Origin of the sequence: Mesorhizobium sp. WSM2561 (genome assembly GCF_000513915.1) — a bacterium.
Lineage (GTDB): Bacteria > Pseudomonadota > Alphaproteobacteria > Rhizobiales > Rhizobiaceae > Mesorhizobium > Mesorhizobium muleiense.
This window is the reverse complement of sequence record NZ_AZUX01000005.1, coordinates 113354-167500: the sequence shown is the minus strand read 5'-3', so window position 1 is coordinate 167500 and position 54147 is coordinate 113354. Positions and strand designations below refer to the sequence as shown.

The window sequence follows — 54147 nt, the reverse complement described above, 5'->3', positions numbered from 1 at the left end:
GTCATTTCCAGATCTCCTCCTGTGAACAGTGACCACAGGAGTTGAATGCAGCGGCGGGCGAAAGAGAACGACATTTTTTCTATCGATCGATAGCCGACAGTTATCGATGAAAGGATTACAATGCCGTTTCGTGGAACCGCCTCGGGAGGGCTCGCCATGGAGATGTTTCAGGTCCGCTACGTGCTTGCCGCCGCGAAGATGCTGAACTTCACCAAGGCCGCCACCGATTGCAACGTGTCTCAGCCGGCGCTCACCAAAGCGGTCAAGACGCTCGAGGATGAGCTTGGCGCGCCCTTGTTCCACCGCGAAGGAAAGCGCGTCCTCCTGAGTGAGTTCGGACGCTCCATTCTGCCGCATCTTCAGCAGATCATGCAGGAGGCCCACGCAACCAGAACGCTTGCCGACAATTTCAGGCTGCTCAACCAGGTGCCGATCCGCCTCGGCGTCATGTCGACCATCGGCCATGTGAAACTCGCCCGGTTCCTCGCAAAGTTCCAGCGCGACTATCATGGCGTCGAGCTTGAAGTTAGCGAGGCGAGCGTCCAGGAACTGAAGAACAGGCTTGAGCAAGGCGATCTCGATCTTGCCGTTCTCAATCCGCTGGAGGGATTGGGAGCGGCGTTCCGCGTCCATGATCTCTACAGTGAGCGTTACGTCGTCGTGTTCGCGCCGGATCACCGGCTTGCGAGCCTCAATGCAATCAAGTTGGTCGATCTCTCTCAAGAACCCTATGTCGATCGTCTGTCCTGCGAAATGCGGGATCTGGTGATGGGTGCGTGCCGGGAAAGAAACGTCAGCCTTTATGCCCGCTTTCGTTCCGAGCGCGAGGATTGGATCCAATCAATGGTGCTGGCGCGGATCGGCTTCGCCTTCATGCCTGAATATTCGGTGACGTCGCCTGAACTTTTGCAGCGTCCGCTGATCGAACCCGCGGTGGCACGCACGGTGTCCCTGGCTAGCGTTCCGGGCCGGCCCTATAGCCCGGCGACGGCGGCAATGGTCCGAGCTGCCCAGACGTTCGATTGGCCAGGCTAGGCGTTTAGCGCTGAGGCTTGAGCTATGCTGATTTGAGATGCGTCAGATTCAACCTTTCGGCCGCTCGGCCCACGTGGCACTCGTCGTGCACGATCTCAAACAGAACGAGGAGGTTGAGATCAATCCTGTTCAGCATGTCGATGAAATCATATCACTGGATTCAGCATCATCGAAGTGCGATCTCCTGAGCAAGCGGAGCAGCGCAAGGCGCGCTTCGCATCGGAAACAGATGCAGGAGCACCCGCATGCCAGTATCACGACGTTTCCTTCTCGCCGCAGCAAGCGCTGGCGTGGCATTGTCAGAAACTGCAAGATTAACAAACGCCTCGGCACAGGCTCTTGCGGAGCCTGCCATGGACCAGACGGTTGCCGATCTCGTCGAGCGTTCTGCGGAAGCAAATTCGGCGCTGATGCGCGGGGAGATAACGAAGTACTACGAGGTGATCCCACATACCGGGGACTTCCTGCTGATGTCTCCATTCGGCGGAAAGCCCACGCGGGCTTCTGAACTGACTGCGGAGCGGATCGAGGCGATGGGCCGCTTTTTCAAGAACGGGACCTTCGAGCACGAACTTCTTCAAGCCTATGGTTCCGCCGACATGGTGGTCCTCGCGATCATTGAACGCCCGCACGTCGAGGTCGGCGGTCTGCCAGCCCAGGATTGGCCGCTGCGGGTTACCTTGGTCTATCGCCGCGAAGAGGCGGAATGGCGCTTGGTGCATCGGCACGCTGACCCCCTGGTCAAGGGCGTGAGCCTGGAGCAGGCGGCGGCCCTTGCACGCGGCGAAGCCGCGTGATGCGAAGAGTGTTGCCATCCCGACGGAGCGCTCTGGCTGCTGGTCCAAAGCCCGCTGAAGGTTTTCGCTTCTCGTCGATGCAAAACGTCATTCTATGGCGCCAAATGTGGCCCGACGCGCCTTGCGGGCACCTGCTGGTGCCGGTGAAGTAGATCTGCCATAGTCATGCGCCCTGCTCGCTACAGACGGTTGAAAACGGCTGAAAGCAACGCCTGAAGTCAGGGCCACGTTGCCGAGCCTGATCGCGCCTTGCGGATCCTCGAAACGCCAGGCGCGGACTCTCATTCTCCGGCCGCTTCACCTATGCGAGCCTGACTGCCCGAAAGCCGCATAGATTGTTCACGTGCGATGGGTAGTTGTCCCGTTGGATCTAGCGCGGGTGAAGGGTCACAATGGTCGGATGGAAATTTGAGGGAGGACGATCATGACCTTGCCCAGCTACGCAATGAACCAGGTAAGTTTCCCGGAGATGTACGAGCGGTGGCTCGTCGGCCCTCTCTTCCGTCCATGGGCCGAGATGGCTCTTGACGAGTTGGAATTGTCTTCGGGCGATCGCGTACTCGATATCGCTTGTGGAACGGGAATAGTGGCGCGCGTTGCAAGAGAGCGGCTCGGTGGAGCCGGATTTGTCGTCGGTATCGACGTCAGCGCGGACATGCTTGCCGTGGCGCGGGCTGTAGAACTAGCCATCGACTGGCGCCAGGGCAATGCCGGCGAGTTGCCTCTGCGTAGTGGTGAGACGTTCGACGTGGTCGTCTGCCAGCAAGGACTACAGTTCTTTCCTGACAAACCCGCGGCGGCGGCGCAGATGCGTCGCGCGCTGACGAAGGGCGGCAGGCTGGCGATCGCCACGTGGCGCCCGGACGACGAAATCCCGTTCTTTCGCGAACTGCGCCGCGTCGCGGAGCGCCATCTGGGCGCCATCGCCGATCAACGGTACAGCTTCGGGGAAGCGGCTCCACTTGAGGCGCTGCTGCGAGACGCCGGCTTCCACGAGGTCCGATCGAGGATTGTTTCGCTCACCATCCATTTCGGGGAAGGCGTGCCTTTCCTGCATTTGAATACGATGGCGCTGGTCGGGATGAGTTCCTTAGCCAAGGAATTGGGTGATCAGGAACGCAAGCGCGTCGTGGAGGCGATCGTGAGCGAGAGTGCGCCCGTGCTGCAACCATACACCATCGGGTCGGGACTGGCCTTCGAGCTCAGCACCAATCTGGCGACAGCCAAAGGCTAAATGATCTCTCACCAACGGAGATCTGGTTCGATCGAGTATTGTGACGAGAATGGCTGCTCATTCACAATCTGCCGTTCGAGAACCGAAAGGATTGCCCCGCTGCGGTCGAGGGCAGACCACCTCAGGGAAATTTCTGCTCGCGATCGAGAGGCTTCACAAGCAACGCATCGGCCACGCAGCCCTCGATTAAAACCAGCTTGTTTTACATTTCGAATTATTTTGCCGCACTGTGGCCATTGTGCCGCCATTATCCATGACTAGTTAAATGAAGCACTGACCGTTCTTCTTGTCTTTTTCGACGTTGACGGCTCAACGTTGGAAATAGACCTGCCCCAAAGTATCTGGGCGGCTAGACAAGGAACGGAGGGGGACCTGGCGTCACTCCAAAGAACATTTGAATTCTTTGCTTGCGGAGCCGTAATCCTTTCGGTTGGCCGGCCTTTGTCGAAAAGGATCGCGGGGCTTGGCCTGGCGGCGACAGTGGCAGCCATGCCATGGCCGGTCTATTCGGGAGTCCTGGTCAACGGCGTGACCGAAGCCGCGGTTGCCACTGCTGTTCCGTTCTCGGCTCTGAGTTTCCCCTCGGCCGCGCCCGAGTTCGACATCATCGATCCAGACACCATATCGACCTCTGGACGCGAGGGAGAACGCACGCTGGCCCAGGCATTGAAGGGCACCGTCTCCATCCTTTCCCAAGGCGCGGAACAGATCGTCCTCGGCATGTCGATGCACGAGTTCGGCGAGTACAAGGTGTCGCAGCACATTGCCAGCGAAATCCTTCGTGCAGCCAAGGACACCCAATTTCCTGCCGACACGCTTTTTGCGATCGCCGAGAAGGAATCATCCTTCGACATCAACAATCGCCCGTCTAAAGGGTCGGCGCTTGGTCTTATGCAATTCCTCGACCAGACATGGCTCGAGGCGGTGAAGAAGCACGGTGCAGAATTCGGCCTGGGCGACGAAGCGGAACTGATACGGACCCGCCCCGAGGGCAAACGCGAATACCATTTCGTCGAGGACAAGGCCGAAGAACAGCGCATCCTTGAATTCAGGCGCGATCCCTATCTGTCGGCGGCACTTGCGGCCAAGAACCTTCTCGCGGCCAAGCAACGCATCGAAGCTCGTCTTGAGAAGGCCATGGATGAAAGGGATCTCTACCTCCCCCATTTCCTTGGCACCAACGGGGCAGCAGCGCTCCTGTCGAATGCCGATGAGAAGCCCAATGCCACGGCCAGCACAATCTTCCCCAAGGCGGCACGCTTCAATATTGCGATCTTCAAGGCCGAGGGAAAACAGCTCACCGTCGGCCAGTTTCACCGGCGCCTGCGCTCCTTCCTGGAAGCCCGCATCGGCAAATACAGCGATGTCGAAACGCGCGTGAAACAGGCTGACCTGTCCTGGACGGCGGGTTTCGAGAATCTCGTCTACGATCTGGGCAAACGGCTGGCGATGGCAATGCGGCGGTAACCAGCCAGGTATCGGGTTTTCACCTCTAGGCGTGACCGGCGGCCAGGCTGAGATGCGCGAGGTCGATACCGATCGAAGCGAGTATCCGGTCGTATTTGCGCTCGATGTCGGTATCGAACAGAAGCTCCGCATTTGCCGGGCAGGTCAGCCAACCGTTCTCGGCGATTTCGCTTTCCAGCTGACCGGCGCCCCAGCCCGAATAGCCGAGTGCCATCAGCGCGTGCCGAGGCCCGCGGCCCGACGAAATGGCGCGCAATATGTCGACGGTCGCGGTCAGGCAAATGTCGTCAGAGACGGCCAGCGACGATTCCACGCGGTAGTCGCCCGAATGCAGGACGAAGCCGCGGCTGCGGTCCACCGGTCCGCCGTTGCGGACGACGAAGTCGCGGGCCTGCGCGGGCAAGCGGATCGCCTCCTGTTCGTTCATGATGCCGAGCTGCACGAGCAGATCCGGAAACAGCATCTGCTGTGTCTGGTTGATGACCAGGCCCATCGCGCCTTCGTCGCTGTGCGCGCAAATATAGATGACGGAGCGCGTGAAGCGATCGTCCTTCATGCCAGGCATGGCAATCAGGAACTGGTCGTCGAGAAAGCCGCGTCCCGCAGCCATCTTCTTGTGGCGCAACAAGTCCATTAGGGGAGCGTAACGCGTTTCTGGAGCGCCGAAAAGATGCGCCGCGCGCGATTTGGTCGCAGATGTGCATCCAAGGCACGCAAGCCTGTGCCCGAGGTCACACAAAGCTGTGCCCGAGGTCACGCAAATATGATAGCAGCGACGCCATGAAGTCATTGCGCAGCCATGAACGGACGCTCAAATCACCGCCATGCAAAGCTTGAAAGTCCTGCTGCTCAGCGCCGCTGTCGGATGTGGAACCGGTCTTCCCGCCGCAGCATCCTCGTCAATCTGGTACGAAAGCGAAGGCGGCAAAGTACGCCTTGTGACCAGCGGCAAGCCCGACACAGCCGGACGCATCCATGGCGTCCTCGATATTTCGCTCAACCCTGGCTGGAAAACCTATTGGCGCGATCCGGGCGACGCGGGCGTGCCGCCGCAAATCGATATCTCGGCCAGCACCAACATTGCCAACGCGACGTTTTCGTTTCCACCACCCCAGCGCCACGACGACGGCTCCGGCAAATGGGCCGGCTACGACCATCCGGTTTCGCTGCCGGTAACGTTCACGCTGTCGGCGCCGAACGAGCCGGCCGTCATCGTTGCCGATATCTTTCTCGGAATTTGTGAGACGATCTGCATCCCGGTGCAAACAAAGCTGACCATCGTTCCGGGCTCCGATCCGGACAATGTCGAAGACGCCGCTTTGGTGAAGGCGGCGCTTGCAACGCTGCCTGCTCCCGCAAGACCCGATTTCGGCGTCAAGATCCTGCCGGGCGACCGCGAGACACTGATTGTCGAGGCGAGCTTTCCGGGCAATCCCAACGCAGCGGATTTCTTCGTCGCCGGCGAGCGGGACTACATGTTCGGCGTGCCGGCCCGCAGCGAAAAGGACGGCAAGCTGGTGTTTACCGTGCCGATCCTCGACAGACCGACGACGACGCCGACGGATGGCGGGCTTTACTACACGCTGACAACTGCGGCCGGCGCCGTCGAAGGCCTGCTGCCGTTCCCTTGATCCCCAGCAAAGGATGTTCAGATCGAACATCCCTTGCTCCGGCCACCCCGACAGTTGCGGGAAACGGCTGAATTCGCTATCGCAAGGACACTCCCTTCCATTTGTCAAAACGAGGACCACGATGATGATTGCCGTTGGCGACAAGCTGCCCCAAGCGACCTTCAAGACGATGACTGCCGACAGCGCAAAAGCGATCACGACGGCCGAGATTTTCTCGGGAAAGAAGGTGGTGCTGTTCGCTGTTCCCGGCGCTTTCACGCCGACCTGCTCCAACAACCATCTGCCCGGCTTTCTGGACAATTACGACGCCATCCTGGCGCGCGGCGTCGACACCATCGCCGTCGTCGCCGTCAACGATGTTCACGTAATGGGCGCCTGGGCCCGCTTCAGCGGCGGTGAAGGCAAGATCCTCTATCTTGCCGACGGCAATGGCGATTTCGTCAAGTCGATTGGTCTCGACGCCGACCTTTCCGGCGGTGGCATGGGGCTGCGCTCGAAGCGGTTTTCGATGATCGTCGACGACGGCAAGGTCGCCGCGCTCAATGTCGAGACAAAGCCTGGCGTTGATGAATCCGGTGCTGCTCACATTCTCGGACAGCTTTCCGTTTTGGCGACAGCATAGGCCGAGGTTGCCGCGGTCCTTTGGCCTGACGATCGCGCTCGTTTCGGCAGCCGCGCGTCCAATTGAGCGTGCAAAGAACGCTGTTCGGGAATTGCCTGCTTTTAGGGGACCTCAATGATGTTTGACCACTTCTGGCGCGCTGTGGCGATCGGCATCGGCGCCACGGCGCTCATGGACCTCTGGGCGATTTTCCTGAACACGGTGTTTGCTCAGCCACGGCCGAACTGGGGACTGGTTGGTCGCTGGGTCTGGCACCTGAGGGACGGCAAGGTCTTCCATGACGATATCGGCGAGGCAGCACCCTATGCGCATGAATCGGCGCTGGGCTGGGCCTTCCACTACTTTGTCGGCATCGCCTACGGCATCGTTCTGGCCGTTTTGGCGGGAGCGGCGTGGCTGGCCGCGCCGACCTTCCTGCCGGCCTTCATCCTCGGCATCGTGACCGTAGGCGCCGGCTGGTTCCTGCTGGCGCCCGGCATGGGCGCCGGCTGGGCCGCGTCAAAGCGCCCCAACCCGATGCAGATCCGCGCCCTCAACCTCGTGTCGCATACTGTGTTCGCGCTCGGACTTTTCGGCACGGCGCTGCTGATCCGTTGAATATGGCGGACCAGACTGGTCAGTAGCTTTGGGTCGAGCGGCGCAGTTTCCTGGCTGCCGGCTGCTTGGCTTGGGTGTTTTCCCCAGCCGAAACGGGCGCGGGCCTGGCCGTCTTGTTCTTGAACGGCGCCATGCCGAGCCGCGCCAGTTCGTCGGCACGCTCGTTCTCCGGATGGCCGGCATGGCCCTTGACCCAGTGCCAGATCACCTGATGACGGTTGCGCGCCTCGTCGAGCGCCTGCCACAGTTCGGCATTCTTCACCGGTTGCCTGGCAGCGGTCTTCCAGCCGTTGCGCTTCCAGCCGTCGATCCAGCTGAAAATGCCGTCCTTGACATAGTTGCTGTCGGTATAAAGATCGACCGCACAGGGTTCTTTCAGCGCATTGAGCGCCGAGATGGCGGCCAAAAGTTCCATGCGGTTGTTGGTGGTAGCAGCCTCGCCGCCCGACAGTTCCTTCGTGACGCCGTTGAAGCGCAGGACAGCCCCCCAGCCGCCAGGCCCCGGATTGCCCGAACAGGCACCATCGGTGAAGATTTCAACGCGCTTGGTCATGTCAGTCCGTATTCGGAAGGAGATTTGATCGCTCGGTGGAAACGCATGCGCCTGATATATTCGGTCGGGTCGCGTTTCACGACCAGCCCGCCGTTGGCAATGGTCAGCCAGTCGTAGAGCCGGGTCAGCATGAAGCGCAATGCCGAGCCGCGCGCCAGCATCGGCAGCGCAGCTTTCTCTTCGCCGCTCAAGGGCCGCACGCTTTGGTAGCCGGCAAGCAGCGCCGTGCCCTTGGTCAGGTTGAAGGAAAAATCCTTCTCGAAGCACCAGGCATTGAGGCAGGTAGCGGCATCATAGGCGTAGAGATCGTTGCAGGCGAAATAGAAGTCGATCAGCCCCGACAGTTTCTCGCCGAGGAAGAAGACGTTGTCGGGGAAAAGATCGGCATGGATGATGCCTTCCGGCAAGCCGTTCGGCCAGTTCCTCTCGAAATCGGCGAAGTCGGCATCGACCTCGGCCGCCAGTCCCGGCTCGACCTCGTCGGCGCGAGGGCGAGAGGCGCTCCACAGCTTGCGCCAGCCATCGATGGCAAGGGCATTCGGACGGGTAATCGGAAAGTCGGCGCCGGCCAGATGCAGCGCCGCGAGCGCCTTGCCGACCTCGCCGCAATGCGCTGATGTCGGCCGCCGCAGCGAAACGCCTTCGAGGAAGGTGATGATGACCGCCGGCCGGCCGGCAAGCGTTCCGATGACGTCGCCATCATGCGCGGTCACCGGAAGGGGGCAGGAAATGCCCTTCCTGGCAAGATGGCTCATGAGGCCGAGGAAGAACGGCAGGTCGGCCTTGTCGACGCGCTTTTCGTAGAGCGTCAGTATGTAGGAGCCGCTGGTCGTGTGCAGCAGGAAGTTCGAGTTCTCGGTGCCTTCGGCTATGCCCTTGTAGGACAGGAGATCGCCGACTGGATAGGCCTTCAGGAACGCGCCGAGCTCGCCTTCGTTGACGTCGGTGTAGACCGCCATGAACCTTACGCGGCCCCGTTGACGAAAGCCATGTCGGCCGCCGTCAGCTCGACGTCGCGCAGCACCCGCATCACCGGAAAATCCTCGGTTTCCGTCGCCGTCACCGCCAGCTCGATGGTCACGTCGAAGCGCTGCCGGAACGCATCGATGATCTCGTCGACGATGATTTCCGGCGCCGATGCACCTGCCGACAGACCGAGCGTCGAGATGCCGGCGATCTCGGTCCATGGAATCTCGGAGGCGCGCTGCACCAGAAGCGACATCGAGGCGCCGGCGCGTTCGGCCACTTCGACGAGACGCCGCGAATTTGAGGAGTTGGGAGCGCCGACGATCAGGAAGAGATCGGCACCCGCGGCGGTCTCCTTGACCGCTTCCTGGCGATTGGTGGTGGCGTAGCAGATCGATTCCGCTGCCGCCGCATGCAAATCGGGAAAACGATCCTTAAGCACCCGAATGATGCCGGCGGTGTCCTCGACCGACAGCGTCGTCTGGGTGACGAACCCGAGCGCCTGCGGGTCGGCGGGCACCAAATTCGCGGCGTCGGCTTCGGTCTCGATCAAGGTGACGGCGCCGTCCGGCAACTGCCCCATCGTGCCGATCACTTCCGGGTGGCCGGCATGGCCGATCAGAAGCACATGACGGCCGAGCCGCTGATGGCGCATTGCCTGCTTGTGGACCTTCGACACCAGCGGGCAGGTGGCGTCGAGATAGAAGAGGTTGCGCGCCTGGGCGTCCGCCGGCACCGACTTCGGCACGCCATGCGCCGAAAAGACGACCGGGCTCTGACGATGCTCAGCCGGTATCTCGGAGAGCTCCTCGATGAACACCGCACCGAGGCTTTGCAGCCCCTCGACGACGTAGCGATTATGGACGATCTCGTGGCGAACATAGACCGGCGCGCCATATTTCTTCAGCGCCAGCACGACGATCTGGATGGCGCGGTCGACGCCGGCGCAGAAGCCGCGCGGCTGGCAGAGCCTTATCGTCAGCGGTGGCTTTGTGGTCGTGTGAAGCATGATTCCCGGCCGGTTGGTCGTAGCGTGAACTCAAGTCTTGAACTCAAGGCGCGAAATGAGGTGCGCACCCCTGCCCTGTCAAGGGCCGATCATTCTTCTTTCGCCGGGCGGCGAAGCCTAAAGATGAGGACGCCGGCAAGGGCAGCGGCAAGGCCGTACCAGGTTACGGCATATTGCAAATGGCTGTTCGGCAGGTCGATGATTGTCACGCCGCCGACCGGCAGCCCACCCGGGTTCGGCGTGGCGTCCGCGTCGATAAAGAATGGCACCAGCCCCGCGCCGGCCGGCAGACCGGCGCTGGCCGCCATGGCGTCGCGATCCTTCCAGTAGAAGATGTTTTTCTGCGGATCATTGTCGGGAAGCATCATCGAGGGCTTTGCCGGCAGCGGATTGCGGGCGAGCCCCGTCACCGTTACCTGGCCCGCACCATGGCTTTGCGGGCGCTTGGCAGCGTCCTTGAGATCGTACGGCACGAAGCCGCGATTGATCAGGACGAAGCGGCCGTCCTCCAGATGCAATGGCGTGAAGACATCGAAACCGGACTGGCCTTCCCAGGTCGCGAAGAAATGTCGCTCGCCTTGATGCAGGAAGGTGCCTGATGCCGTCACCGGCGTGTAATCCACATCGCCGCTGGCGGCAAACCGCTTTTCGACCTCGGCCAACGGCACGGGCGCTGAGTGCGCGCGCCGGTCGATGGTCTGGAGAAGACCCTCTTTCCAGTACAGGCGCTGGACCTGCCAGGTGCCGAGCGCCAGCAGGATGAAGAACAGCACGAGGCCAAGCCCAAGCAGCAATGCCGTCTTCGGCCGCGAACGGCCTGCAATCGAAGCGGATGTCGTGCTCATTCGCCGAGGTCCAGCCTGCCCTCTGCCGCCTTGTTGCGGTATTGCAGCGTCAGGAGCACACCCTTGATCAGCCTGAGCGCGCCCAGGCAAAGCACCAGCGTCAGCGGTATCCACAGCAGGAAATGCAGCCAGAGCGGCGGGCTGAGCGTCACCTCCATCCACAGCGCCAGCCCGACGACGATGAAGCCGATGATCAGGATGACGAACACCGCCGGACCGTCGCCGGCATCGGCGTAGGAATAGTCGAGGCCGCAATTGGCGCAGCGTTCGCCGACGGTGAGGAAGCCGGAAAACAGCCGGCCCTCGCCGCAGCGCGGGCAGCGGCCGTGCAGGCCAGCCGAAATCGGATCGATTGCTGGCCAGATCGCCTTGTCGTCGCTCATTGCGATACTTTAGTGCCCTTCACTCCAAAAGGTAAGGCGGCCACGTCGCCGCAGCCGCCTCATCGATTTCCTCAGGAAGATTTCAGTGGCCTTCGATGACCGCGCCGCTCGAGGCCCAGACATAGATCGACGCGAACAGGAACAGCCAGACTACGTCGACGAAGTGCCAGTACCAGGCGGCGGCCTCGAAGCCGAAATGGTGCTTGGGCGTGAAGTCGCCCTTCATCGCGCGGACCAGGCAGACCAGCAGGAAGATGGTGCCGATGATGACGTGGAAGCCGTGGAAGCCGGTCGCCATGAAGAAAGTGGCGCCGTAGATCGAATCCCTGAACCCGAACGGCGCGTGCATGTATTCGTAAGCCTGCACCATGGTGAACAGGATGCCGAGACCGACGGTCAGCACCAGGCCGTTGATCAGCCCCTTGCGGTCGCCATGAAGCAGCGCGTGGTGCGCCCAGGTCACCGTAGTGCCCGACAGAAGCAGGATGACGGTGTTGTAGAGCGGCAGGTGGAAGGGGTCGAGGACCTCAACGCCCTTCGGCGGCCAGACACCGCCGGTGAAGGTGGCGCGGGCATATTGCTGTGCCTCGCCGGGAAACAGGCTGGCGTCGAAGAAAGCCCAGAACCAGGCGACGAAGAACATCACCTCGGAAGCGATGAACATGATCATGCCGTAGCGCAGATGCAGCGACACAACACGCGTGTGGTGGCCTTCATGCGCTTCCCTGATGGTATCCGACCACCAGGCGTACATGGTGTAGATGACGATCAAGAGGCCGATGAAGAACAGCCACGGATTGGCGATGTTGAAGCCGAAGATCGGGAAATCGCCGCCCTTGAGATACTGCATGTAACAGACGCCGCCGATCGCGGTGACCAACGCACCGACCGAGCCGAGGAAAGGCCACGGGCTCGGGTCGACGAGATGGTAATCATGTTGTGGTTTTGCGTGCGCGTCTGCCATATCAACCCCCGAGGCTTCGTTCGGTATGTGAAACTTTGTTGCTTGTGCCTTCGGCCGGCACTGACAACACGACCGGCTTCTTCTTCTCGTTCTTCTCGACCGGGAACATCGTGTAGGACAGGGTAATCGTATTCAGGTCCTTCAATTCCGGCGCATTGACGATGTCGGGATCTACATAGAACACGACCGGCATGTCCAGCGTCTCGCCAGGCTTCAGCGTCGTATCGGTAAAGCAGAAACACTCGACCTTGTTGAAGTAAGATCCCGCAAATTCCGGCTGCACATTAAAGGTCGCGCGGGCCGTGGTGGCGCGGACGAACTTGTTGGTGGCGCTATAATGCGCCTGGGCCGTCTCGCCTATCTTGATGGTGACGGAGCGGGCGACCGGCTCGAACTGCCAGGGCACGCCGGCCGTGTTGGCGTCGAAACGGATGGTGATATCGCGGTCGAGCACGCGATCGGCATATTGCTGCGTTGCGCGTTTCACGGTGCCGCCGTAACCGGTCGCCTGGCAGAACATCGCGTAGAGCGGCACCGCAGCATAGGCCATGCCGATCATGCCGCCGAAAAAGGCGATGCAGACGCCGGCGACGATGCGGTTGGTGTTCTTGTTTTGAGGATGGGTCACCGTTTGGCGGTTCATCTGAGCCTCACATCGTTCCGGTGAGGTTGTGACCGAATTTCACGACGGTCGCGATATAGAAGATGACGACAAGCACCGCCAGCGCCAGGCCGATGGCCACCGAGCGGTTGCGCCGGGCCTTCTGCTGGCGCTCCGTCAGCGTGACGAGTTCAAGCTTCTTATCGGCCATGGTCATGCTCCGCCCGTGGCCAGCGCGCGCCCGACAACGCAGTCGGCAAGGTAGATGGCGAAGATAGCGAAGAGGTACAGCAGCGAATAGCCGAACAATGCCTTGGCCGGCTTCATCACATGGTCGTCGTCCGCCATCCGCAGCACCTGCCACGCATACCAGACGAAGCCGGCGCCAAGCAGCACCGCAAGGACGCCATAGACGGGTGTGGTGAAACCGAGCATCCATGGCAGCACGCCAACCGGGGCAAGGATCAGCGCGTAGGCAAAGATCTGGCGTCGGGTCGAAGCCTGGCCGGCGACATTCGGCATCATCGGGATGCCGGCCCTGGCATAGTCCTCGGACTTGAAGAGGGCGAGCGCCCAGAAATGCGGCGGCGTCCATAAAAAGATGATGAGGAACAGGACGACGCTTTCCAGGCTGACTGTTCCGGTCACCGCGGCCCAGCCGATCACCGGCGGAATGGCGCCGGCAGCACCGCCGATGACGATGTTCTGCGGCGTCCAGCGCTTCAGCCACATCGTGTAGACGACGGCATAGAAGAAGATGGTGAAGGCCAAGAGTGTGGCCGACAACCAATTGACCAGCACGCCGAGCGTCATCACCGACAGCACCGACAGCACCAGGCCGAAACTCAGCGCCTCGCCCGGCCGGATGCGGCCGGCCGGTACCGGACGGCCGGCGGTTCTGGTCATCACCGCATCGATGTCGGCGTCGTACCACATGTTGAGCGCGCCGGACGCGCCAGCCCCGATGGCAATGGCCAGGATCGCGATCACCGCCAGAAGCGGATTGATGGCCACAGGTGCCGCGACCAGGCCAACAAAGGCGGTGAACACCACCAGCGACATGACGCGCGGCTTCAACAGGGCGAAGAAATCGCCCGCCGTTGCTTCCGACATGCGAAAGCCCGGTTCGTCAGTCAATGTGTCGTCGACAAGGGCCATGCGTACTTAAAGTCCATCATTCCGTTGGCCAAAACCGCCGGCGAACCGGCGGCTCCGTATTTCCCCCAGGCAGAAGCCTATTTGATCTTCGGCAGTTGTTCCCACTGGTGGAAGGGCGGCGGCGAAGGCAGCTGCCATTCAAGCGTCGTCGCACCCTCGCCCCATGGGTTGGCGCCGGCCACCCGCTTCTTCTGGAAGGCCTCGAACACGCCATAAAGGAAGATGACCACGCCGACGGCCGAAATATACGAGCCGTAGGACGACACCATGTTCCAGCCGGCAAACGCATCCGGATAGTCGATGTAGCGGCGCGGCATGCCTGAAAGACCGAGGAAATGCTGCGGGAAGAAGACGAGGTTGACGCCGACGAAGGTGACCCAGAAGTGGGTATTGGCGATGACAGGCGAATACATGTAGCCGGTCATCTTCGGGAACCAGTAGTACCAGCCGGCGAAGATGGCAAAGACCGCGCCCAGCGACAGCACATAATGGAAATGCGCGACCACGTAATAGGTGTCGTGCAGCGGGCGGTCGAGACCGGCATTGGCAAGCTGGACGCCGGTAACGCCGCCGACGGTGAACAGGAAGATGAAGCCAATCGCCCACAGCATCGGGGTCTTGAGCGAAATCGACCCGCCCCACATGGTGGCGATCCACGAGAATATCTTCACGCCCGTCGGCACCGCGATAACCATCGTGGCGAAGACGAAATAGCGCTGCGTGTCGAGCGACAGGCCGGTCGTGTACATGTGGTGCGCCCAGACGATGAAGCCGACCGCCCCGATCGCGACCATGGCATAGGCCATGCCGAGATAGCCGAAGATAGGCTTCCTGGAGAAGGTCGAGACGATGTGGCTGACGATGCCGAAGCCCGGCAGGATCAGGATGTAGACTTCCGGGTGCCCGAAAAACCAGAACAGGTGCTGGAACAGGATCGGGTCGCCGCCGCCGTCCGGCGCGAAGAAGGTGGTGCCAAAATTGCGATCGGTCAAAAGCATGGTGATGCCGCCGGCCAGAACCGGAAGCGACAGCAGCAGCAGGAAAGCGGTGATCAGCACCGACCAGGCGAACAGCGGCATCTTGTGCAGCGTCATGCCAGGCGCGCGCATGTTGAAGATGGTGGTGATGAAATTGATGGCGCCGAGGATCGATGAGGCGCCGGCGATGTGCAGCGACAGGATCGCAAGATCCATCGCCGGTCCGGGCTGGCCCGAGGTCGATAGCGGCGGATAGATCGTCCAGCCGCCGCCGACGCCGTAGGCGCCAGGCGCGCTCGGCACGAAGGCCGAGATGATCAGAAGGATGAAAGCCGGTGGCAGCAACCAGAACGAGACGTTATTCATGCGCGGGAATGCCATGTCCGGCGCGCCGATCATGATCGGCACCATCCAGTTGGCGAAGCCGCCGATCAACGCCGGCATGACCATGAAGAAGATCATGATCAGCGCATGGGCGGTGGTGAAGGCATTGTACATGTTCTTGCCGCCGTCGAGCGCAGCGTCGGCGTTCAAGCCGTAGACCATCTGCGCCAGGCCGGTGAAAATCTGGATCCCAGGCTCCTGCAGTTCCATACGCATGACGACCGAAAGGGCACCGCCGACGCAGCCCGCCATGATCGCGAAGATCAGGTAGAGTGTACCGATATCCTTGTGGTTGGTCGAATACACCCACCGCACCCAGCCATGATACGGCTTGTGGTCGTGGTCGTGAGCTGCAGCGTCTGCCATGTTCGGCTCCGTTCCCTGATCTTTTCTGGTCGCGGCATCAGTTGCCGGCGGCCGCTACCTTGTCTTTGCCGTCGACCTCGGCCATCAGCGCCTTGTTGGCGCCGGGAAGGTCGGTGCCGGCTGCTGCCAGCCAGGTCTTGTACTGGGCGTCGGAGACGACGCGGATCGCGATCGGCATGAAGGCGTGGTCCTTGCCGCAGAGCTCCGAGCACTGGCCGTAATAGAGGCCTTCCTTTTCCGCCTTGAACCAGACCTCGTTGATGCGACCCGGAACCGCGTCGGTCTTGATGCCGAAGGACGGCATGGCAAAGGCGTGGATCACGTCTGCCGCCGTCACCAGCACACGGGTCATGGTGTTGACCGGCACCACCATCTCGTTGTCGACGGCGAGCAGGCGCGGATAAGCGCCGCGGTCCTCCTTGCCGGCCGCGGCGCGGTCAGTATCCGCCAAGATCGCCGAGTTGAAGGAAAGCGTGTTTTCGGTCTGGTATTCGTAGTCCCAGTTCCACTGGTTTCCCGTCGCCTTGACGGTCAGCTTGGCTTCCTCCGGCGGTGTGTATTGCGCGGTCAGGAGCTGGAACGAGGGGATGGCGAGCAGGAGCAGGACGACGACCGGCGCAACCGTCCAGATCACCTCGATCAGCGTGTTGTGGCTGGTGCGCGACGGGGTCGGGTTGACGCTCGCGCGAAACTTCAGGATGCAATAGGCGATGAGAAAGAGCACGAAGAGGGTGATCGGCACGATGAACCACAGCGTATAGTGCTCGAACCGGGCGATCTGCCGCATCATGTCGGTGGCAGCGGGCTGGAAGGTCATCTCCCACGGCGCAGGCTGGGCCGCATGGGCGGATGCGCCGGTGAACAGTGTGGCGGCAGCGCTTGCCAGGAGTTTGGCGTCTGCTAGGAATTTTCTCATTGCCGTCATTAACTCCCAGTTCCTCGCGATCGGACCGCAAGAATATCGAACAACGCCGGGACGGGAATCCCGGATAGTCCCGAGGCTGGTTCAAACCATACTCTATTTGCCTCTGCAAGAAAGGAGCGGGGGAAACCGTGCGGCATTTTTGCGCGCAAGCGCGGCTGCGCCTTGTGGCGGCGGCCGCGGCGGTGTCGGACCCGCGAATGCCCGAGCGGCGGAGTGTCCCGGCAAAATGCGCCGGGCCGTCGCAATTCGGGCGAATTTGGCACGGAAAAGCGCACAATTGCCTTGGTCGAGGCAGGCCGGCAGTGGTCTCATCCTTTACTTGCCCTTGGCGCGGCTTAAAGTGCCGTGATTCGCAATGGAGCCGTCATGAACTCTTGGCTTTGGGGACTTGGGCATTCGAGACTTGGGCTTTCGAGACTTGGGCTCTCGAGAAGCTTGTCGAACGTCATCCTTCTCGCTGCCGTGTCTAGCGTTGGCCTTGCTGGGATCGGCCTGTCCTATGTTGGCTCGTTTGGCCTCAGCCAGGCCAATGCCGCGCAGCCAAGCGGCAAGGTGCGGACGACGCATGGCGCATGGTCGATCATCTGCGACACGCCGGCTGGCGCCACATCGGAACAATGCGTGATGATGCAGAACGTCGTCGCCGAAGACCGTCCCGAGATGGGGCTTTCCGTCGTCGTGCTGCGCACCGCCGACAACAAGGCCGAAATCCTGCGCGTGCTGGCGCCGCTCGGCGTGCTGTTGCCCAACGGGCTCGGCCTCAATGTCGACGGCAAGGACATCGGCCGGGCCTATTTCGTGCGTTGCTTCCAGGACGGCTGCTATGCCGAGGTCATTCTCGAAAAGCCGTTGCTCGATACGCTGAAGACCGGAACGTCGGCCACCTTCATCGTCTTCCAGACGCCGGAGGAAGGCATCGGCATTCCGGTCGAGCTCAAGGGTTTCGCCGACGGTTTCGCCGCCCTGCCTTGAGGCGGGGCGAGAGGCCCAAAACCCTGCTGACGAAAATGAGATTGTGACCGCCCTTGGCGACAGCGCCGCGCGTCCAAGGACGCGCAAAGGACGCTGTAGCGCTTCGATTTTGCGCATGATCCTTTCCGAAAATCGATTCCGATTTTCGGGGTCATGCACAGACAATGGTCATTGCCGATTGTCTGGACGCACCTTCGCGCCTACATCGTGAGGACAATCTCTTTCCACGGACGGACCGCGCCATGAACAGCCTGATCGGCCAATTCGACATTTCCGACGATCGCATCAAGCAGATTGTCGCCGAGACCATCAACGGCGCCGACGACGGCGAGTTGTTCCTCGAATACAGCGAGAGCGAAGCGCTGATGTTCGACAATGGCCGGCTGAAGACCGCCAATTTCAACACAGACCAAGGCTTTGGCCTGCGCGCGGTCGCCGGCGAAGCGAGCGGCTACGCGCATTCCAGCGATCTTTCGGAAGCGTCGCTGCTGCGCGCGGCCGACGCTGTCTCGACCGTCAAGAGCGGCTATTCCGGCACGCTTGCTGCGGCTCCCACCCGTACCAACCGCCATCTCTATGGCGATGAGAACCCGATCCCCTCGCCCTCCTTCGAGGCCAAGGCCAAGCTCCTTCAGGAAATCGATGCGTGGCTGCGAGCCGAGGATCCGCGCGTGCGGCAGGTGACGGCGTCGCTCGCCGCCTCCTGGCAGCATGTCGAGATCGTGCGTGCCGACGGCCAGATGGTGCGCGACATCCGCCCGCTGGTCAGGATCAATGTGTCGGTGGTGGTCGGCGACGGCGATCGCCAGGAGAGCGGCTCCTACGGCATGGGCGGACGCAAAGGGTTTGGCGAATTCCTGGTCGAGGAGAGCTGGAAGCACGCCGCCAAGGAAGCGCTGCGGCAAGCGCTGGTCAACCTCGAGGCCATCCCGGCGCCGGCCGGGACGTTCGACATCGTGCTGTCCAGCGGCTGGCCGGGCGTCATGCTGCACGAGGCCGTCGGCCACGGGCTGGAAGGCGACTTCAACCGCAAGAAGACATCGGCCTTCGCCGGGCTGATGGGCCAGCAGGTGGCCGCCAAGGGCGTCACAGTCGTCGACGACGGCACCATGGCCGAGCGGCGTGGCTCGCTGACCGTCGATGACGAAGGCACGCCGTCGGCCCGCAACGTGCTGATCGATGACGGCAAGCTTGTCGGCTATATGCAGGATCGCCAGAACGCCCGGCTGATGGGCATGAACGCCACCGGCAACGGACGGCGCGAAGGCTACGCGCACCAGCCGATGCCGCGCATGACCAACACCTATATGACGTCAGGCGACATGGAGCCGGACGAAATCATCGCCTCGGTCAAGAATGGCATCTATGCCGTCTCCTTCGGCGGCGGCCAGGTCGACATCACCTCGGGAAAATTCGTGTTCGGCTGCACCGAGGCCTACATGATCGAGGACGGCAAGGTGACGCAGCCGATCAAGGGCGCCATGCTGATCGGCAATGGGCCGGATGCCATGCATCGGGTTTCGATGATCGGCAACGACATGAAGCTCGACACCGGCATCGGCATGTGCGGCAAGGCCGGCCAGGGCGTGCCGGTCGGCGTTGGCCAGCCGCACCTCAGGATGAACCAGATGACGGTTGGCGGAACGCGGGTTTGATAGAAGCTGCGGTTTTTGTCTTACATTCAGAGGATGCGCCGCGATGGCCAACCCGGAAAGACTCGTAACCACTGTCTCGACCAAGGGGCAGGTCACCCTGCCCAGCGCGATCCACAAGCGGAGGGAATGGGACGCCGGCACACGTCTTCTGGTCGAAGATACTCCGGAGGGCGTGCTACTGAACCCTGCGCCAGTCTTCGCCGAAACACGGCCAGAAGACGTATTTGGATCCCTGCCCCATAGAGACAGGCCGAAGACGTTGGAAGAAATGGACGCGGGTGTGCTGGCCGAAGCGCGGCGGCGCGGCCGGCTCGAACTGCCCTAAAGCCATGAAGCCGGCGTTTTCGGCAAGCGATGGTCGGGATCGATGACCTTCAGACGGGGTGTGTTGCTCTCGTTCCATCGCCACAGCGCGACGCATGTGCCGCCGGGCGACATGAAGGAGGGGTAGATCACGCCATGTTGCCCGTCGGCAATCAGGCGATCTCTCAGCGTGTGCGTCTCAGGCACCAGGCCTTGATCCATGACATCGCGCCATTCACATCGGTTGATGTCTGCCGTCACGCCGAGCCTGGTCAACTCATCAGCGTCCGTAAGGTCTGCCAGTCGCGCGCCTGAAAGTGCGAGCTGCGCAATCAGCGCGGGATGCTGGACAAAGCCCTGATTGTACTCCGCCCAGGCAGTGGACAATTCGCCCGCGGCATAGATCGTCGGGGCGCCCACTGGATTCCAGCGACCGCCAAAGCGGGCTGCTCCTTCGCCGGAAAGCGGCAGATGCGCCCAACGCGGCACGAAGGCGCGCCATAGGCTAAGTCTGTTTTCAGGCATAGATGCCGGAGCGGACTGCCTCCAGATAGGCTAGCACCTTGTCCGTCTTGCCCTCTCGAACGAGATCGTAGGCGGTCTTTCCCGCCCAGCCGGGGATCGGCTGATGCTTGAACCAGATCGCCGCACGCTGTTCATCGCCGGCCATCTCGCCTGCCATCGCAAGGATACGGACGATCGGACTCAATGCGGCGTCGACCTTGCGCGCGCCGGTCTTGGCGGCAAGCGTGTTGCGCGCGACGCCGATCAGGCCCGCCAGTTCGGTCAGATTGACGCCCAGCAGTTCAGCCACCCGTCTTGCCGAAAGAAATGGCGTACGCTCGTCGCCAAAGCGCGATGCTCTGATATCGAGAGCTGCGGTATTCATAACAGGTTCCTAGCACGTTTTGAACAGAACACGCTCAAAGTATGCTCATTTTACGCGAAATTCAAGCTCAACAAATGCGGACCTGTTACCGCCTTCGCTTCGGCTTCTCCAGAAGCGCGACGGCCTCGACATGCGGCGACCACAGGAACTGGTCGATCGGCGTCACGCTTTTCAGGACGTAGCCGCCGTCGACGAGGATGCGCAAGTCGCGTGCCAGCGTCACCGGATTGCAGGAAACCGCGGCGACAAGCGGCACGTCGGAACGGGCGATCTGCTTCGACTGGTCTTCGGCGCCGGCGCGGGGCGGATCGAAGACGACGCCGTCGAAGGCATTCAGTTCCTTGAAAGTGAGCGGCCGCCGGAACAGGTCGCGGCGTTCGCTGGTCACGCGCTTCAGACCGCTGGCGAAACGGAATGCCCGGTCGAGCGCCGAAAGCGCTGCCGCATCCCCCTCCACCGCATGGACCTCCGACCTGGCGGCCAGGCGCAGCGCAAAGCTGCCGCAGCCGGCGAAGAGATCGGCTATCTTCCTGGCACGCGCGAGGTGCCGGCCGACGATGTCGGCCATCGCCTGCTCGGCGGCCTCGGTCGCCTGCAGGAAGGCGCCCGGCGGCACCGCGACGGCGACGCTGCCGAACAGCACCACCGGCTTTTTGGGCTCGATGATGATCTCGCCATCGATCGAAAGCCTGGCCAATCCCTGAGCGATGACGAAATTGGAGGCGACGCGGCGCTGGTTCTCGCCGAGCTTGCCGGACTCGTGAACCGCGACATCGAGACCGGAACCGCTCGCCGTGACCGTCATGCGGAACGATTTCGTCGTGGCGCAAACCAATTCGGCAAGTGCTCTCAGGCGGTCGAGCTTTGCGACGATCTCGGGCAGCGAGATCGGGCATTCCTCGATGGAAATGATCTCGGACGACAACGCCCGAACGAAGCCGAGCAGCATGCCGGCCTCGCTGCGCCTGGCGGTGAACACGACGCGCCGACGCGTCTGCGGCGCGCACGGCACCAGCGCGTCAATGTCGCAACTGATGCCCTTGCTGTTGAGCGCATGCGCAACCTTGTCGTGCTTCCACCGATGATAGGCTTTGGCCTCAAGATGCTGGATGGCGCAGCCGCCGCATTCGGTGAAATGCCGACAGGCAGGGTCGATGCGAAGCGGCGAAGCCTCCAGCACCGACATCAGCGTGGCACGGTCCCTTTCGCGCGCGGCGGTGACGGTTTCACCGGGCAGCGTGAACGGAATGAAAAGCTCGCCGGTTTCGGTCTCGGCGACGCCGTCGCCCTGGGAGCCCAGCCTTGTGATCGTGAAGCGCGCATTCATCGGCCTCCGATCCCCCTGTTCTCGATACCGGCGTCCTTGATCCCGGCGAGCAGGAACTCGCGGTTGCCGTCGCCGCCTTCGATCGGCGACAGATGCAGTCCGAGCGAGCGCCAGCCGGGGACGCCGTCCAACCAATCCTGCAGCAGGCCGGCAACCCGCGCGGCATCGTATGGATCTTTCAGCAAGCCGCCCTTGCCGATCGCCTCGCGGCCCGCCTCGAATTGCGGCTTGACCAGAAATATTGCTTTGGCGCCGCTCCTGGCAATGGCGAGCGCCGGCGGCAGCGCCAGTTTCAACGAGATGAAGCTGACGTCGGAGACGATAAAATCTGGAATGCGATCGGCAAGATCGGCGGCCGAAAGATCACGGGCGTTCAATCCCTCGATGACCGTCACACGCGGATCGCCGGCGATATCCGGATGTATCTGGCCATGCCCGACATCGATCGCCGTGACATGCGCCGCGCCGCGCCCGAGCAGCACTTGAGTGAAGCCTCCGGTCGAGGCGCCGACGTCGAGCGCTTCGCAGTCGGCTGGATCGAGGTCGAAATAGTCGAGCCCGGCGATCAGCTTCAGCGCAGCACGCGACACATAGCCCTGCGCCGGATCATCGACTTCTATGAGGCAATCAGCCCGGACGGTCTGGCCGGGCTTGCGGGCGATGACGCCGTCAACCGTCACGGTGCCGCGCTCGATCGCGTCGCGGGCGCGAGAGCGGCTGGGAAACAGGCCGCGCGCGACGAGGAGTTCGTCGAGCCGCTGGCGTGTGCTGGCTGGCAAACGGGAGTTCATCGGCCTTCATGGCGAAAGCCTGTCACGAAGGCAAGGATATTGGGGAAGACAACGAACATCTTGCCAAAGCGGCGAGCGCATCAGGCCGCGCCACAACCTGTTGAATATCGCACTGGGTCCGGCACAATGTTGGGAACAAATGCTCGTGTTGCTGCCAGAACGTGAGGAGGACGAATGCTGACCGGAACCTGCCATTGCGGCGCGGCCCACTGGACTTTGGAAGGCGATCCCGGCTCGATCACAGCCTGCAACTGCACGCTTTGCCGCCGCTATGGCGCGCTGTGGGCTTACGATTATGTCGACGAACGCATCCGTCTTGCGGGACCGACAAGTGCTTATACGCGCTCCGGAAAGGATGCCCCGTCGCTCGAGATTCTGTTCTGTCCGACATGCGCCTGTGTGCTGGCCTGGCGTGGTTTGCGCGCCAGTGCCGCCGGTCGCACCCGGATCGCCGTCAATGTGAGGCTTGCGCCGCCTGACACCGTCGCCGACTTGCCAATCGATCATTTCGATGGTCTCCACGCGTTCGAGGACCTGCCGCGCGATGGTCGCTGCGTGCGCGATATGTGGTTCTGATGCATGTTGCGCAAAAACATGCCCTCGGGCTTGAACCGAGGGTGCTCCGTCGCACCATAAGGCGACCTTCCCGGCCAGTCTCCAGAGCCGCCCTTCTTGTCCGCAGCGGGCGCTTCGTAATCATGCAATCGCCTCTGTTGTCTGCGACAGCAGATCTTCCGCCAGCTGTAACGCGGCCTCCCGTGCATCCTGGCGAGCCGCATGGTCAATATCGGGTCCAAAGAGGGTTTTCTGGATGATTAGACTGCGGACATCTTCGATACCGATGAAGCGCAACCACGCTTCTACATAGGGTTTTTGAAAGTCGAAGCGCTGCGCCGGCGTGATGGATTGCGCCGCATAGTCGAGACCTCGCGCATGGACGACCACGGCGGTCTTATCCCGGAGCAGTCCTGCGAACCCGTGTTCAGGGTCGAACGAGAAAAGGATGTCCTTCTGCGATACCAGGTCGATGAAGTGCTTGAGTTTGTAGGGAATGCTGAAATTCCACAGGGGCGTCGACAGCAGGACAATATCCGCCCAGTGCAGTTGTTGCGCCAATTCTTGCAATGTGGCCCATGCCTGCTGTTGAGAAGGGGTAAGCGGCGTGCCGCTGAGCCCCGCATATTTGGCCAACATCGCGTCCTCACCGAATTCGGGGAGGTCGACATCCCATAGATCGAGCGTTGAAATCGCCAGGTCGGGTCGCCGAGCACGACAGCTTTGAACAAAGGCCTCGGCGACCTCACGCGAGGCGGAACGCTCTTTACGGGGCGAGGAAACGATATGCAGCAGCTTGGTCATGGATCATCCTTGCTCATTGTGACGAACCGTATTGCGTCATATTTTAATTCGATATAAAAATTGAGATTATCGACAATATTCATCATGGATCAGAATATATGCTGGAATTGGTCCTGCTCAGGACGTTCGTCGCCGTGTTCGACGAAGGCGGCTTCAGTCGGGCAGCGGCGCGACTGAACCTTACGCAGTCGGCCGTCAGTGGGCACCTGCGTCGTCTCGAAGAGCAGGTCGGAAAGCCGTTACTCAAAAGGACGACGCGCTCGTTTGAGATGACACAAGATGGCGAGCGCCTGCTCGCCTATGCAAGGGCGATGCTCGCCCTTAACCGGGATGCTTTGGCCGATCTGGCGCAGGCACCCTTTCACGGCAGAGTTCGCGTCGGCCTCTCGGAAGACTTCGCACAGGTCCCCATCCTTCGCGCCTTGCAGGCATTCGGCGCTGATCGCCCCGGATTGCAGGTCGAGGTGCAAGTCGGGATTCCGGGTGCGCTGCTCTCGAAGATGAAGGAGGGCAACATCGAACTGGTGCTCGGATCCCAGTGTGAGGGTGAGGAGATGGGGCGCCTCCTGTGGCGCGAGCCTCTTGTCTGGGCATGGGCGGATCATACCGGCGTGGATCTTCCGGACCCGCTGCCATTGGCCGTGTTGCCGGTACCATGCCCCTACAGGGAAGTTGCTCTTGAACGGCTTGCCAAGGCCGGGATCAGCCAGCGCACGGTGATGATATGCACCAGCAACGCCAGCCTGAGGGCGGCTGCCATCTCAGGCTTCGCTGTAGCGCCGATGATCGTCAGTCAGCTGAGAAACGGCCTGGTCAGGGTACCCGAAAGCTACGGTCTGCCAGAGTTGCCAGAAGCGCAGTTCAGGCTATTTGCCGCATCGAAAGGCGATACTTCCGTCCTCGAAGAACTGGCGGAGGCCATCATGAACGCCGTTCCTCGAAGGCACGCCGGCGAGGATTGATCCTGAACTCGCACCAAACGCTTGCTTCCAAGCGATATGGAATCGATGAGACGGACCAAGGCCTCACAAATCTACAAGAAGACGGGCAACATCCGCGCCGTCCATCAAGCTGAACCTATTCTGCGCATTCGCCCGCCGCTCGGCAGCGCGCCTTCTAGCGGAAAAGCATCACCGGCACTTTGCACGACCGTATCATCTCAGTTGTCGTAGAGCCGATGACGAAACTGCCGATGCGCGAGTGCCCGTATGCTCCGATGACCAAGAGGTTTATCCCTTCGTTTTCGACCGTCCCGGCAATGACAGCGTCGGGTTGCCCTGGAACGATCTCGGCTCTGACCGAATAGCCACCGGCCTGAAGGACCGAACCGGCATCCTGAAGCCGCTTTTGGGCTTCCGGCGTGTCTGGCGCGACCATCAAAAGCCGGCAGGACAGGCCCTCGAACAACCGGCTTCGAGCGACGTGGTCAACCGCCTTCATGCTGCTCGTGCCCCCGTCGAAGGCAATCAGGAACCTCTCGATGGGCTTGAACGCCCGCGATGCGACGAAGATGGGCTTACGGCTCGAGCGGGCGATGCGCTCAAGGTTCGAGCCCAGATGCAGTTTTGCGAAATCGGCGCCTTCGCCACGCTTGCCGATCACCACCATATCGGCGTCAGCTTCCATTTCCGCGATCGTTTCGACGATATCTCCAATCCGAAGTTTGGTCGAAACGTCGGTAATGCCGGCAGCCTCGATCGCAGCCTTGGCATCTTCGCGAATTGCGCGGCCACGCTTCTGCGCAAGCTTGGCGCGCTGCTCGTCGAGCGCGCTCAATTCGGCAAGCAGCGTGCTTCTGGCGCCAAGCGCGATGCTCCCACTGTGATCGGACGGCGCGCTGGTGGTTTCCCGTCGGCCGAGGACATGAAGGATCTCGATGGACGATCCCTTGTGTTTTGCGATCCAGGCAGCATGGTCGCAAACGCTCTTCGAGTAGATCGACCCGTCTACCAGCGCGATCAGTTTCGACATTTGTTCCTCCCTTAGTGGCCCATGAGACGTTCCAGCGCGCCTGGCTTGTCGTGAATGGCGAGCCTGTCCACGATCGTCTCGCTCGCCTCGTTCAGCCCTATGATGTCGACGACCGCACCCTCGCGGCGGAACTTCAGCACGATCATGTCGAGCGCTGCGACGCTGGAGATGTCCCAGATATGCGCCCGGCTGACATCGATGGTGACCTTCTCAAGCGCTTCCTTGAAATCGAAGGCGGCGGTGAAGTCGTCAGCCGACGCAAAGAAGACCTGGCCTTCGACGACATAGGTCCGGGCCGTCCCATCCTGCGATAGCGTCGAGGTGACCCGGAAAATTTGCGCGATCTTCCAGGCAAAGAAAATGCCGGACAGAAGAACGCCGACAAGGACGCCGATCGCCAAATTATGGGTGAAGACGACGCAGATGACCGTAGCGAGCATGACGATCGACGAACTGCGCGGGTGATGCTTGAGGTTTCTGATCGACGACCAGGAGAATGTTCCGATCGAGACCATGATCATGATTGCGACGAGTGCCGCCATCGGTATCTGCTTCACCCATTCGCCAAGCACGACGATCATGAACAGCAGGAATATGCCTGCGCAGAAAGTCGAAAGCCGCCCGCGTCCACCCGACTTCACGTTGATGATCGACTGGCCAATCATGGCGCAACCGGCCATGCCGCCGATGAAACCGGTCGCGGTGTTGGCGATGCCCTGACCGATGCATTCCTGGTTCTTGTCGCTGGGCGTATCTGTCAGGTCGTCGACGATCGAGGCGGTCATCAACGATTCCAGCAATCCGACAGCGGCCACCGCCGCCGAATAAGGCAGGATGATCGTCAGCGTTTCCAGGTTCAGCGGAATCTGCGGGATAAGGAAGATGGGCAGCGTCGAGGGCAGTTCGCCCATGTCGCCCACCGTCCTGATGTCGAAACCGAAATACATGGCAATCGCCGTCAGCACCAGGATGCAGACCAGCGGCGAGGGTATCGATTTCGTCAGCAACGGAAACAGATAGATGATGCCGAGCCCGGCCGCGACCATCACATAGGTCAGCCACGGCACGGCGATGAGTTCCGGCAGCTGCGCCATGAAGATGAGGATCGCGAGCGCGTTGACGAAGCCTGTCATCACCGAGCGCGACACGAAACGCATGACGTAGCCGAGGCGCAGCAGCCCAGCGGCGATCTGAATGAGACCAGCAAGGACCGTGGCGGCCAGGAGATACTGAAGCCCATGCTCCTTGACCAAAGTCACCATCAGCACTGCGGTCGCGGCGGTGGCCGCCGAAATCATCCCGGGACGGCCGCCGGTGATGGCGACGATTACCGCGATCGGGAAGGAGGCGTAGAGGCCGATCTTCGGATCGACGCCGGCGATGATGGAAAAGGCGATGGCTTCAGGGATGAGCGCCAGGGCGACCACCAGACCTGCAAGGACGTCGCCGCGAATGTTGCCGCACCACTGGTCGCGGTAAGCAGTAAGCGAATGCATGAAATGTCCATTGAAACACAAAACCGCTCAGATCGGACGATCCGTTCAAAGGCTTATGAATGGCGGTTGCGTTGTCCGGCGGGTCGGCGGCCGGAAGAGCCACCCGGATTTTCACCGGGTCCGATCGAATGACCCTCTATAGAGCGAGATCATCCCGCATTGCAACATGACACGAGAGCGACACTTGCCCGGCCATTGCACGCGAGTTCATCGAAGGCGAATGCCAATGCCAATGACAACGCAAACAGTCAGTTACGACCGCCGGTCGGCAAACTGATGCAAGCCGTTGAGACTTTGATTCAGGCGCTTTGCGCGCTGGCGGTGTGTCCCAGCGCCACGAAGACGGTGCGCACGATACCGACGGCATCAAGCCCGGCGTCGGCATACATCTTTTCGGGCTTGGCGTGATCGACAAAAGTGTCGGGCAGTACAAGCGGGCGTACCTTCAGGCCGTTTTCCAGCAGCCCTTCATGGGCGAGGAATTGCAGCACATGGCTGGCGAAGCCACCGACCGCGCCCTCTTCCACTGTTACCAGCACTTCGTGCGAGCGCGCCAGCCGCCGGATCAAATCCTCGTCGAGCGGCTTGGCGAAACGAGCATCGGCGACCGTGGTGGAAAGCCCTGCCGCGCCGAGCTCCTCGGCCGCAGCCAGGCAATCCTGCAGCCGCGTGCCGAACGAAAGCAGTGCAACCTTGGTGCCTTCCCTGACGATGCGGCCCTTGCCGATTTCGAGAACCGAGCCACGCTCCGGCAGGTCGACGCCGACGCCGTTGCCGCGCGGGTAGCGGAAGGCGATGGGGCCGTCATCGTAGCTTGCCGCCGTGCGCACCATGTGTCGCAGTTCCGCCTCATCCGCCGCGGCCATGACGACGAAACCGGGAAGCGTCGCCAAAAAAGTCGTGTCGAAGGCGCCGCAATGGGTCGCCCCGTCGGCCCCGACGAAGCCGGCGCGATCGATCGGAAAGCGCACCGGCAGTTTCTGGATCGCCACGTCGTGGACGACCTGGTCGTAGGCGCGCTGCAGGAAGGTCGAATAGATCGCCGCGAAAGGTTTGAAGCCTTCGGTGGCAAGGCCGGCGGCGAAAGTCACCGCGTGTTGCTCGGCGATACCGACATCGAAGGTCCTCGACGGGAACGCCTCGCCGAAGAGGTCGAGGCCGGTGCCGTTCGGCATGGCGGCGGTGATGGCGACGATGCGATCATCTTCACGGCCTTCCTGGACCAGGCTTTCGGCAAAGACTTTCGTGTAGCTCGGCGCGTTGGCCGGCGCCTTGGCCTGCGCGCCGGTGATGACGTCGAATTTGTTGACGCCATGATATTTGTCGGCGGCCGCCTCGGCCGGTCCATAGCCCTTGCCCTTCTGGGTCACGACGTGGATCAGCACCGGACCGTCGGCATTGTCGCGGACGTTCTTCAGCACCGGGATCAGGTGCTCGAGATTGTGACCGTCGATCGGGCCGATGTGATAAAAACCCATTTCCTCGAACAGCGTGCCGCCGGTGACGTAACCGCGCGCATGCTCGACCGCCCGCTTGATGGCGCGATCGGCGCGCTCGCCGAGATAGGAGGTCAGCTTCTTGCCGAAATCGCGCAAGCCCAGATAGGCCTTGCCCGACGCCAGGCGGGCCAGATAGGCGCTCATCGCCCCGGTCGGCGGAGCGATCGACATGTCGTTGTCGTTGAGGATGACGATCAGCCGGGCATCGAGCGCGCCGGCATTGTTCATCGCCTCATAGGCCATGCCGGCCGACATGGCGCCGTCGCCGATAACGGCAATGACATTGTTGCGGCCCCCGGAGAGATCGCGTGCCATTGCCATGCCGAGGCCGGCGGAGATCGAGGTCGAGGAGTGGGCGGCGCCGAACGGATCGTATTCGCTCTCGGCGCGCTGGGTGAAACCGGACAGGCCGCCCTCTTGCCGCAGCGTGCGGATACGGTCGCGGCGGCCGGTCAGGATCTTGTGCGGATAGGCCTGGTGACCGACATCCCAGATCAGCCGGTCGTCTGGCGTGTTGAAGACATAGTGCAATGCCACCGTCAGTTCGACCACGCCAAGCCCGGCACCGAGATGTCCGCCGGTATGCGACACGGCATCGATCAACTCGGTGCGAAGCTCCGATGCCAATTGCGGCAGATGACGTTCGTCAAGCGTCCTGAGGTCGGCCGGGATGCGGACCTTGTCGAGAAGTGGCGTATGGAGCTTTGCGTTCACTGGTGCTGGGGCCTGCTTTTTATTCATCTGCGAAATAGGCTGCTGGCCGGCGAATGTAAATGCGTGCGAGTGACGCGGCATAGCTTCAAACTGTTAGGGTTTCGTTTACGCGTCAAAAAGGACGCGCGGCGCTCTAGTTGTCCGGCAGCGGAATGAACTCTTCTTCATCCCCCGGAACGATATCGAAACGGCCTGTCTTCCATTCTTCTTTCGCCTGTTCGATGCGTTCCTTCGACGATGACACGAAATTCCACCAGATGTAGCGCTTGGAGCCGAGCGAGGCGCCGCCGAACAGCATGAAATGCGCTCCACCCTCCGACGACACGACGATCTCGTCGCCGGGCCGGAACACCAAAAGCCGCTCTGCCGGGAAGCGGTCACCGGAGATCGAAACCTCGCCTTCCAACGTATAGATGGCGCGCTCCTCGGCATCGGCAGGGATTTTCACGCTGGCGCCGGGCGCCAGGCTGAGGTCTGCATAGAGCGTGTCCGAAGCGGTCACGACCGGTGACCGCAGCCCGGCAAACGCGCCAATGACAACGCGCCCGCTGACGCCTTCAGCGTCGATTTCGGGCAGACGCATGGCCGCCGTATTCTCGAAGATCGGGTCGACCTCCTCTTTATCGTCCGGCAGCGCCAGCCATGTCTGCAGGCCGGAAACCGACATCGGCGCACCGCGCAGCTCCTGCGGCGTACGCTCGGAATGGACGATGCCGCGACCGGCGGTCATCAAATTCACGTCGCCGGGCTGGATGACCATTTCGGTGCCGAGCGAATCGCGATGCCTGATCTTGCCGTCGAACAGGTAAGTGACGGTCGACAGGCCGATATGGGGATGCGGGCGGACATCGAGCGCCTGGCCGGCCCGCAAAATCGCCGGTCCCATGCGATCGAAGAAGATGAACGGACCGACCAGCCGACGCCTGGCGGTCGGCAAGGCACGGCGAACCTGAAAGCCGCCAATGTCCTTGGCGTTCGGAATAACCATCAGTTCGATCTGGTCGCTGGCGAAGGCGTCACCGGGCAGAGGGTCGTTTCCGGGGAAGAAGCTCATGCGGTCTTCCTCAGGCGAAGCGGAGTGCAGACCTGGCTTTCGCCTTGGCCGCCACCTCGTCGCGATTGCGCGGATGCTGTGTCGTCTCGAGGCTGTCCAGCAATTCGCGTGCAGACGCGGCTATGGCCTCGACGGCGTGGTCGAACGCATGCTGGTTCTGTTTCGACGGCCGTGTCGTTCCGCTCAGCTTGCGGACAAACTGAAGTGCGGCATCGCGGACCTCGTCATCGGTTGCCGGCGGATCGAAATTGAACAGGGTCTTGATGTTTCTGCACATCGTTCGCAATCTCCTCTCGTCCTGGAGCCATTTCAAGCGGGATGAGTATTATCCTCAATCATGATCATGTCGAAAAGCCGCACGGCGAAATTGTCGTTGGAGACCGTGCTTTACTCCGCATCCAGCGGCTCGGTCCCCACCGGCTTGCCGTCGCGCGAAAGCCTGATCTTCTCGACCTTGTCCTCGGCCGCCTTGAGCAGCCGGTCGCAATGGAGTTTTAGCGCCTCGCCGCGCTCATAGATGCGAATCGACTGGTCGAGCGGCACGTCGCCGCGCTCCAGATCATCGACGATTTTCTCCAGCGCGTCGAGCGCCTGCTCGAAGCTCATCGCCTTGACGTCTTCGTTGCTCTCACCAGCCATCGTCTATCCTTTCATCAGTCGCCCGACATGGGCGGCGACCGAAAATGCCAATCCCTGCAGATCGTAGCCGCCCTCGAGCAGGCTGACGAGCCGGTTGTCGCTGTGGCGACCGGCGCGCTGCATCAACTGGCCGGTTGCCCAGTCGAAATCGTCCTCGGTCAGGTTGATCTCGGCCAGCGGATCGCGGTGGTGCGCGTCGAAGCCGGCGGAAATGATGATGAGGTCGGGCGCGAAATTGTCGAGCGCCGGCAAGATCCGCGACAGGAAAGCGTCGCGAAAAACCTCGCTGCCGGTCTGCGGCGCCAGCGGCGCGTTGACGATGTTGCCGGCGCCGGTTTCGCTCACCGCCCCGGTCCCCGGGTAAAGCGGCATCTGGTGCGTCGAGCAATAGAGCACCGAGGGATCGTCCCAGAAAATATCCTGCGTGCCATTGCCGTGGTGGACGTCCCAGTCGACGATGGCAACACGCTCGGCCTGGTGCTGCCTTTGCGCGTAGCGCGCCGCGATCGCCGCGGTGTTGAACAGGCAGAAGCCCATGGACGTGGTCTTTTCGGCGTGGTGGCCGGGCGGCCGGGCGGCGACAAAGACATTGGCCACGTCGCCCCGAAAGACATCGTCGACGGCGGCGTTGGCAGCGCCGATCGCCGTGACGGCCGCCTGCCAGCTTTTCGGGCTGGCGGTGGTGTCGGCGTCGACACGAGCGATACCGGTGTCCGGCATCAAAGCGCGGACCCGTTCGACGAATTCCTGCGGGTGTGCGTAGAGGATGGTGGCCTCGTCGCCTTCCGGCGCCTCGGCACGATCAAGGGCCGCAAAGGCCTCGTCGTCGAGCACGCGCTCGATGGCGCGCAGGCGGTCCGGCCGCTCCGGATGACCGGGCGGCGTTATATGCTCGAGGAAGATCGCGTGGGTATAAAGCCTTGTGACCATGCCCCCGATATAGGCGCGCCCGGCGGCTTTGACCATGTTTTGCAACCGCCAAAGGCAGACGTTCAACAGGGTTTAGGCGTTGGGTGCTGGTTGGGTCCGGCGCGAGCTGCCCGAATCTTGAGGCGCGCTTCGCCCGTCCCATTCGAGGTCGCGCCTTGCCTTTGGTGGTCTTGATACAGGCTCAGGCCGGCGATTTGTCCACCTCAGCCGGTGCTTGTGGACGGCCAATCCTGCGGCCTTGCCTGAGCAGTCCCTCCAAAAGCACGTTGAACGCCTTCACCGCCTTTTTCGACGTCGCTTCTGGATTTTCCGAATTTGCGATCCACTGCGCGGCATGTAGCGAGGCGCCGCTGACCAGCCTTGCTGCGGCTTCGGGATCAACGGCAACGATGGTTCCCTCGTCCCTCAGCTTTTGAAGGTTCTCGCTCATCGAGCGGATGCATTCGTTCTGGCTCGGCCATTGCGAAGGATCGCCGAGCACCGCCGGTCCGTCGCGAAGGACAATACGCTGGATCTCCGGCTCCAGCGCCATCTCGATATAGGCGGTGCATTCGTCGACAAAGCCCTGCCAGAGAGTGTCCGCCCTGGCCGAAACGATCTTCAACCGGGCCAACATCTCCGCGTCGATCTCGGCGATAACCGCCTGGAGAAGGCCCTTCTTGTCGCCGAAGTGATGATAAAGCGCGCCGCGCGTCAGCCCGGCCGATGCGGTGAAGTCGTCCATCGAGGCCTCGGCATAGCCGACAGTGCCAAAGGCATGGCGCGCCGCCGCGACCAGTTTGGCGCGGGTTTCGGCGATCATCTCCTTGCGTGGTTTGTGCCCCATTCGCCCATTCCTTCACATACGTCTCGTATATTAATTGACATACGCTACGTATGTCATTATCTGATTTGCATACGCCACGTATATAAGTGGCTGGGCCTCAAAAATCCAGGAGTGTTCTCATGCCCAATCCCTATCGCGAAATCTTCAAGGCAAGGGGAGCCAAGGGCTTCGCCGCAGCCGGCTTCGTTGCCCGGATGCCGATGGCCATGGCTCCGATCGGAATCGTCGCGATGCTGTCGCAGACGCACGGCGAGTACTGGCTGGCCGGCGCCGTCGCCGCGACATATGCGCTGGCCAATGCTTTTGTCGCGCCGCAGATATCGCGGCTGGTGGACCGCCTCGGCCAGGCGCGGATTGTGGCGCCCACCACTGTTATTTCCGTGCTCGCCTTCGTGGTGCTGATTGCGGCGGCCAATCAGGACTTGCCGATATGGACACTGTTCGTATCAGCGCTGCTGGCCGCCGCAATGCCCAGCATCCCAGCAATGGTACGCGCGCGCTGGACAGAGCTCTTCCGGGATCGCCCCGAGATGAACACGGCGTTCGCCTTCGAATCGGCGGCGGACGAGCTGGTCTACATCGCCGGGGCTTCGCTGTCGGTTGGCCTGAGCGTCGCGCTTTTCCCGGAAGCGGGAATGTTGGCGAGCACATTGTTCCTCGCCTTCGGCTCGACAGCCCTTATCCTGCAGCGCTCGACCGAGCCGCGCGTGCGACCGGTCGACCAGGGTGCGCGCGGATCGGCAATCCGCCTGCGGCCGGTCCAAATCATCACTTTCGCCCTGATCTTCATCGGCGCGACCTTCGCGACCACGGAGGTTAGCACGGTGGCGATCACCAAGGAGCTCGGCCAGCCGGGCGCCGCCAGCCTCGTTATCGGCGTCTACGCTCTCGGATCGTTCGTCGTCGGCATCGTCCTCGGCGCGCTGAACCTGAAAACACCGCTGCAAATTCAGCTTGCCATCGCGGTCGCCATCATCGCGCTCACCACGCTGCCGCTGCTTGTCGCAGACACGGTGCCGCTTCTGGCGCTGACTGTCTTCGTTAGCGGTGTGGCGATCTCGCCGACCTTCATCACGGCATTCGGCCTGATCGAGCGGCGCGTGCCGGAGGCGATGCTGACCGAGGGCGTGACCTGGGTCATGACCGGCATTGGCATCGGCATGGCGCTCGGCTCCTTTGCCGCCGGATGGGTGGTGGACGCCTTCGGTGCACAGAGCGGCTTCCTGGTGTCGGTGGCGGCGGGCACTGTCGCGCTGGTCACCGTGCTCGCCGGCCAGCGCAGCCTTGCCACGGATTCTGACATCCCCGCGCGCGACGCCGCCGCGGTTCCTGCCGAATAGTCTTCAGGCGTCCGGTCCCAAGCGGGACCGGACGCACCCGGCGATCCGCTAAACCAGCCCTAAAGAATTTCGGTATTGGCGATATGGATGCCAAAACCTTCGAGGCCGACATAGTGGCGTTCGCGCGAGGCAATCAGTGTGATCGAGGAAATGCCCAGATCCTTCAGGATTTGCGCGCCGAGGCCGATCTCGCGCCATTCGCTTTCGCGGCGGCGCGCCTCTTCATGGTCCTCGCGGTCGCCGGCGGCCGGCCGGTTGCGCTCCTGATGGGCGACGCCGACGGAACCTTCGCGCAGATAGACGATGACGCCGCGCCGACGCTCGCCCATCGATTTCATGATGCCGTCCAGCCTGTGGCCGGTGCCGAAGACGTCCGTCACAACATCCTCGGAATGCAACCGCACCGGTACCTCCTCGCCGTCGCGGATGTCGCCGAAGACGATCGCCACATGGTGCATCGAGTCCCAGGGCAGCGTGTAGGTGAACACCTGGGCCTTGCCGCCGGGCGTGTCGATCTCCGAACAGGCGACACGCTCGACCAGCGTTTCCTTACGCTGGCGATAGGCGATGAGGTCGGCGACCGAAATCTGCTTCAAACCGTTCGTTTCGGCGAAGGCCTGCACCTGCGGGCCGCGCATCACGGTGCCGTCATCATTGACCAGCTCGGAAATGACACCGACCGGCGACAGGCCGGCAAGCTTGCACAAATCGACCGCGGCTTCGGTATGGCCCGAACGCATCAGCACACCGCCTTCGCGCGCAATCAGCGGAAAGATGTGGCCGGGGCGGACGAAATCGGAGGCGCCGACATTGCCGTTGGCAAGGTTGCGCACGGTCAATGTGCGGTCGTCGGCCGAAATGCCCGTCGTGGTGCCGTGCTTGAAATCGACGCTGACGGTGAAGGCGGTGGTGTGGGCCGAGTCATTGTCGGCGACCATCGGCGACAGGTTGAGGCGCTTGGCCTCCTCGCGCGGCATCGGCGTGCAGACGATACCAGAGGTATTGCGGACGATGAACGCCATCTTTTCCGGCGTGCAATGGACGGCGGCGACGATCAGGTCGCCCTCGTTCTCGCGCCCGTCATCGTCCATGACGACGACAATCTCGCCGCGTTCGAAGGCGCGCAGGGCTTCGACGATCTTCTTCTGGTCGTAAGGCATGGACGCTCGCTTCGCTCGCGATAACAGGGGAGTAAGGCAGTAGGGCAGTAGGGCAGTAAGGAAAAGGAAAAAGTTTGGCGTCTCGGCGGGTCACGTAACCTACTGCCCTACTGCCCTACTGCCTTCCCGTTTGTCCCCGATGACGCAGATAGTGATCGGCGATCGCGCAGGCAACCATCGCCTCGCCGATCGGCACGGCGCGGATGCCGACGCACGGATCGTGCCGGCCCTTGGTCATGATCTCGACGTCGTTGCCGTCCTTGTCGATCGACTTTCGCGGGGTCAGGATCGACGAGGTCGGCTTGACGGCGAAACGTGCGACGATCGCCTGGCCGGTCGAGATGCCGCCGAGGAGGCCGCCGGCATTGTTGGACAGGAAGACCGGCTTGCCGTCATTGCCGATACGCATCTCGTCGGCATTTTCTTCGCCGGTGATGCGGGCGGCCTCGAAGCCGTTGCCGATCTCGACACCCTTGACGGCATTGATCGACATCAGGCCCGAGGCAATGTCCTGGTCGAGCTTGGCGTAGATCGGCGCGCCGAGGCCCGCCGGAACGCCGTCGGCGACGATCTCGATTACCGCGCCGACCGAGGAACCCGCCTTGCGGATGCCGTCAAGATACGCGGTGAAGACGGCGACCGATGCCGGATCGGGCGTGAAGAATGGATTTTCGGCGTTGCCAACGAAATTCCAGTTCCAGTTGGCGCGGTCGATCGATTTTTCCCCCATCGACACCAGCGCGCCGCGCACGGTCATGCCGGGCACGACCTTGCGGGCCAAGGCTCCGGCCGCCACCCGCGCCGCCGTCTCGCGGGCCGAAGAACGGCCGCCGCCGCGATAGTCGCGCAGGCCGTATTTGGTGTCGTAGGTATAATCGGCATGACCCGGCCGGTATTGGCGGGCGATCTCGCCATAGTCCTTGGAGCGCTGGTCGACGTTCTCGATCAGCATCGACACCGGCGTGCCGGTGGTGATCATGGTCTCGCCGTCGTCATCCAGGATGAAGCCGGACAGGATCTTGACCTCGTCGGGTTCGCGACGCTGCGTCACAAAACGCGATTGGCCCGGGCGGCGCCTGTCGAGGTCGGCCTGGATTTCGGCGCGCGTGAAGCGGATACCGGGCGGACAGCCGTCGACCACGCAGCCGAGCGCTGGGCCATGGCTTTCGCCCCAGGTGGTGACGCGGAAAAGATGGCCAAACGTGTTGTGAGACATGAAAACCAGCCCTGCCGGCAAAAGGCCGGCTTAGCGCATGACCCCGAAAACCGTAGCGATTTCGGGAAGGATCATGCGCAAAGTCAAAAGTGCCACAGCGTCGTTTCTGCGTCAGGACGCGCGGCGCTGCAGTTGCGTTCTATTGGCGTTTTCCGCAGGGGTCAAACTGTGATCTGGCGGATTTAGTTTTGACACATTCGGTTGGTTTCTGCTTCCCTCGACCTGTTTGTTGAACACCGTCTGTTGAACACCCGCCGCCACCGAACCGGCGCAATGATAAGAGGACGATGATGCGTATCCCGATCGGCGCCGTTGCCGCCATGTTGCTGATTTCCACCGCCGCCTTCGCCGGCCAGACCGAAGGCCTGATCAAGGAGATCGACAAGGACACGTTGACGCTGACACTCGACGACGGCAAATCCTACAAGCTGAACGCCGAAACCGATCTCGAAGCGCTGAAACCCGGCATGGACATCGTGATCGCCTACGACGAGACAAACGGCGAGAACATCATCACCGACATGCAATTGCCGGATAGCGATACAGCCGAATAGACACATTCAGCTGGGCGGTGCTGGCTATTCTCGCGAGCAACGCTACCAGTTTCGGCTGGCGATGGGTCTCGGTGTTGGCGAAGACGGCTTTCAGGGATTCCTGGCGGTTTCGTAAGTGACTCGCAAATCACCCGCGACGGCCTTCAACTCTGCGCCCGATGAAACCCGCCGAGCCAGTCTTGCTTCGGCTTGCGGCGTCCAGCTGAACTTAACCTCTCACGGGGTGAAGTCGCCAAATTCGGACGGCAGGACTGCATTCTCACCAATTTCTAACCTGAATCTCTCGTGTCCTTAATAGCGGGTCCTCTATGGTTGCTCCGTGCTGAACGGCGTCGCGGAAATGTTGCGCCGATCTGCGCGAGCCATCCTGCACGGTGGCCTTCTCTGCCGCGAAGGGGGGACGTGAGTATTCATGAATCCGATCGGTTTCGGGTTCTCAACGCCGATGGACACCGATGGGCATCAGGTCTCGCATTCTTGTATTTCAGCTCATTGTCGTGGGGGCAGTCGTGATGATGGCGGCTATCGTCTACATCACCATTCGCTCGACAACCTACTACACGCAGCGCGTGCAATGGGCCAACAGCCAACTGGAAGCTGTCACCGCACTTACGGTCAACGCCAACCGATATTCTGAGCAGATTGCCGAGTTCCTGTTGATTGGCGAACCGGAGCGTCCCGACTACGAGAGCGCCCGCGCCGAACTTGAGGCAGGATTCGAAAAGCTCGCAGAGCTGACCAGGGGAGAAGCCGAGTTTCTCCTGGGCAGCAGCAAACAGGAGGAAGAAGGTGACGAGATCTTCCGCATCACGCGGATGCGCACGCTCTACGGAGAAATCGCCAAAGCCACGTCGGACGCAATCAATCTTCGCAACCAGGGGCGCCAGGAGGACGCGGTCAGGATTTTTCGCCGGGATATCGAGAATCGTTTCGACGCCGAGTTCGAGAACATCCTGGAAGCCGCGCGGCGCGACGAAGAGGAAGAGGTTGTGCGAACCGAGCTGCAGGCAGAAGCACTGTGGCGACGCTTGACCTGGATGACGGCCGTGCTTGCGGTGGCTGCCGTGGTTCTCTGCTTTGTCGCTGCTTTCCTTCTCGCCCGATCATTGATGCGTCCGATCGGCCTGCTGACCGAAGGCACGGAGGCGATCAGTCGTGGTGATCTCGACCACCGGATCGCCTTTGATGGCCGCGACGAACTTGGTGCGCTCGCCAAGCGGTTCAACGAAATGGCCACGCATCAGCAAGACCAGCGCGACCGGTTGCTCGTTGCCAAAGCAGAACTCGAGCAGCAAGTTGCCGCACGGACGGCAGAGCTTGCCGCGGCGAACCAGCGGTTGACGGAGCTCGACCGGTTGCGCGTCCAGTTCCTCGCCGACATCAGCCATGAACTGCGCACTCCACTGACGGCGCTTCGCGGTGAAGCGGAAATTCCGCTGCGCCATGGTTCAAAGCCAGAGGCAGTGTACCGCGACGCGCTCGAACGGATTGTCACTCAGAGCCTGGAGATGGGACGCCTCGTCGACGATCTCGTTTTTCTTTCTCGTTCGGAAACCGATACAATACGCTTCGAGCCCCGCCGAACGGACCTCGTTATCATCGTCGCCGATGCGGTCCACGAGGGCGAAATCCTGGGGCGCGCCAAGGGCATCTCGATCAAGGCGGCCTACAGCACCCGTCCGGTCTGGATCACAGCCGACGCGCAGCGGCTCAAACAGGCTCTCGTGATAATTCTGGACAATGCCATAAAATATTCTCCGCGCGATCGCTCGGTGAACTTGAGCATGACCGTTATGGACGGGCACGCGGAGATTGCGATACGCGACAAGGGTTTGGGCATTCCAGCCGAGGAAATACCTAAGGTGTTCGAGCGATTTTACCGTGGCCGAAGCCCAGTCGCCGCTTAAAGCGCGTCGCGGCGCACCCTCGGGTCAGGCCCGCGGGCATGCTTTTGGGCGACATCCATTAAAGCCACTCCAGGCGTCGGCCCTCCAGCCTGAGCAACCGATCGTGCGGCACATTCAGCCTTGCGGCTTCTTTCTCGGGCATTCCCAGCACCATGCGGAACAGGGCGCGCACGACGCCGCCATGGGTCACGCAGACCGTCTGGCGGTCCAGAGCGTCGAACCACGGCTTTACCCGTTCGAGCAGCATTTGGTAGCTTTCGGCGCCCTCGCCGGGCGGCAGGAAATTCCACTTGTCGAGGCGCCTCTCCCTGGCCGAGCCGAGATGCCGGGCCTCGAGTTCGGGAAAGGTGAAACCCTGCCAGTCGCCGAAGCTCATTTCGACAAGGCGGGGATCGGTGCGGTAAGCTTGGGGATCGAGCCCCATCGCCATGCGAATGCGTTCCATGGTCTCACGCGTTCGCCGCATCGGGCTGGCGACAAAATCGAAATCTTCGGGGTTATCAACGAATTCGGCCAGTCGACGGCCATTGCCGGTCGCCTGCTCGCGGCCGAGCGGGTTGAGATCGGTGTCGGCCTGTCCTTGCAGCCGGGACTCGGCGTTCCACACCGTCTGGCCATGGCGCGCGATGTAGACGAGCGGATACATCAGGTCATCCGGAGAGCGGTCGAGAGCAGGCGGGAGGGTATATTCGAGGCGGGTCTATTCCTTGACGGTCGAAATATCAGGCGCGTCGACCGCCTTCATGCCGACGACATGGTAGCCAGAATCGACATGGTGGATCTCGCCGGTGACGCCGCGTGAAAGGTTTGAAAGGAAATAGACCGCTGAATCGCCGACCTCCTCTTGCGTCACAGTCTGCTTTAGCGGCGAATTGTATTCGTTCCACTTCAAGATGTAGCGAAAATCGCCGATGCCGGAGGCTGCCAGCGTCTTGATCGGACCGGCGGAGATGGCGTTGACGCGGATTTTCTTGGCGCCGAGGTCGACGGCCAGATAGCGCACGCTGGCTTCGAGCGCCGCCTTGGCAACACCCATGACGTTGTAGTGCGGCATCACTTTTTCCGCACCGTAATAAGTCAACGTCAGCAGCGAGCCGCCATCGGTCATCAGCGCCTCGGCGCGCTTGGCGATGGTGGTGAAGGAAAACACCGAGATGTCCATCGTGCGCAGGAAATTGTCGCGCGTCGTCTCGACATAGCGGCCTGTCAGCTCGTCCTTGTCGGAAAAGGCGATGGCGTGGACGAGGAAATCGAGCTTGCCCCAACGCTTGGCGATGTCGTCGAATACCGCATCGAGCGTTGTCGGATCGGTCACATCGCAATGGCCGGCGACATGGGCGTTGAGTTCCGCCGCCAGCGGCTCGACGCGCTTCTTGAACGCCTCGCCCTGATAGGTCAGCGCGATCTCGGCGCCATGGTCGACGCAGGCCCTGGCGATGCCATAGGCGATCGACCGATTGTTCGCGACGCCAAGGACAAGCCCGCGCTTGCCGGCCATAATGCCTTGTCCACCCGCCATGTGAGCGCTCTCCGCAAGATTTGCTGCTTCGTAAAGTGGCTATCGCACAGGCACAGAGCCCCTTCAAGCGCTCAAAACGGACAGTGCCCGCCCGGCTGACCTTCCGACCTGGAGTATCGATTGCCTGGGCGAAGCGCTTGTGGCGTGCTCAAGCGAGGATTGACGAAAAGACGGCACGCCATGCCATGCAGCAGTTCTGCCAGAGTGGTTGTGCATCGAAACGGTCACTCGATCCTGAAACGAGGCGCATCTGCCGGCGCGGACGCCAACAGGTCGCGAACAAGTTTCCTCGTCATGAATTCACCGGCGTCTTTCGCATCCGAGATGTCCATGGCGAACGCTCCGGGACCGCCGATCACGCTGGAGCGGAAATATTGCGCAAGTTCCGCATCCTGCCCCAGGACCAATCCGTTGATCGTAAAACCTTGCGCCAGCGCCGCGTCTCGCGAGGATTCTGTTCCGGCCGCGAAATTGTCGGTTCCGTTGGCGCAGATGTTCATGACCGCGCGCTGCGTCGCGTGCGGCGATGACGTCAACAGGAGCGAAGCAAAGGCGATCGCCTCCGACATGTCTGTCAGACGATCGTGCATCGCCGCGGGATCAGCGTCGCCGTCGCGGTCCTGCTCCATATCGCCGCCTCCGTAATGGGTTCGGTCGATGAGCGTCACCGAAGCGAGCGCCTGAGACACGCGCGCGGCGTCCTCGGCCGAGTCGATGACGGTCCAGGGCACCAACAGGTCGAACTTGCCATCGCTTGACCATGTGAAGACGGCGAACCCGATCCGACGCCGCGGGCCGGCGGTGGCGGCGCGCAGGAAGTCGGGGTGGACGAGCGCCCTCACGAGCCCGGTTTGCTGGAGCCATTCCTCATATCGGCCGATCGAGTCCGATACGTCGATTGCTGTGACGACATTGGCGTCGGTGCCCGGCACGACCGCGTTGGCCGCTGGCGACGCGCCGCACAGGAAGACCATCAGTGGCAGGGCGAGGTGAAGGGCGCGCCAGCGGCAAGGTTTCGCCGGCATGGCAGGCTTCGGCTTCACCACCTGGTGTTCTGAACGACGCCGGAACCTGCGCGTTGGAACGGACTGAAACAGGCGCGACAGCATTGGCTCCTCCCGGAATGTTCCCGGGGGTAACGGCACGGAGCCAAACTTATTCCTCCTGTTCGCGCGGCCGTTTCAGCAATTCGGTTATGTCCGCTTCGAGAACGGCAGGGTCGGATCCAATGCCTGAAGATCCGCATCACGCCCCAGCCCGCGATAGAGGATGAACGCACAGCAACAGGCGACGGCAATCGACAGCATCTCGCCGCCGTCTTCCGCGTAGCCAACGAGCTTCGAGCCCGTCAGGAAGTGCAGCATGTCAACCACCACGGCAAAGCCCACAAGACATGCGAACAGCAGCAAAAACACCGATCCGAGGGCTTGTTGCCTCGGTCTGCTTTGCCAGAATGACCACAACAGCGGCCCCAGCAGGCCGAGCGCGACCGCCGACCAGGTGATGATTTCCCCGGTGTCGCGAGCCCGCATGCCCGGCAGCGAAACGAGGTCGAATGTCGCTGCCAGCAGCAGGCCGCCGCGCTCATGGAAACGGGTGGCGTCGTCGAGCGTCACAAAACTGAAAATCAGCGACCAGGCAAGAAACATATGCTCCCTGGTTCGAAGCCAGATGCCGAACAGAAACAGGGTGCAAAGCGCGGCCTGCCCGTAGTTGAACATCTCGGGCAGCGATCCATCCCTGCTGATGTTGAGACGCGCAGGCAGATCGTAGCGTGAAATTCCGACAGATCGAAGCGCCTCGATCGCGAAGGGAACGGTGATGACGAGGATATTCAGGCGTATTACTGTCAGCGCGAAAACCCTGCTGAACCTATCGTTTCGATACATCGCCCGGATTTCCCCGAACGCACTTTCCAAACTCGATAACGCATGACCCAGCAATCCGACGCGCTCCTTCGTTGCTCTTCGTTTGACGGACAATTTCGTTAGTCAACCAAGAGGTCCAGATTGGGGCAAAGACGTGCTCCTGGACCGCCCGTCGACGTTCAGCCCGCCCGGCTGAGTTCGGTCCGGCATGGTCTGGAAACGGGGCGGCCGCGGGTTTATTCCGCCCGCGCAAAGAAAACGCTCTCGGCGACGAGCGTCTGACCCGCCTGGCGCGAGCCGGCCATGTTCCGGGCCGGCGTTCGCCATCGAGCGATGTCGCGGAATGCGGCTGAGCCCTGCAATCGATCAAAACGGACAGGAGACAGGAGCGTTTGCGGCGTAGCGCGGCTTTGACGCGCCAAGCTAGCGTTTGCGGTTGCGCATCAACGCTTCGAGATCGCTGTCGCCACCCTCAGGCAGCATCAGCCGCACATGCGCGTAGAGATCGCCGTGACCGCCGACTTTTTCCGGCAGGCCCCTGCCCTTCAGCCGCAGGACCTTGTCAGAGCTCGACCAGGCGGGAACATTGACTGCAACCTTGCCGGTCGGCGTCTCGACCGCCACCTTGGCACCCAGCACGGCATCCGCCAGCGCAACCGGCAGGTCGGCGTGCAGGTCGCGGCCTTCGACACGGTAGCGCGGATGCCGCCGGAAGCGGATCTTGACCAGCGCATCGCCCGGTTGCCCCGGCCCTTGCTCGCCCTGTCCTTTCAGCCGGATGGTCTGGCCGTCCTCGACGTAGGCTGGAAGCTTGACGGCGACCTTGCGCCCGTCGGGAAACATCGCCGTTACCTTCTCGGCAGTCGCCGCTTCTTCGATGGTGATGTCGAGCGTCACGTTCAGGTCGGCGCCGGACGGCGCCTGCCGGCCGGCGCCCATGCCGGCGCCGCGAGAGAAGGTCTCGCCGAAAATCTGGCTGAAGATGTCGCTGCTGCCGTCGAACGGATCGCCGCTCGGACGGCCTGAGCGAAACTCGAAACGCGAGCCGCCTGGCCCTTGCTGCCGGCGAAAACCGGCGAACGGATCGGCGCCGCCGGCGGCGCCCTCGAAACCTTGAAAGCGCGGCTTGCCCTCGGCATCGATCTCGCCGCGATCGAAAGCCGCACGGTTCTTCTCGTCGCCGACGATCTCGTAAGCCTGGTTGGCCGCAGCAAACCGCTCCTTCGCCTTGGGATCCGGATTCTGGTCCGGATGATACTCCTTGGCGAGTTTGCGGTATGCCGATTTTATATCCTGGGCCGATGCGTTCTTGGCAACGCCCAGCACCTCATAGGGGTCGCGCATGCTTCCTGTCCTGGAGAAGGAGTGAGTCCACGATTGCCATCTATATGCGCTCGCATAGGAAGAAATTCCAGTAGCGCGGTCATATGATGGCGGAAAATCAGAGCGCTTTGAAGTCCTGCATCCGCCAGGCGCCGGCGCCGGCCAGGCACGCCTCGCCCTTGAACAGGGCGACGCCGTCGAAGCTTTCGCGGGAGGCGGTGAAGCGGCGGCAAAGCTGGCCGTTGTCCCTGGACTCTGCCAGTTCGGTGATCGAGCCGCGCGAACCGGTATCGGAATTGGCCCAGGGAACGGCCTGCCCGGCAAGTTCCTGGATATCGGCTGAAGACACCGCGTTGCGGATCGTCGCCTGGTCCGAGGCGCGATCCTGGTCGATCGGCAAGGCAGAGGCAGGCGTGCTGCTGGTCAGGATCGTACGGTCGACCTCCGCCTGCTCCAAACTGAAGCCGCCGGCACCGCAGGCGGCAAGCGGCAAGGCGACCAGCACAATCGCGGCGGCCTTGACCGCAGCCTGGGCCCTGGCCGAAGCAATAAGGCGCCATTGCCTGCTGTCAAAAAGTTGCGCGATGCGCGACAATCGGCAATCTCCCCGGCCGGCAATAGAATTTGGAAAAACTATGAGCGAAACTGAGTTAACAAGCGGTGACTTTGCCGAGGCTGCCGAGCCATTCCGCCTGTTTGCCGCATGGCTTGACGACGCGACGAAGAGTGAGATCAACGATCCCAACAGCGTGGCGCTGGCGACCGTCGATGCCGAAGGCATGCCGAATGTGCGGATGGTGCTGCTCAAGGGGTTCGATGAAAGCGGATTTGTGTTCTATACGAATTTCGAGAGCGCCAAAGGCCGCGAGATTCTTGGCAGCATGAAGGCGGCGATGTGCTTTCACTGGAAATCGCTGCGCCGGCAGGTGCGTGCACGGGGGCCGGTGGAGATCGTTACCGATGTGGAAGCGGACGCGTATTACGCGACGCGTCCGCGCGGCAGCCGCATCGGGGCATGGGCGTCGAAACAGTCGCGGCCGCTGGAGAGCCGTTTCGCACTGGAAAAAGCCGTTGCCGAATACACGGCGCGCCATGCAATCGGCGAGATCCCACGACCAAAACACTGGTCGGGTTTCCGCATCGTGCCGCAGACCATCGAGTTCTGGCACGACCGGCCTTTCCGGCTGCACGACCGCATTGTCTTCTCGCGCAACGCTGAGGGCAGCTGGGACAAGACAAGGCTTTATCCCTGAGCGGGTGGTCCATCAAGCGGCTTCACCAAGGGAGCCTGGGCGATACCTGCCGAACCACCTTGGCAAACCGTGCCCAGACCAGCCTCAAGACTCACCTGCCCCCGCCTTGCGAGGCGCTGCCGCCCGGCGTGCAGCAAAATGGGATTCGGCGTCGACGTCTTCAACGTCCGGCCGCGTATCCTTGAGCGCCTGCTGAACTTTTGCCCGGAACCAGGCATCATGGGCGTCACTGTTGCTGACAAGTTCGAGCGGCAAGGCGGCCCTCATTGGCGGTGCGCGTCAACAAGATACGGACGGCATCGGAAACCGTGAGCCCCATGTGCATTTGCATGACATGTGCCACGCTCTTAGTAGGCGAGTTGTTTCGGACAGATCAGCACGATAACTCATCGACATTGTCAGTGGTGGGTGGGGTCATGCTGTGGTGCCGGTGCAGGTGCCACGATCCGGGACGTTGGGACAAGCAAGCGATGATTTGGGGACGCGGCTAGGCGTTTGGTAGCGCCAGCTATCCCTTCTTCCTGGTCATGAAGGCCATCAAGGCGGCGCGGGCCTCGTCGGATTTGAGCCGCTCGCGGAAATGCTCGCTTTCCTGGCTGATGCGGTCAACGAGGTCTTCACGCGAGCCGCGCATCAGGTCGCGCGCGATCTTCAGCGCTTGCGGCGGCTTGGCCGCAACCTGCCCGGCAGCGGCAAGCACGGCGGCTTCGAGTTCGTTCTCCTCGACCACTGCGTAGATCAGTCCGGCGGCTTTCGCCCGCTCGGCCGAAAATCCTTCGCCGAGGCCAAGCAGCGCGAAAGCGCCTTGCCGGCCGAGAATCTGCGGCGCAAGCAGGCTCGAACCCGCCTCCGGGACCAGGCCGAGATCGACGAAGGGCGTGCGGAATAGTGTGCGCGGCGTGGCGACGGTCAGGTCGCAATGCAGGTTGAGCGTGGTGCCGATGCCGACCGCGATGCCGTCGACGCCGGAGATCATCGGCTTTTCCGTCCTGGCCAGCGCCATCAGGAAATCCCAGACTTCGGTGCCGCCCTCGCCGCCGGTGGCGACGACCATGAAATCGGCAAGGTCATTGCCCGACGAGAAGGCGCCTGGAACACCGAGGAAGACATGGACGCGGATCGCCGGATCGGCGTCGCCCTCGGCAAGGGCTTTGGACATTTTCGCATACATGGCCCGAGTCAAGGCGTTCTTCTTGTCCGGACGGTTCATGCGGATGATCTGGATGGCGCCCTGGCGCTCGACGAGGATATGGTCTGTCACGGGTGATCCTTTGTGAAACGCCGGGCTTTGTGAAACGTCAACCTGGTGGCTGTCAGGCAGAAATCAGTGTCTGGCCGGCGGCGGCAAGGCTGTCGGCGCCGCCGATGACACGCTCCTTCAGCGCGCTCGCCTCGCCAAGTAGGTTTTCGGCGTAAAAACGGCAAACGGCGATGCGGCTTTGGTCGGCAAGCGCGCCGCGGGCCAGATAGGCGCCGCCCGCCGCCAGCGAGATCAGCCGCAGATAAGGCGTCGCACCGGCCAGCGCCGCGTCCGAGCGGCCGTCGGCGAGCAGTCCTTGCAGGAAGCGCGTCGCCTGACTGAGGTCGTCGAGCGCCTGGTCGAGGCCATCGGCGGTGCGGCCAAAACCTTGAGAGTTCGAGGTCCGCACTTGATTGGCGACGGCTTTCAGTTCGGCGATGTAGCCATGCACATGCTCGCCGCCGCCAAGCGGCAGCTTGCGCGCCACCAGGTCTATCGCCTGGATGCCATTGGTGCCTTCGTAGATCGGCGCGATGCGCGCGTCGCGATAAAGGGCTGCCGCACCCGTCTCCTCGATGTATCCCATGCCGCCATGAACCTGCAGCCCGAGCGAGGCGACCTCGACGCCGACATCGGTGGAAAAGGCCTTGGCCAGCGGCGTCAGCAGATTGGCGCGCTCCTGCCAATGGATGGCTTCATCGCCGACGGATACGCGCGCATGGTCGATGGCATGCGCGCAGCAATAGCTGATCGTGCGCGCAATCTGGGTCAGCGCCTTCATGGTCAGAAGATTGCGCTGCACGTCGGGGTGATGGACGATCGGCGCCATGCCGTTGCCATCATAGCTCGCGGCCTTGCCTTGCCGGCGGTCATTGGCGTAGGCGAGCGCCTTCTGCGTGGCAGTTTCGGCGACCGCAACGCCCTGCATGCCGACGGCGAGCCGCGCATTGTTCATCATGGTGAACATGCAGGCGAGGCCCTTGTTTTCCTCGCCGACGAGCCAGCCGATCGCCCCGGGGGCGGTCCCTTCGAAACCGTCGCCATAGATCATGGTGCAGGTCGGCGAGGCGTGGATGCCCAGTTTGTGCTCCAGCCCGGAGCAGAAGACGTCGTTGCGTGCGCCAAGCGCGCCATCGTCGCCGACCAGGAATTTCGGCACCAGGAACAGCGAAAGGCCGCGCGTGCCGGCCGGCGCGTCCGGCAGCCGCGCCAGCACCAGATGGATGATGTTGTCGGTGAAATCGTGCTCGCCATAGGTGATGAAAATCTTCTGGCCGAAGATGCGGTAGGTGCCGTCGCCGGCCGGCTCGGCGCGGGCGCGCAAGGCATTCAGATCCGAGCCCGCCTGCGGCTCGGTCAGGTTCATCGTGCCCATCCATTCGCCTGAGACGAGCTTTTCCAGGTATTTGGCCCTCAGCGCCGGTGAGGCATGCTTGTCGAGCGCTTCGACCGCGCCCATGGTCAGCGTCGGGCCGATGCCGAAGGCCATGGCGGCGGAGTTCCACATTTCGAGCGCGGCGACGCCCAGCATGGTCGGCAGCGCCTGGCCGCCGAACTCCTCCGGCGCTGACAGCGCGTTCCAGCCGCCGTCGATCCAGCGGCGATAAAGTTCCTTCCAGCCGGGCGGCATGGTGACGGCAGCGCCGCTCAGCACCGCGCCTTGTTCATCGCCGATCTTGTAGAGCGGCGCGACCTCTTCGCTGGCAAAGCGGCCGGCTTCCGCCAGAATGGCGTCGACAAGGTCTTCGCCAAGGTCGCCAAAGGTGCCGGCGTCAAGCGCCGGCTTCAGGCCCGCCACATGCTTCAGCGTGAAGGCGATTTCTTCGACTGGTGTCCGGTACATGCCGCTCGCTCCTCCTCTGTCCGGCAGGTCAACTTAAGATCCGTGCCGACACAAGACCATCCGCTTTTGGGTCGCCTCCCCCGCCTTCTTTTTACGTAAACGTCAAATTTTGTCACGCAGATTTTGCAATTGGAACTGTTCACGCTAAAATCGGCAAAAAGCCGGACAAGTCGACCGGCTACAGCTCAAGAATACCGGATCGGACCGCCCGTGCTCGCCAAACCTGACGCTTATCGCTGCATCGAATGCGGCCTGCCCTATCGAGCGGCAGTTTTTTGGCACCATCGGGGCAAGATCGAGGACGGCGCCGCCTATTGGTCGGATCGCGGCATCCTGTGTTCGCCGCAATGCTCGCTGGCCCATCACCGCAAGCGCCAGGCTGAGGGGACGCTGCCGCAAGCGCCGGCGCCCGACCCGTTCCACCCGCTCGCCCTCCGTTGATGACCAGCAAAGCCATCCCCGGCACGATTGCGGCGGTCGCCGCGGGACGCCGAAAGTATTTCCTTAACCATGGCGGTTCAGGATCACGCTTTGGCCAGCAAGGATCTGCTGTTTGAAGCCGCCGGCGCACCCTCTTCGCCGCTCAGGACTCCTCGCCGTCGCGACCGCGATGGCAATGGCGTCGGCGCCGGCACAAGCCTCGGACTTCTCCGCGCCCTGGAAGAATGCCGACCGGGCGCTGGTGATCGACGCCTACGAATACAATCCCATCGATTGGACCGAGCTTGCCACCGACAAGCGCATCGTCGGCTTCATCAACAAGGCGTCCGACGGGATGCCGCCAGCGTATTTCTGTTTCGGCGACGAGACCGCGACGCGGCTCTGCAAGGCGCTGTGGAAGCGCCATGCGGTGGCACAGGAACTGTTCCAGACACGCAAGGTGGTGGCCAAGGCGCTCGGCTTGAAATGGGGCGCTTATCACCTCGCGCGACCCGGCAACCCCGTCGGACAGGCCAATAATTTCATCAATTTCGCGAAACCTGGCCCGGATGACCTGCTCGCCCTCGACATCGAGGATGACGATCCGACGAAATGGATGTCGCTCGAGGATGCAGAGGAGTTCGTGCGCCATGTGCATCGGCGGATTGGCCGTTTTCCGGTGCTCTACACCAACGGCAAGACCGCCAAGCACATCGCCGACAACAGGTACAAATACCGGCTGCTGTCGCGGCTGCCGCTCTGGTATGCGCGCTACAAGCCCGACATCGGCGTGCATTTTCCGATGGGCAACTGGCAAGGCTACGCACTCTGGCAGTTTTCGGCAAAAGCCAATTGCGGCCGGTTCCGCTGCCCCTACCGGGTGGCTGGCACGCCGAACGACATCGACGTCAATGTCGCACCGATGGATGCCGCCGCCTTGCGCGCGCAATGGCCGTTCGGCGGCCTGATCGATGCGCAGCCGGATTACCTCGCCTCGATACCGCTGCCTCTCTCGCGGGCGGCCGGCCTTGCGGGCAATGTCACCCTTACCTATGCGACCGTCGCGCCGCCGCCGAGCTTCACCGAAATGGTCGCCATGTTCAGTGCGGGCTGGTCCAAGTTCCGCGGCAGCTTGCAAATGCCTGCCGTAGGGACAGCGCTGCGTCTTCCGCGCCGGATCGCCGACTATCTGGGGTGGCTGCGAAAGGAAAAACCCTCCGCATCGGCCGTTGAAGCCGCGCCTACCGATCCGGTCAGCACTGCGTCGACCGAGTTGGATCGTCGCCCCCGCTGATCTTGCCCCCCGCTAATCTTGCCCCCGCTAATCTTGTACGTCAGCGCGCCTGCTCGCGGGCCACGGCCTGCCAGCCGATGTCGCGGCGGCAAAAACCTTGCGGCCAATCGATCCGGTCGAGCGCCGCGTAGGCTCGACGCTGCGCCTCGCCGACCGTGCCGCCGGTCGCCGTGACACCGAGCACACGGCCGCCATTGGCGATCAGCGCGCCGCTGTCGATGGCGGTGCCGGCATGAAAGATCTCGACGCCTTCGCCCGCGGCCTGTTCGACGCCGCGGATGACCGAGCCCTTTTCCGGGGTGCCGGGGTAACCCCTTGCCGCCATCACCACGGTGAGCGCCGCCTCGTCTCGCCAGCGCACTGAGGTGTGCGCAAGCTGGCCGTCGGCGGCAGCGTTGAGCAGGACCAGGAGATCGTCCTTCAGCCGCATCATCAGCACCTGGCATTCCGGGTCGCCGAAACGGGTGTTGTATTCGATCAGCTTCGGCCCCTCGCCTGATATCATCAGCCCGGCAAACAGCACGCCCGAAAACGGCGCGCCGAGTTCGGCCATGCCGCGCATGGTCGGCTCGACGATCTCGCGCATGGTGCGGTCGATCATCTCCGGCGTCATCACCGGGGCCGGCGAATAGGCCCCCATGCCGCCGGTGTTCGGGCCGACGTCGCCGTCACTGAGGCGCTTGTGGTCCTGCGCGGTGCCGAACGGCAGCGCAGTGACACCGTCGCACAGGCAAAAGAAGCTCGCCTCCTCGCCGGTGAGAAACTCCTCGACCACCACCTCCGCGCCGGCCTGTCCGAAGGATCCGTCGAAGCAGGCATCGAGTGCTGCCAGCGCCTCGGCCAAATTCATGGCGACGGTGACGCCCTTGCCGGCTGCGAGGCCGTCGGCCTTGATGACGATCGGCGCGCCCATCTTTTCGACATAGGCCCTGGCCGACGCCAGGTCGCCGAAACGGCCATAGGCGGCGGTCGGGATGTCGTATTTCGCGCAAAGATCCTTGGTGAAACCCTTCGAGCCTTCCAGCCGCGCCGCCGCCCTGGACGGGCCGAAGACGCGAATGTTTTCAGCGCGGAGGTCGTCTGCAATGCCGGCGACCAGCGGCCCTTCCGGCCCGACCACGACGAGGTCGACCTTCTTCTCCGTGCAGAACCGGACCACCGCCGCATGATCGGCAATGTCGAGCGTCACCAGTTCGGCTTCGCGGCCGATGCCAGGGTTGCCGGGCGCCGCGTAAAGCTTGTTCAGCAGCGGCGAGGCCGCGATCTTCCAGGCCAAGGCATGTTCGCGGCCGCCGGAGCCGATCAACAATACGCGCATGCCCAGATTCCCTTGCCATTCCACGATCAGGACTGCGCTATTGCGCCCCGTACGATGGGTCAAGACATTTGGAAGACTTTGAGCGCAATTCCACACGGGAACGGGGAATGGTTCGGCCCGCTTGACGCTTGACGCCGTTCGCCGCTGCTGCCACTTCAGCACGATGGAACCCATCCAGTCGAAAGCAGCCCAGGGCCGCGTCGCCGATGCGCCGAGCGGCCACTGGGTCTACCGCATCCTGCCACGCTGGCTTTGGCCCTATGCGCAGCTTGCCCGGTGGGACCGGCCGATCGGCTGGCAGTTGCTGCTGTGGCCGTGCTGGTGGTCGGCAGCCCTTGCCGCGAGTGCCCATCCACGCCCTACTGATCCCCTGCTCTCGCTGCTGCCGGCGCCATGGTATCTCGTGCTGTTCCTGATCGGCGCCGTCGCCATGCGCGGCGCCGGCTGCACCTACAACGACCTGGTCGACCAGGACATCGACAACCAGGTGGAACGCACGCGCTCGCGGCCGCTGCCAGCGGGAAAGGTCATGCGCCGGCAGGCTTGGGCGTTCCTCGCGATCCAGGCACTGGTTGGACTCGCTGTGCTTCTGCAGTTCAACAGCTTTGCCGTCCTGCTCGGCATCGGTTCGCTCGCCGTCGTCGCCATCTACCCGTTCATGAAGCGATTTACCAATTGGCCGCAACTGGTTCTCGGCCTTGCCTTTTCCTGGGGTGCGCTGATGGGATGGGCGGTCGAATTCGGCAATCTCGATGGCCCGGCCGTCATGCTCTATATCGGCTCGATCCTGTGGGTGATCGGCTACGACACGATCTATGCGCATCAGGACAAGGAAGACGACGCCATCGTCGGCGTGCGCTCGACCGCACGCCTGTTCGGCGACAACACCAAGACCTGGCTCGTCGGGTTTTATGGCGGAGCGCTGGTCTGCTTCGCCATCGCCTTCGCGGCAGCGCAGGCGCCAGTGCCGGCGCTGGCCGGGCTGGTCGCCGCCGGCGCCCATATGGCGCGGCAGATCACCGTGCTCGACATCGACGATCCCGACCAGTGCATGCTTCTGTTCAGGTCGAACAACCAGGTCGGCTGGCTGGTCTTCCTCGGCCTGATCGGCGGTGCGTTGTGGGTGGCGCTGAAGCCACTGGTGTAGCGGCTTTTTTCCTTCTCCCCTTGTGGGGCCCGAAGGGCGGGCGAGGCCCGTGACTCGCCCCGGGCGGTGGATCGGCGCGTAGCGCCGAGACGGTTGAGGGGTGTTGGAACAAATGAGGCGTTCGCGTTTCCTGGAACACCCCTCATCCGGCCGCTTCGCGGCCACCTTCTCCCACAAGGGGAGAAGGGAAAGCGCTCGCTCTATTCGTCGCGCGAAATAATTTCCTGGCCGCCTATCACCAGCCTGAGGCCGAGGGCGCCGGCCCTGCGGCGGGCGAGGAAGCGCGGACGACGCGTGGTCGAAGGCCGACCCCTGCGGCGGTCCTGCGCGGGCAATGTCTTGATGGCGGCGCCAAGCGATTCCTCCAGCGTGCGGGCGATGCCGTCGGATTCGATCAGAAGCATCGGCAGACGGTAAGCATCGGCCCAGGCGCGCCAGTCGGCGGCGACATCCTCGAGATCGTCGGCCACCAGCAGCGGCACCGACAGCATCGGATCATTGTGCAGAAGCTCCAGCGTCACCGTGACATTGCCGTCCGGATCCTCCATTGCGCGGGCTGCCACCCCACGAAACGCATTGGCGGGCAGAGCGATGAACGCCCGCAGGCCGCTCATCTCCAGCTCGCGGCGAATGACGGCGCCACGATGGTCGATGGTGAAGGTAACGTCGCCATAGTCGTCGCGCGTCGCGTAGCTCACCACCTGCGGCAGGCGGAGTGGGTCGAGGCGCATATTGCGCCCAGCCCAGACTGGCTTCAGTCCAGTGTTCATATCGTGCCTTTCCTGTCTCTCCTGAGAGCCGGTCTTCCGGTTCTCCGGGCCGGTTTTTCCAGCCTCGTTGTGGGGAAACATTAGCGCGGGCTTCTTATCGCAGCGCTTAAGAAAGTCGGTTAAATTTTGCTGATCTCGAGGGGATGGTTATCGGAATGCAACCATTCACAAGACGGCGAAAGGATCAGATAATCTTACCGGGATTCATGATGCCGGCCGGGTCGAAGGCCGTCTTCACCCTGCGCATCAGTTCGATCGCCATCGGCGGCGCTGTCGCGATCAATTCATCCCGCTTCAGCTGGCCAATGCCGTGCTCGGCCGAGATCGAGCCGTGAAGGCTGCGCACCACATCGTGCACGGCCTTGTTCATGGCGTGATAGAGCCCGAGAAATGCTTCGTCATCGCCGCCGATCGGCCGGGAGATGTTGTAGTGGAGATTGCCGTCGCCCATGTGGCCGAAACACACCTCGCGCGCACCGGGGCTGACTGATTGAACGGCGCCGGCCGCCTCTTCGATGAATTGCGGGATGGCCGCCACCGGCACAGAGATGTCGTGCTTGATCGAGGCGCCTTCGGGCTTCTGCGCCTCGGGCAGCAGCTCGCGGAAATTCCAGAAGGCATCGCCCTGCGCGATGCTCGCCGCAATCACCGCATCGCCGACGATCTCCTGCTCGAGGCCGGCTGAGAGCACCTCCTCGATCAGGGCCCTGGCATCCTCCGCCGAGCGACCCGAAGAGATCTGCATCAGCACATACCATGGCCAATCGCCGGACAGCGGCCGCACGACGCCTGGCGCGTGCAGAAGCGTAAAATCGTAAGGCCTCTGGCCGATCAGCTCGAAAGCAGTGAGTGCGGCACCGGCGCGATCCATCCCCAGGCTGAACAGGGACAGTGCCACCTCAGGTGACGACAGGCCGGCAAAGGCCACCTCGCGCCCCTTGGGCTTGGGGAAAAGCTTGAGCACGGCGGCGGTGATGACGCCGAGCGTGCCTTCCGCACCGATGAACAGGTTCTTCAGATCGTAACCGGTGTTGTC

Annotated in this window: 58 protein-coding genes, 2 pseudogenes and 1 other annotated feature (2 of these 61 only partly in view); of the genes and pseudogenes, 19 read left to right on the top strand and 41 right to left on the bottom strand. The window is 62.3% G+C overall.

What is annotated here, in order from left to right:
- Positions 1–5: the start of a DUF4242 domain-containing protein gene (locus M727_RS0108790; RefSeq protein WP_027152371.1), read on the bottom strand. Its footprint begins 259 nt before the window's first position; the window shows 5 of its 264 coding nt (coding positions 1–5); the start codon lies at positions 3–5; the stop codon falls past the left edge of the window.
- Positions 6–156: 151 nt separating this feature from the next.
- Here M727_RS0108790 and M727_RS36080 point away from each other — a divergent pair, with 151 nt between their 5' ends.
- A complete protein-coding gene (locus M727_RS36080) occupies positions 157–1035 on the top strand; it encodes a LysR family transcriptional regulator (protein ID WP_023799308.1) in 879 nt (292 codons plus the stop codon).
- Between the two features lie 43 nt (positions 1036–1078).
- On the opposite strand, the pseudogene M727_RS42970 reads toward M727_RS36080, so the two are convergent.
- Positions 1079–1171, bottom strand: a pseudogene (locus tag M727_RS42970) (LysR family transcriptional regulator); the annotation flags it as partial.
- A 217-nt stretch (positions 1172–1388) separates the two neighbouring features.
- Between M727_RS42970 and M727_RS0108775 the strand changes: the two are divergent.
- The 3 genes from M727_RS0108775 (at position 1389) to M727_RS36075 (ending at position 4533) form a co-directional block, all read left to right on the top strand.
- Positions 1389–1832, top strand: coding sequence for a nuclear transport factor 2 family protein (locus tag M727_RS0108775; RefSeq protein ID WP_027152370.1), 444 nt, complete (start codon positions 1389–1391; stop codon positions 1830–1832).
- Positions 1833–2256: 424 nt separating this feature from the next.
- Positions 2257–3066: a methyltransferase domain-containing protein gene (locus M727_RS0108770; protein WP_027152369.1), complete on the top strand. Its 810-nt coding sequence runs from the start codon at positions 2257–2259 to the stop codon at positions 3064–3066.
- A gap of 441 nt (positions 3067–3507) precedes the next feature.
- On the top strand, positions 3508–4533 hold the full coding sequence (locus M727_RS36075) for a transglycosylase SLT domain-containing protein (protein ID WP_036261841.1): 1026 nt from the start codon (positions 3508–3510) through the stop codon (positions 4531–4533).
- A 25-nt stretch (positions 4534–4558) separates the two neighbouring features.
- Here M727_RS36075 and M727_RS0108760 read toward each other — a convergent pair whose 3' ends face one another.
- Positions 4559–5167: a YqgE/AlgH family protein gene (locus tag M727_RS0108760; RefSeq protein ID WP_023799312.1), complete on the bottom strand. Its 609-nt coding sequence runs from the start codon at positions 5165–5167 to the stop codon at positions 4559–4561.
- A gap of 190 nt (positions 5168–5357) precedes the next feature.
- Between M727_RS0108760 and M727_RS0108755 the strand changes: the two genes are divergently transcribed.
- The 3 genes from M727_RS0108755 to M727_RS0108745 all read left to right on the top strand — a co-directional run bounded on the left by M727_RS0108755 (position 5358) and on the right by M727_RS0108745 (position 7383).
- Positions 5358–6164 (top strand): protein-disulfide reductase DsbD domain-containing protein, encoded by an 807-nt coding sequence (locus tag M727_RS0108755; protein WP_027152368.1) that lies wholly within the window; start codon positions 5358–5360, stop codon positions 6162–6164.
- Positions 6165–6285: 121 nt separating this feature from the next.
- Positions 6286–6786, top strand: coding sequence for a peroxiredoxin (locus M727_RS0108750; RefSeq protein WP_027152367.1), 501 nt, complete (start codon positions 6286–6288; stop codon positions 6784–6786).
- A gap of 117 nt (positions 6787–6903) precedes the next feature.
- Positions 6904–7383, top strand: coding sequence for a DUF2938 domain-containing protein (locus M727_RS0108745; protein ID WP_027152366.1), 480 nt, complete (start codon positions 6904–6906; stop codon positions 7381–7383).
- 19 nt (positions 7384–7402) lie between these two features.
- Here the strand turns inward: M727_RS0108745 and rnhA are convergent, their stop codons facing one another.
- The 11 genes from rnhA to coxB all read right to left on the bottom strand — a co-directional run bounded on the left by rnhA (position 7403) and on the right by coxB (position 16505).
- The gene (gene rnhA / locus M727_RS0108740) at positions 7403–7936 is read right to left on the bottom strand and encodes a ribonuclease HI (protein ID WP_027152365.1); all 534 of its coding nucleotides are present in this window, start codon (positions 7934–7936) and stop codon (positions 7403–7405) included.
- Positions 7933–8895 (bottom strand): homoserine kinase, encoded by a 963-nt coding sequence (locus M727_RS0108735; RefSeq protein WP_027152364.1) that lies wholly within the window; start codon positions 8893–8895, stop codon positions 7933–7935. Before M727_RS0108735 ends, rnhA begins: the two co-directional genes overlap by 4 nt.
- Positions 8896–8900: 5 nt before the next feature.
- Entirely contained in the window at positions 8901–9911 is a 1011-nt protein-coding gene (gene ispH / locus M727_RS0108730) for a 4-hydroxy-3-methylbut-2-enyl diphosphate reductase (protein ID WP_027152363.1), read from the bottom strand.
- Between the two features lie 89 nt (positions 9912–10000).
- Positions 10001–10756, bottom strand: a complete 756-nt coding sequence (locus M727_RS0108725; protein WP_027152362.1) for an SURF1 family protein — start codon at positions 10754–10756, stop codon at positions 10001–10003.
- Entirely contained in the window at positions 10753–11139 is a 387-nt protein-coding gene (locus M727_RS0108720) for a DUF983 domain-containing protein (protein ID WP_023799320.1), read from the bottom strand. Before M727_RS0108720 ends, M727_RS0108725 begins: the two co-directional genes overlap by 4 nt.
- An 82-nt stretch (positions 11140–11221) precedes the next feature.
- Positions 11222–12103 (bottom strand): cytochrome c oxidase subunit 3, encoded by an 882-nt coding sequence (locus M727_RS0108715; protein ID WP_027152361.1) that lies wholly within the window; start codon positions 12101–12103, stop codon positions 11222–11224.
- A 1-nt stretch (position 12104) separates the two neighbouring features.
- Positions 12105–12746 (bottom strand): cytochrome c oxidase assembly protein, encoded by a 642-nt coding sequence (locus M727_RS0108710; protein WP_027152360.1) that lies wholly within the window; start codon positions 12744–12746, stop codon positions 12105–12107.
- A gap of 7 nt (positions 12747–12753) precedes the next feature.
- Complete coding sequence (locus M727_RS0108705) at positions 12754–12915, bottom strand: hypothetical protein (protein WP_077381685.1); 162 nt, start codon at positions 12913–12915, stop codon at positions 12754–12756.
- A gap of 2 nt (positions 12916–12917) precedes the next feature.
- Positions 12918–13862 carry a heme o synthase gene (locus tag M727_RS0108700; RefSeq protein WP_027152359.1) on the bottom strand — a complete coding sequence of 315 codons (945 nt, stop codon included), beginning with the start codon at positions 13860–13862 and terminating at the stop codon, positions 12918–12920.
- A 77-nt stretch (positions 13863–13939) separates the two neighbouring features.
- A complete protein-coding gene (ctaD, locus tag M727_RS0108695) occupies positions 13940–15589 on the bottom strand; it encodes a cytochrome c oxidase subunit I (RefSeq protein WP_023799325.1) in 1650 nt (549 codons plus the stop codon).
- Positions 15590–15626: 37 nt separating this feature from the next.
- The gene (coxB, locus tag M727_RS0108690; RefSeq protein WP_027152358.1) at positions 15627–16505 is read right to left on the bottom strand and encodes a cytochrome c oxidase subunit II; all 879 of its coding nucleotides are present in this window, start codon (positions 16503–16505) and stop codon (positions 15627–15629) included.
- 375 nt (positions 16506–16880) lie between these two features.
- On the opposite strand from coxB, the gene M727_RS0108685 reads away from it, so the two are divergent.
- The 3 genes from M727_RS0108685 (at position 16881) to M727_RS0108675 (ending at position 19466) form a co-directional block, all read left to right on the top strand.
- Positions 16881–17486 (top strand): invasion associated locus B family protein, encoded by a 606-nt coding sequence (locus M727_RS0108685; protein WP_027152357.1) that lies wholly within the window; start codon positions 16881–16883, stop codon positions 17484–17486.
- A 242-nt stretch (positions 17487–17728) separates the two neighbouring features.
- On the top strand, positions 17729–19141 hold the full coding sequence (gene tldD / locus M727_RS0108680; RefSeq protein ID WP_027152356.1) for a metalloprotease TldD: 1413 nt from the start codon (positions 17729–17731) through the stop codon (positions 19139–19141).
- Between the two features lie 43 nt (positions 19142–19184).
- Positions 19185–19466, top strand: a complete 282-nt coding sequence (locus M727_RS0108675; RefSeq protein ID WP_027152355.1) for an AbrB/MazE/SpoVT family DNA-binding domain-containing protein — start codon at positions 19185–19187, stop codon at positions 19464–19466.
- Here the strand turns inward: M727_RS0108675 and M727_RS0108670 are convergent.
- The 4 genes from M727_RS0108670 to M727_RS36070 all read right to left on the bottom strand — a co-directional run bounded on the left by M727_RS0108670 (position 19463) and on the right by M727_RS36070 (position 22451).
- Complete coding sequence (locus M727_RS0108670) at positions 19463–19969, bottom strand: RES domain-containing protein (RefSeq protein ID WP_027152354.1); 507 nt, start codon at positions 19967–19969, stop codon at positions 19463–19465. The genes M727_RS0108675 and M727_RS0108670 overlap by 4 nt on opposite strands.
- Complete coding sequence (locus M727_RS0108665; RefSeq protein ID WP_027152353.1) at positions 19962–20333, bottom strand: antitoxin Xre/MbcA/ParS toxin-binding domain-containing protein; 372 nt, start codon at positions 20331–20333, stop codon at positions 19962–19964. Before M727_RS0108665 ends, M727_RS0108670 begins: the two co-directional genes overlap by 8 nt.
- Positions 20334–20418: 85 nt before the next feature.
- Entirely contained in the window at positions 20419–21660 is a 1242-nt protein-coding gene (locus M727_RS0108660) for a class I SAM-dependent RNA methyltransferase (protein WP_027152352.1), read from the bottom strand.
- Positions 21657–22451, bottom strand: coding sequence for a TlyA family RNA methyltransferase (locus M727_RS36070; protein WP_051505565.1), 795 nt, complete (start codon positions 22449–22451; stop codon positions 21657–21659). Before M727_RS36070 ends, M727_RS0108660 begins: the two co-directional genes overlap by 4 nt.
- A 174-nt stretch (positions 22452–22625) precedes the next feature.
- Here M727_RS36070 and M727_RS0108650 point away from each other — a divergent pair, with 174 nt between their 5' ends.
- A complete protein-coding gene (locus M727_RS0108650) occupies positions 22626–23027 on the top strand; it encodes a GFA family protein (RefSeq protein WP_027152351.1) in 402 nt (133 codons plus the stop codon).
- A gap of 120 nt (positions 23028–23147) precedes the next feature.
- Here M727_RS0108650 and M727_RS0108645 read toward each other — a convergent pair whose 3' ends face one another.
- Positions 23148–23810, bottom strand: coding sequence for an NAD(P)H-dependent oxidoreductase (locus M727_RS0108645; protein ID WP_027152350.1), 663 nt, complete (start codon positions 23808–23810; stop codon positions 23148–23150).
- Between the two features lie 98 nt (positions 23811–23908).
- On the opposite strand from M727_RS0108645, the gene M727_RS0108635 reads away from it, so the two are divergent.
- A complete protein-coding gene (locus tag M727_RS0108635; RefSeq protein ID WP_027152349.1) occupies positions 23909–24772 on the top strand; it encodes a LysR family transcriptional regulator in 864 nt (287 codons plus the stop codon).
- Between the two features lie 154 nt (positions 24773–24926).
- Here M727_RS0108635 and M727_RS0108630 read toward each other — a convergent pair whose 3' ends face one another.
- The 8 genes from M727_RS0108630 to M727_RS36065 form a co-directional block, all read right to left on the bottom strand.
- A complete protein-coding gene (locus M727_RS0108630) occupies positions 24927–25781 on the bottom strand; it encodes a universal stress protein (RefSeq protein WP_027152348.1) in 855 nt (284 codons plus the stop codon).
- Between the two features lie 11 nt (positions 25782–25792).
- Positions 25793–27277: a SulP family inorganic anion transporter gene (locus M727_RS0108625; protein WP_027152347.1), complete on the bottom strand. Its 1485-nt coding sequence runs from the start codon at positions 27275–27277 to the stop codon at positions 25793–25795.
- 69 nt (positions 27278–27346) lie between these two features.
- Positions 27347–27402 (bottom strand) — a sequence feature (sul1 is cis-regulatory element that is thought to sense ions involved in sulfur or methionine metabolism; They are found in Alphaproteobacteria).
- A 174-nt stretch (positions 27403–27576) separates the two neighbouring features.
- Positions 27577–29517, bottom strand: coding sequence for a 1-deoxy-D-xylulose-5-phosphate synthase (gene dxs, locus M727_RS0108620; RefSeq protein ID WP_198032617.1), 1941 nt, complete (start codon positions 29515–29517; stop codon positions 27577–27579).
- A gap of 106 nt (positions 29518–29623) precedes the next feature.
- Positions 29624–30544: a pirin family protein gene (locus tag M727_RS0108615; RefSeq protein WP_027152345.1), complete on the bottom strand. Its 921-nt coding sequence runs from the start codon at positions 30542–30544 to the stop codon at positions 29624–29626.
- 10 nt (positions 30545–30554) lie between these two features.
- Positions 30555–30821, bottom strand: coding sequence for a DUF2277 domain-containing protein (locus M727_RS0108610; protein ID WP_023799339.1), 267 nt, complete (start codon positions 30819–30821; stop codon positions 30555–30557).
- A 110-nt stretch (positions 30822–30931) separates the two neighbouring features.
- Positions 30932–31183, bottom strand: a complete 252-nt coding sequence (locus M727_RS0108605) for an exodeoxyribonuclease VII small subunit (RefSeq protein WP_023799340.1) — start codon at positions 31181–31183, stop codon at positions 30932–30934.
- 3 nt (positions 31184–31186) lie between these two features.
- Positions 31187–32113 carry a histone deacetylase family protein gene (locus M727_RS0108600; RefSeq protein ID WP_027152344.1) on the bottom strand — a complete coding sequence of 309 codons (927 nt, stop codon included), beginning with the start codon at positions 32111–32113 and terminating at the stop codon, positions 31187–31189.
- Positions 32114–32294: 181 nt separating this feature from the next.
- Positions 32295–32939, bottom strand: coding sequence for a TetR/AcrR family transcriptional regulator (locus M727_RS36065; RefSeq protein WP_051505564.1), 645 nt, complete (start codon positions 32937–32939; stop codon positions 32295–32297).
- Positions 32940–33058: 119 nt separating this feature from the next.
- Between M727_RS36065 and M727_RS0108590 the strand changes: the two genes are divergently transcribed.
- On the top strand, positions 33059–34279 hold the full coding sequence (locus tag M727_RS0108590) for an MFS transporter (protein WP_027152343.1): 1221 nt from the start codon (positions 33059–33061) through the stop codon (positions 34277–34279).
- A gap of 59 nt (positions 34280–34338) precedes the next feature.
- Here the strand turns inward: M727_RS0108590 and ribB are convergent, their stop codons facing one another.
- A complete protein-coding gene (gene ribB / locus M727_RS0108585; RefSeq protein ID WP_027152342.1) occupies positions 34339–35439 on the bottom strand; it encodes a 3,4-dihydroxy-2-butanone-4-phosphate synthase in 1101 nt (366 codons plus the stop codon).
- A 115-nt stretch (positions 35440–35554) separates the two neighbouring features.
- Positions 35555–36655, bottom strand: coding sequence for a chorismate synthase (gene aroC, locus M727_RS0108580; RefSeq protein WP_027152341.1), 1101 nt, complete (start codon positions 36653–36655; stop codon positions 35555–35557).
- Positions 36656–36945: 290 nt separating this feature from the next.
- Here aroC and M727_RS0108575 point away from each other — a divergent pair, with 290 nt between their 5' ends.
- The gene (locus M727_RS0108575) at positions 36946–37209 is read left to right on the top strand and encodes a DUF1344 domain-containing protein (protein ID WP_027152340.1); all 264 of its coding nucleotides are present in this window, start codon (positions 36946–36948) and stop codon (positions 37207–37209) included.
- Positions 37210–37664: 455 nt separating this feature from the next.
- Positions 37665–39116 (top strand): HAMP domain-containing protein, encoded by a 1452-nt coding sequence (locus M727_RS36060; RefSeq protein WP_245268507.1) that lies wholly within the window; start codon positions 37665–37667, stop codon positions 39114–39116.
- A gap of 58 nt (positions 39117–39174) precedes the next feature.
- Here M727_RS36060 and M727_RS0108565 read toward each other — a convergent pair whose 3' ends face one another.
- From M727_RS0108565 to M727_RS0108540, 6 genes are all read right to left on the bottom strand, one after another.
- Positions 39175–39762: a histidine phosphatase family protein gene (locus tag M727_RS0108565; RefSeq protein ID WP_027152339.1), complete on the bottom strand. Its 588-nt coding sequence runs from the start codon at positions 39760–39762 to the stop codon at positions 39175–39177.
- 54 nt (positions 39763–39816) lie between these two features.
- Entirely contained in the window at positions 39817–40635 is an 819-nt protein-coding gene (gene fabI, locus M727_RS0108560; RefSeq protein WP_027152338.1) for an enoyl-ACP reductase FabI, read from the bottom strand.
- Positions 40636–40859: 224 nt separating this feature from the next.
- Positions 40860–41660 carry a DUF1194 domain-containing protein gene (locus M727_RS0108555; RefSeq protein ID WP_198032616.1) on the bottom strand — a complete coding sequence of 267 codons (801 nt, stop codon included), beginning with the start codon at positions 41658–41660 and terminating at the stop codon, positions 40860–40862.
- A gap of 168 nt (positions 41661–41828) precedes the next feature.
- Entirely contained in the window at positions 41829–42578 is a 750-nt protein-coding gene (locus tag M727_RS0108550; RefSeq protein ID WP_156941500.1) for a hypothetical protein, read from the bottom strand.
- A gap of 348 nt (positions 42579–42926) precedes the next feature.
- Complete coding sequence (locus M727_RS0108545; protein ID WP_027152335.1) at positions 42927–43847, bottom strand: DnaJ C-terminal domain-containing protein; 921 nt, start codon at positions 43845–43847, stop codon at positions 42927–42929.
- A gap of 97 nt (positions 43848–43944) precedes the next feature.
- Complete coding sequence (locus tag M727_RS0108540; RefSeq protein ID WP_027152334.1) at positions 43945–44421, bottom strand: RT0821/Lpp0805 family surface protein; 477 nt, start codon at positions 44419–44421, stop codon at positions 43945–43947.
- 40 nt (positions 44422–44461) lie between these two features.
- Here M727_RS0108540 and pdxH point away from each other — a divergent pair, with 40 nt between their 5' ends.
- A complete protein-coding gene (gene pdxH / locus M727_RS0108535) occupies positions 44462–45079 on the top strand; it encodes a pyridoxamine 5'-phosphate oxidase (RefSeq protein ID WP_027152333.1) in 618 nt (205 codons plus the stop codon).
- 84 nt (positions 45080–45163) lie between these two features.
- Here the strand turns inward: pdxH and M727_RS36055 are convergent.
- The 3 genes and pseudogenes from M727_RS36055 to M727_RS0108520 form a co-directional block, all read right to left on the bottom strand.
- A pseudogene (locus M727_RS36055) lies at positions 45164–45401 on the bottom strand (type II toxin-antitoxin system RelB/DinJ family antitoxin); the annotation flags it as partial.
- Between the two features lie 186 nt (positions 45402–45587).
- Positions 45588–46340, bottom strand: a complete 753-nt coding sequence (locus M727_RS0108525) for a crotonase/enoyl-CoA hydratase family protein (protein ID WP_027152332.1) — start codon at positions 46338–46340, stop codon at positions 45588–45590.
- Between the two features lie 52 nt (positions 46341–46392).
- Positions 46393–48162 carry an acyl-CoA dehydrogenase gene (locus M727_RS0108520; protein WP_027152331.1) on the bottom strand — a complete coding sequence of 590 codons (1770 nt, stop codon included), beginning with the start codon at positions 48160–48162 and terminating at the stop codon, positions 46393–46395.
- A gap of 210 nt (positions 48163–48372) precedes the next feature.
- Here M727_RS0108520 and M727_RS0108515 point away from each other — a divergent pair, with 210 nt between their 5' ends.
- Together M727_RS0108515 and M727_RS0108510 are read left to right on the top strand one after the other, a co-directional pair.
- Entirely contained in the window at positions 48373–48603 is a 231-nt protein-coding gene (locus M727_RS0108515) for a hypothetical protein (RefSeq protein WP_027152330.1), read from the top strand.
- Positions 48604–48772: 169 nt separating this feature from the next.
- The gene (locus tag M727_RS0108510; RefSeq protein WP_051505563.1) at positions 48773–49876 is read left to right on the top strand and encodes a glycoside hydrolase family 25 protein; all 1104 of its coding nucleotides are present in this window, start codon (positions 48773–48775) and stop codon (positions 49874–49876) included.
- A gap of 40 nt (positions 49877–49916) precedes the next feature.
- On the opposite strand, the gene purD is transcribed toward M727_RS0108510, so the two are convergent.
- The gene (gene purD / locus M727_RS0108505) at positions 49917–51194 is read right to left on the bottom strand and encodes a phosphoribosylamine--glycine ligase (protein ID WP_027152328.1); all 1278 of its coding nucleotides are present in this window, start codon (positions 51192–51194) and stop codon (positions 49917–49919) included.
- Positions 51195–51357: 163 nt separating this feature from the next.
- Between purD and ubiA the strand changes: the two genes are divergently transcribed.
- Positions 51358–52341: a 4-hydroxybenzoate octaprenyltransferase gene (ubiA, locus tag M727_RS0108500; RefSeq protein WP_027152327.1), complete on the top strand. Its 984-nt coding sequence runs from the start codon at positions 51358–51360 to the stop codon at positions 52339–52341.
- A gap of 200 nt (positions 52342–52541) precedes the next feature.
- Here ubiA and M727_RS0108495 read toward each other — a convergent pair whose 3' ends face one another.
- The gene (locus M727_RS0108495; RefSeq protein ID WP_027152326.1) at positions 52542–53111 is read right to left on the bottom strand and encodes a DUF6101 family protein; all 570 of its coding nucleotides are present in this window, start codon (positions 53109–53111) and stop codon (positions 52542–52544) included.
- A gap of 184 nt (positions 53112–53295) precedes the next feature.
- Positions 53296–54147 carry the 3' portion of an FAD-binding oxidoreductase gene (locus tag M727_RS0108490; protein ID WP_027152325.1) on the bottom strand. The gene runs 579 nt beyond the window's last position, so only the last 852 of its 1431 coding nucleotides appear in the window; the start codon falls outside the window, past its right edge; it ends in the stop codon at positions 53296–53298.

What these genes read in the sequence shown, in the direction of transcription:
- M727_RS0108710 (WP_027152360.1), bottom strand. Translation starts at nt 12,746, where the DNA reads ATGAACCGCCAAACGGTGACCCATCCTCAAAACAAGAACACCAACCGC.
- tldD (WP_027152356.1), top strand. Translation starts at nt 17,729, where the DNA reads ATGAACAGCCTGATCGGCCAATTCGACATTTCCGACGATCGCATCAAG.
- M727_RS0108615 (WP_027152345.1), bottom strand. Translation starts at nt 30,544, where the DNA reads ATGAGCTTCTTCCCCGGAAACGACCCTCTGCCCGGTGACGCCTTCGCC.
- M727_RS0108545 (WP_027152335.1), bottom strand. Translation starts at nt 43,847, where the DNA reads ATGCGCGACCCCTATGAGGTGCTGGGCGTTGCCAAGAACGCATCGGCC.
- purD (WP_027152328.1), bottom strand. Translation starts at nt 51,194, where the DNA reads ATGCGCGTATTGTTGATCGGCTCCGGCGGCCGCGAACATGCCTTGGCC.
- M727_RS0108755 (WP_027152368.1), top strand. Translation starts at nt 5,358, where the DNA reads ATGCAAAGCTTGAAAGTCCTGCTGCTCAGCGCCGCTGTCGGATGTGGA.
- ispH (WP_027152363.1), bottom strand. Translation starts at nt 9,911, where the DNA reads ATGCTTCACACGACCACAAAGCCACCGCTGACGATAAGGCTCTGCCAG.
- M727_RS36070 (WP_051505565.1), bottom strand. Translation starts at nt 22,451, where the DNA reads ATGAACTCCCGTTTGCCAGCCAGCACACGCCAGCGGCTCGACGAACTC.
- M727_RS0108565 (WP_027152339.1), bottom strand. Translation starts at nt 39,762, where the DNA reads ATGTATCCGCTCGTCTACATCGCGCGCCATGGCCAGACGGTGTGGAAC.
- M727_RS0108670 (WP_027152354.1), bottom strand. Translation starts at nt 19,969, where the DNA reads ATGCCTGAAAACAGACTTAGCCTATGGCGCGCCTTCGTGCCGCGTTGG.
- M727_RS0108495 (WP_027152326.1), bottom strand. Translation starts at nt 53,111, where the DNA reads ATGAACACTGGACTGAAGCCAGTCTGGGCTGGGCGCAATATGCGCCTC.
- M727_RS0108635 (WP_027152349.1), top strand. Translation starts at nt 23,909, where the DNA reads ATGCTGGAATTGGTCCTGCTCAGGACGTTCGTCGCCGTGTTCGACGAA.
- coxB (WP_027152358.1), bottom strand. Translation starts at nt 16,505, where the DNA reads ATGAGAAAATTCCTAGCAGACGCCAAACTCCTGGCAAGCGCTGCCGCC.
- M727_RS0108650 (WP_027152351.1), top strand. Translation starts at nt 22,626, where the DNA reads ATGCTGACCGGAACCTGCCATTGCGGCGCGGCCCACTGGACTTTGGAA.
- M727_RS0108630 (WP_027152348.1), bottom strand. Translation starts at nt 25,781, where the DNA reads ATGTCGAAACTGATCGCGCTGGTAGACGGGTCGATCTACTCGAAGAGC.
- aroC (WP_027152341.1), bottom strand. Translation starts at nt 36,655, where the DNA reads ATGTCTCACAACACGTTTGGCCATCTTTTCCGCGTCACCACCTGGGGC.
- M727_RS0108700 (WP_027152359.1), bottom strand. Translation starts at nt 13,862, where the DNA reads ATGGCCCTTGTCGACGACACATTGACTGACGAACCGGGCTTTCGCATG.
- M727_RS0108770 (WP_027152369.1), top strand. Translation starts at nt 2,257, where the DNA reads ATGACCTTGCCCAGCTACGCAATGAACCAGGTAAGTTTCCCGGAGATG.
- M727_RS0108575 (WP_027152340.1), top strand. Translation starts at nt 36,946, where the DNA reads ATGCGTATCCCGATCGGCGCCGTTGCCGCCATGTTGCTGATTTCCACC.
- ribB (WP_027152342.1), bottom strand. Translation starts at nt 35,439, where the DNA reads ATGCCTTACGACCAGAAGAAGATCGTCGAAGCCCTGCGCGCCTTCGAA.
- M727_RS0108555 (WP_198032616.1), bottom strand. Translation starts at nt 41,660, where the DNA reads ATGCCGGCGAAACCTTGCCGCTGGCGCGCCCTTCACCTCGCCCTGCCA.
- M727_RS0108750 (WP_027152367.1), top strand. Translation starts at nt 6,286, where the DNA reads ATGATGATTGCCGTTGGCGACAAGCTGCCCCAAGCGACCTTCAAGACG.
- M727_RS0108520 (WP_027152331.1), bottom strand. Translation starts at nt 48,162, where the DNA reads ATGTACCGGACACCAGTCGAAGAAATCGCCTTCACGCTGAAGCATGTG.
- M727_RS0108705 (WP_077381685.1), bottom strand. Translation starts at nt 12,915, where the DNA reads ATGGCCGATAAGAAGCTTGAACTCGTCACGCTGACGGAGCGCCAGCAG.
- M727_RS0108600 (WP_027152344.1), bottom strand. Translation starts at nt 32,113, where the DNA reads ATGGTCACAAGGCTTTATACCCACGCGATCTTCCTCGAGCATATAACG.
- M727_RS0108685 (WP_027152357.1), top strand. Translation starts at nt 16,881, where the DNA reads ATGAACTCTTGGCTTTGGGGACTTGGGCATTCGAGACTTGGGCTTTCG.
- M727_RS0108665 (WP_027152353.1), bottom strand. Translation starts at nt 20,333, where the DNA reads ATGAATACCGCAGCTCTCGATATCAGAGCATCGCGCTTTGGCGACGAG.
- M727_RS0108660 (WP_027152352.1), bottom strand. Translation starts at nt 21,660, where the DNA reads ATGAATGCGCGCTTCACGATCACAAGGCTGGGCTCCCAGGGCGACGGC.
- M727_RS0108775 (WP_027152370.1), top strand. Translation starts at nt 1,389, where the DNA reads ATGGACCAGACGGTTGCCGATCTCGTCGAGCGTTCTGCGGAAGCAAAT.
- M727_RS0108720 (WP_023799320.1), bottom strand. Translation starts at nt 11,139, where the DNA reads ATGAGCGACGACAAGGCGATCTGGCCAGCAATCGATCCGATTTCGGCT.
- ubiA (WP_027152327.1), top strand. Translation starts at nt 51,358, where the DNA reads ATGGAACCCATCCAGTCGAAAGCAGCCCAGGGCCGCGTCGCCGATGCG.
- M727_RS0108715 (WP_027152361.1), bottom strand. Translation starts at nt 12,103, where the DNA reads ATGGCAGACGCGCACGCAAAACCACAACATGATTACCATCTCGTCGAC.
- M727_RS36060 (WP_245268507.1), top strand. Translation starts at nt 37,665, where the DNA reads ATGGGCATCAGGTCTCGCATTCTTGTATTTCAGCTCATTGTCGTGGGG.
- ctaD (WP_023799325.1), bottom strand. Translation starts at nt 15,589, where the DNA reads ATGGCAGACGCTGCAGCTCACGACCACGACCACAAGCCGTATCATGGC.
- M727_RS0108510 (WP_051505563.1), top strand. Translation starts at nt 48,773, where the DNA reads ATGGCAATGGCGTCGGCGCCGGCACAAGCCTCGGACTTCTCCGCGCCC.
- M727_RS36065 (WP_051505564.1), bottom strand. Translation starts at nt 32,939, where the DNA reads ATGGGGCACAAACCACGCAAGGAGATGATCGCCGAAACCCGCGCCAAA.
- rnhA (WP_027152365.1), bottom strand. Translation starts at nt 7,936, where the DNA reads ATGACCAAGCGCGTTGAAATCTTCACCGATGGTGCCTGTTCGGGCAAT.
- M727_RS0108590 (WP_027152343.1), top strand. Translation starts at nt 33,059, where the DNA reads ATGCCCAATCCCTATCGCGAAATCTTCAAGGCAAGGGGAGCCAAGGGC.
- M727_RS0108605 (WP_023799340.1), bottom strand. Translation starts at nt 31,183, where the DNA reads ATGGCTGGTGAGAGCAACGAAGACGTCAAGGCGATGAGCTTCGAGCAG.
- M727_RS0108675 (WP_027152355.1), top strand. Translation starts at nt 19,185, where the DNA reads ATGGCCAACCCGGAAAGACTCGTAACCACTGTCTCGACCAAGGGGCAG.
- M727_RS0108760 (WP_023799312.1), bottom strand. Translation starts at nt 5,167, where the DNA reads ATGGACTTGTTGCGCCACAAGAAGATGGCTGCGGGACGCGGCTTTCTC.
- M727_RS0108735 (WP_027152364.1), bottom strand. Translation starts at nt 8,895, where the DNA reads ATGGCGGTCTACACCGACGTCAACGAAGGCGAGCTCGGCGCGTTCCTG.
- M727_RS0108745 (WP_027152366.1), top strand. Translation starts at nt 6,904, where the DNA reads ATGTTTGACCACTTCTGGCGCGCTGTGGCGATCGGCATCGGCGCCACG.
- M727_RS0108625 (WP_027152347.1), bottom strand. Translation starts at nt 27,277, where the DNA reads ATGCATTCGCTTACTGCTTACCGCGACCAGTGGTGCGGCAACATTCGC.
- M727_RS0108610 (WP_023799339.1), bottom strand. Translation starts at nt 30,821, where the DNA reads ATGTGCAGAAACATCAAGACCCTGTTCAATTTCGATCCGCCGGCAACC.
- M727_RS36080 (WP_023799308.1), top strand. Translation starts at nt 157, where the DNA reads ATGGAGATGTTTCAGGTCCGCTACGTGCTTGCCGCCGCGAAGATGCTG.
- dxs (WP_198032617.1), bottom strand. Translation starts at nt 29,517, where the DNA reads ATGAATAAAAAGCAGGCCCCAGCACCAGTGAACGCAAAGCTCCATACG.
- M727_RS0108725 (WP_027152362.1), bottom strand. Translation starts at nt 10,756, where the DNA reads ATGAGCACGACATCCGCTTCGATTGCAGGCCGTTCGCGGCCGAAGACG.
- M727_RS0108645 (WP_027152350.1), bottom strand. Translation starts at nt 23,810, where the DNA reads ATGACCAAGCTGCTGCATATCGTTTCCTCGCCCCGTAAAGAGCGTTCC.
- pdxH (WP_027152333.1), top strand. Translation starts at nt 44,462, where the DNA reads ATGAGCGAAACTGAGTTAACAAGCGGTGACTTTGCCGAGGCTGCCGAG.
- fabI (WP_027152338.1), bottom strand. Translation starts at nt 40,635, where the DNA reads ATGGCGGGTGGACAAGGCATTATGGCCGGCAAGCGCGGGCTTGTCCTT.